The sequence below is a fragment of the Kribbella pittospori genome (genome assembly GCF_004331465.1).
Taxonomy (GTDB): domain Bacteria; phylum Actinomycetota; class Actinomycetes; order Propionibacteriales; family Kribbellaceae; genus Kribbella; species Kribbella pittospori.
On the sequence record NZ_SJKB01000004.1, the window covers coordinates 57258 to 113200 of the forward strand.

Here is a 55943-nt window from a genome sequence, read left to right on the forward strand (position 1 = left end):
CGACACTGACTCCGGCTCCGGTTCCGGCTCCAGCGGTGGCGAGAAGGTCACCATCGGCATCAAGTTCGACCAGCCGGGTCTGGGCCTGAAGGAAGGCGCGGACTACACCGGCATGGACGTCGACGTCGCGAAGTACGTCGCCAAGGAGCTCGGGTACGCCGAGGACGGCATCACGTTCAAGGAGTCCCCGTCGGCCCAGCGCGAGACGCTGCTGGCCAACGGTCAGGTCAAGATGATCTTCGCGACCTACTCCATCACCGACGCCCGCAAGGAGAAGGTCTCCTTCGGCGGTCCGTACATGGTGGCCGGCCAGGACCTGCTGGTCCGCAGCGACAACACCGACATCACCGGTCCGGAGTCGCTGGGCGGCAAGAAGCTGTGCTCGGTGACCGGCTCCACGTCGGCGCAGAAGGTCAAGGACCAGTTCGCCGACACGGTGCAGCTGCAGGAGTACGACACCTACTCCAAGTGTGTCGAGGCGCTCGGCGCCGGCGCGATCGACGCGCTCACCACCGACAACACCATCCTGGCCGGCTACGCCGCGCAGGAAGCCAACAAGGGCAAGTTCAAGGTGGTCGGCAAGACCTTCTCGACCGAGCGCTACGGCGTCGGCCTGAAGAAGGGCGACACCGAGACCTGCACCAAGGTCAACGACGCGCTGAAGAAGATGGTCGACTCCGGCGAGTGGCAGAAGGCCTTCGACAAGAACCTCGGCCAGGCCGGCCTGAAGCTGGACCCGGCCACCAACCCGCCGAAGACTTTCGACGCCTGCGCCTGACCTAGCATGCTCCGGGGAGGGACCGTCCGCGGTCCCTCCCCGGAGTGCTGGTCCCCGCCTCGTTCCCCAGCAGGAGAATCATGGACGTGATATCGGAGTTCTTCTCCGAGTACGACGGTCTGCAAGCGTTCCGGACGACCATCTACCTCACGCTGGTGTCGGCACTGTTCGCACTGCTGATCGGCACCGTGGTGGCGGTGATGCGGGTCTCCCCGGTCCGGGTGCTGCAGATCATGGGCACCGCCTACGTGAACATCGTCCGGAACACACCGCTGACGCTGGTCATCCTGTTCTGCAACCTCGGGCTGTTCCTGCAACTCGGCGTCGCGCTGGCGAACAAGGACTCGAACACCTTCATCGTTGACAACAACTTCCGGCTGGCGGTCCTCGGTCTGTCGGTCTACCACGCCTCCTTCGTGGCCGAGGCGATCCGCAGCGGCGTCAACACCGTCCCGCTCGGCCAGGCCGAGGCGGCCCGGGCGATCGGGCTGCCGTTCCTGAAGACGTTGCGGTACGTCGTTCTGCCGCAGGCCTTCCGCGGCGCCATCGCACCGCTCGGGAACGTGCTGATCGCGCTGACCAAGAACTCGACGGTTGCCTCGGTCATCGGCGTCACCGAAGCCTCAGCCGTGATGAAGGTGATGATGGAGGACCGTCCGGACGTGCTCTTCATCGTGTTCGGCATCTTCGCGATCGGCTTCGTGATCCTGACCCTGCCGATCGGCATCCTGTTCACCTCGATGTCGAAGCGGCTGGCGGTGAAGCGATGAGCGGCAGCGTTCTGTTCGACGCACCCGGCCCGCGCGCCAAGCGCCTGTACGCCGCGGTCGGCGTCGCCAGCGTCCTGATCCTGTTGCTGGCGCTGTGGTTCGTGATCGACAAGTTGAACGAGAAGGGTCAGCTCACCGCGGCGAAGTGGGAGCCGTTCCTGTCCGGCGAGATCTGGACCGAGTACCTGATCCCCGGGCTGATCGGCACGCTGACCGCGGCCGCGATCTCGGTCGTCCTGGCGCTGGCCCTCGGCATCCTGCTCGGCGTCGGCCGGCTGTCCACCCAGGTCTGGGTCCGGTGGCCCTCCGGCATCGTCGTCGAGTTCTTCCGCGCCGTACCGGTGCTGCTGATGATGCTGTTCACGTACGCCTTGTACGCGAACTACGACCTGTTCCCGCCGGATCAGCTCGCCCTGGCCGCCGTCGTCACCGGTCTGACCCTGTACAACGGCTCGGTGGTCGCCGAACTGGTCCGCTCCGGGGTGTACTCCCTGCCGAAGGGGCAGAGCGAGGCCGCGATGGCGATCGGCCTGACCACCGGGAAGTCGATGCGGATGATCCTGTTGCCGCAGGCAATCACCGCGATGCTGCCGGCCATCGTCGGCCAGCTGGTGGTGATCCTGAAGGACACCGCGCTCGGCTACATCATCACCTACGAGGAACTGCTGCGGAAAGCGGAGCAGATCGGCAACTTCAAGTCCAACCTGCTCCCGGCACTCATCGTCGTGGGTGCGATCTTCGTGATCATGAACTACGGGCTGACCGTGCTCGCGCACCGGGTCGAGCGCCTGATGCGCCGCCGCGGCCGCTCCGCCGGCGGTCCGCTGACCGCCGAACCGCTCGACCAGTCCGCGGTCGGCGCCACCGAGGTGCTGACCACGGGCGACGGGCCGCCCTCGGCCAACTGATCAAGCGAAAGGGTCCCGGGGAGCGACTCCCCCGGGACCCTTTCGCTTGCTGTCAGCGCAGGGTGTTGAAGGAGTCTCGGATGATCTCGAGCGCTTCGGTGGCCTCTTCCTCGGTCAACGTCATCGGTGGCGCCATCCGCAGGACGTTGCCGTACAGACCGCCCTTGCCGACCAGCAGACCGCGGTTCTTGGTCTCCTGCTGGAGTTTGGCGGTGGTCGCCGCATCGGGGCTGTTGTCGTCCGGCTTGACGATCTCGGCGGCCAGCATCAGACCCTTGCCGCGCACGTCGCCGAGCTCGAGGAACTCCTCGGAGATACCGCGCAGGCCGTCGACCAGTTGCGAACCGCGCTTGGCGGCGTTCGCCTGCAGGTCGTGGTCGAGCAGGTAGTCCAGCGTCGCCTTCGCCGCGCTGGTGGAGATCGGGTTGCCGCCGAACGTCGACAGCGAGTTGGCGCTCAGGCTGTCCATCAGCTCCGGCGTGGAGACCACACCGCCGATCGCGAACCCGTTGCCGAGGCCCTTGGCGAACGTCATCGCGTCCGGCACCATGTCGTGCGCCTGGATCCCCCAGAAGTGGTCGCCGGTGCGGCCCCAGCCGGTCTGCACCTCGTCGGAGATGAACAGGATGCCGTACTCGTCCAGGACGTCCTTGAAGGCGGCGTACAGGCCGTCAGGCCCGGACGAGAAGCCGCCGACGCCCTGGATCGGCTCGGCGATCAGGCAGGCGACATCGCCCGCGGTCGTGGTCTCGATGACGTTGCGCAGATCGTCGACGCAGACCTTGATGTACTCCGCGTCGGGCAGGTCGCGGAACGGGCTGCGGTACCGGTAGGCACCCTGCACGTACTGCACGTTGACCGGTGACAGGCTGCTCGCGGACCAGCCGCGGTTGCCGGTGATCGCGACCGTGCCGAAGCCGCGGCCGTGGTACGAGTTCCGCATCGCCAGTACCTGGTTGGACCGGCGCCGCTGAGTGGCCAGCATCAGGGCCGCCTCGTTCGCCTCGGTGCCGGAGTTGGTGAAGAAGACCTTCGCGTTCGGGATGCCGGAAAGCTCCGCGATCTGCTCGGCCAGCTCGATCTGCTTGCGGATCATGTAGACCGTCGAGGTGTGCGCGATACCGGTGGCCAGTTGCTCACGCACCGCGTCGGAGATCTCCGCGATGTCGTAACCGATCGCGTTGGTCAGGATGCCGGCGAAGAAGTCGAGATAGGTGGTGCCTTGGCCGTCGGTCACCCGGCGGCCCGACCCTTGCACGATCTCGATCGGCTCCTCGTAGTACAACGCGAGCCAGTCCGGCATGACGGCCTTGTGACGCTCCCAGAGCTCCGCATGTGTCATGCCTAAGCATTACCTCATCGCGTCGCTCGCTCATAGTGGGCATCTATCGCAGTAGCGCCGCTAAGGTGCTCTGCGTGACGTTGCCGAGCATCCCGCACGTGGACATCGAGTCGCTGCAGCATTTCGACCGGATCGTGGCGGCGGGCGCCACCTCGATGGCGGGCTGGCGGGTGCAGTCGGTCGATCTGACCGGCCGGACGGCGGAACTGCTCGGGCTGAGCCCGATGGGCGCCCTGTTCCTCGGCTGCGAGCTGGAGGAGAAGTCCGACGCCTGGATCCGCGACGGCGGCGGGCTCGTGTTCCCCGCGATCCCGTCCCTGCCCTTCGACGCCTACCGAGGCACGCTGTACGACGCCGAGGAGCTCTACGCCGGTCTCGAGGACGGGTACGACGCCACACCGGACGCTCGGATCTACGCATGGTCCCGGCAGCACGACGAGAAGGGCGACACCAGCCGGACCCTCGCGGCCGCCCTGCACGACCACTCCATCGCCGACGCACTCCACGAGCTGCCCACCGACCAGCCCTGGATCGGTGTCATGGGAGGACACGGTGTCGCCCGCGGGAGTACGTCGTACCGGTCGGCCGTCATGCTCGGGCGCAGCCTCGCCCAGACTGGCCGCACCGTCGTCACCGGCGGCGGTCCGGGCGCCATGGAGGCAGCGAATCTAGGCGCGTCCCTGTCCGGGTACGACGAGTCCGCCGTCGACACCGCACTGGCTACGCTGGCTGCCGTACCGTCGTTCAAGCCCTCGGTGGCCGAGTGGGCCGCCGCAGGGCTCCGCGTACGGCGTGACTTCCCTGGCGCCGGCGGGGTGTCGATCCCGACGTGGTTCTACGGGCACGAGCCGCCGAACGTGTTCGCGTCGTCGATCGCGAAGTACTTCTCCAACGCCCAGCGGGAGGACGTGCTGCTCAGCCGGGCGAAGGGCGGGATCGTCTACCTGCCCGGCGCGGCCGGAACGGTGCAGGAGGTCTTCCAGGCGGTCACACCGAGCTACTACGGCGATCCGGCCACCCAGATCCCGCTCATCCTCGTCGGCGTCGAGCACTGGACCGTGAAGCTGCCGGTCTGGCCGCTGCTGCAGTCCCTGGCGGCGGACCGCCCGATGGCGAGGTCAGTCCACCTGGTCGACACCATCGACGAGGCGATCGCTCTGGTCAGCTGAGGACCCTCGTGAGCTTCACGTCCTCCTCCTCGAAGCCCAGGCTGCGATAGAAGCCGCGTGCGGACGTGTTGGCGGCGCCGGTGTCGAGAGTGATCGTGGTGACACCCAGCCGGCGTGCATGGTCGGTGACGGTGTCGATCAGGGCGCGGCCGACGCCTTCGCCCTCGTGACTCGTGGACACCACGAGCTCACCGACGTACAGCTCCTGGTCGCCGGACCAGTGCGTCCGCTGCTCGCCGGAGACGAAGCCGGCGACCACACCGTCGACCTCCGCGACGTACACGAACCGGCCTGGTTCGGCGGCTCGCCCGACTGCCTCGACGACCCAGCCGGTGACAGCCGCACGCACTCCGTCCGGTGATCGCCAGCGTGCGACTCCCTCCATCAGTCGCGGCGCCAGGTCGAGCACCGCCTGCCGGTCCTTCTCCTCGTACCGACGTACCTCACCACGCATGACCCAAGTCTGTCGGAGGCTTGGTCTACCGTGGCGCGGCATGACGAACTTCGTGTTGGTGGCAGGGGCGTGGCTCGGTGCGTGGGCGTGGGACGAGGTCGCAGCCGGGCTGCGCGCGGACGGTCACGGGGTTTACCCGGTGACGCTGAGCGGGCTGGCCGAGCGGCACGATCCGGATTCCGCACAGGTCGGACAGCAGCAACACGTCGACGACATCGTTGCGGTGATCGAGAGCCACGATCTGCGAGACGTCGTCCTCGTCGGGCACAGCTACTCGGGGATTCCAGTAGGCCAGGCTGCCGGGCGGATCGGCGACCGGCTGCGGCGAGTGGTGTACGTCGACTCGAACATCCCGGCCGACGGGAAGTCGTTCGTTGACGGCTGGTCTGACGAGGGTCGCGCTTGGGTGGAGGGGCAGCTGGCTGAGTCCGGCGGGTTCTGGCCACCGCTCACCGCCGAGGACTTCGCCGACCAGGACCTGTCCGACGAGGCCATCGCGCTGATCGCCGCTCGCAGTACGCCGCACCCGGGCCAGGCGATCTTGGAGCCGGCCAAGCTGACCCGACCCATCGGCGAACTCCCCACGACGTACCTCAAATGCCTGCTGGACGGCGCCACTCCCTCGGCAGACGTCGTCGAGCAGCTGAAGAGCCCGTCATGGGAGCTGCTAGAGCTGCCCACCGGTCACTGGCCGATGTTCTCCCAACCGGCAGCCCTCACCAAGCTCCTCAGCGACCGCTGAAGAGGATTGGTCGACCTCGGTCATGTCGTAGGCCTCGCGCCCGCGGACGGGGCGATCACTTGTTGGCGGCGGCGAGCTGGCCACAGGCTCCGTCGATCTCCTGACCGCGGGTGTCGCGGACCGTGGTCGGGATGCCGCCGGCCTGGAGACGACGGACGAACTCGCGCTCGTCGGCCGGGTCGGAGGCGGTCCACTTCGAGCCCGGGGTTGGGTTCAGCGGGATCAGGTTGACGTGCACCCAGCCCCAGTCGCCGCGGGCGGCCAGCTTCTCCGCCAGCAGGTCCGCGCGCCAGGCGTGGTCGTTGATGTCGCGGATCATCGCGTACTCGATCGAGACCCGGCGCTTCGTCTGCCGCGCGTACCCCCACGCCGCGTCGAGCACCTCGTCGACCTTCCAGCGGTTGTTGATCGGGACCAACTCGTCGCGCAGCTCGTCGTCCGGCGCGTGCAGCGACAGCGCGAGCGTGACCGGGATGCCCTCGGTGGAGAGCTGGTTGATCCGCGGCACCAGGCCGACCGTCGACACGGTCACACCACGCGCCGAGATCCCGAGGCCCTCCGGCGACGGATCGGTGAAGCGGCGGACGGCGCCGATCACGGCCTTGTAGTTGGCCATTGGCTCGCCCATGCCCATGAACACGATGTTGTTGACCCGGCCCGGCCCACCGGCGATCTCACCGCGGGACAGCGCCCGGGCACCGTCGACGACCTGCTCCACGATCTCCGCGGTCGTCATGTTCCGGGTCAGGCCGGCCTGACCGGTCGCACAGAACGGACAGGCCATCCCACAGCCGGCCTGCGACGACACGCACATCGTGGTGCGGTCCGTGTACCGCATCAGGACGGACTCGACCAGCGAACCGTCCAGCAACTTCCACAGCGTTTTGCGGGTCTGCCCGTTGTCGCACTCCAGGTCGCGCACGCGAGTCAGCAGCGGCGGCATCAGCTCGGCCACCAGCTTGTCCCGGGTCGCGGTCGGCAGATCGGTCATCTCGGCCGGGTCGGACACCAGCCGGGAGAAGTAGTGGTTCGACAACTGCTTGGCCCGGAACGCGGGCTCGCCCAGCGCGGCCACCGCCGTACGCCGTTCCTCCCCGGTGAGATCGGCCAGATGCCGCGGCGGCTTCTTGGCACGGCGCGGCTCATCGAAAACAAGGGGAAGGGAGGTAGTCATAACCGACCTATTGTCGCCCGCCGCCCCAACCGTTCACAAATTCACATCCCATGACCCCCGTCACCCCTCAGCCGGCAGTGGTGATCTGACCGGACTCCGCCAGCTCGACCACCACGTCCCGTAGGGCGGGCAGGATCGGCGACGGGTTGGCGGGCAACCACACCAGCTCCGTCGACACCGTCTGCCCGGCCAAGGGCACAAACGCCACTCCAGTACGACGGAGGCTCTGCGCCGACCGGGCCAGCTTGGTCACCCCGACACCGGCGGCCACCATTCCGAGCAGCACCTGGACGCTCGGGTCGCGGTGCACCACGTTCGGCGTGAACCCGGCCACCCGGAATTCCTCGTCGAAGAAGTCGTGCCACGGTCCCCAGGAGCTCCGCGGAGTCAGAAGCCACGGATCACCGGCCAACTCGGTGAGCTTCAGTTCGCTGCGACCGGCCAGCGCATGCCCCGCCGGCAGCACCGCACAGACTTCCTCAGTGATCAGCGTCCGCGTCGCCAGCGCGTCGACGAGCGGTGGTCGCGAGAAGGCGACGTCGTAGCGGCCGCTGGTGATGCCCTCGACCAGCTGACTGATCGTAGTCTCCTCGGTCGACAACCGCAGCTCGGGCAGGCGCTCTCGCACGGCCCGGACCACCGGTGGCAGCAGGTAGTTCGCCGTCGTCGCCAGGAATGCCAACCGCACCTGCCCGGCCTCGCCACGAACAGCCTGACCGACGACGCTCATCGCCGCATCCGCACGCGCCAGCACCGCTCGCGCCTCGGGGAGGAAGACCGCTCCGACCTCAGTCAGTGCCGTGCCCCGGCTGTCGCGGTCGAAGAGCTTCGCACCGACCATCCGCTCCAGCAATGTGATCTGCTGCGACAGGGACTGCTGCGCGATGGTCAGCCGCGCCGCGGCCCGGGTGAAGCTCGACTCCTCCGCCACCGCGACGAAGTACCGCAACTGCCGGAGCTCTGGGGTCACAGGCCCAGGCTACTGCCGCGCCAGGCAGCCGATGTTGGCCCCGGAAGCGGCCCCCGACGAAGACTCGAAGGGTGAACAACACACTGGAAACACACGACGAACAAGGCCGGGTCTGGCTGATCACCGGCTGCTCCACCGGCTTCGGACGGGAGCTCGTCCTGGCCGCCCTCGCGGCCGGCGACCGGGTGATGGCCACGGCCCGGCGCCCCGAAACTCTGGCTGACCTGGCCCACGCGCGGTTGAGTACGACGACTCTGGACGTTACCGACTCTGCCTCGATCGAGGCCGCGGTTCAGGCGACGATCGCCGTCTTCGGGCGGATCGACGTACTGGTCAACAACGCCGGCTCGATGGTGCTGGGCGCCGTCGAGGAGGTGTCGATGGCAGATCTGCGCGAACAGCTCGACGTCGTCTTCTTCGGTGCCGCCGAGGTGACGAAGGCCGTCCTGCCGCTGTTCGGCTCGCAGGGCTCGGGCACGATCGTGCAGATGAGCTCACTCGGCGGGCTCAAGACGTATCCCGGCTACGGCGCCTACCACGCGGCGAAGTACGCGCTGGAAGGTCTGTCCGAAGCGCTGGCGACCGAGGTCGCACCCCTCGGCATCCGCGTCCTGCTGGTGGAACCTGGCGCGTTCCGGACCGAGTTCAACCGCAACAAGCGAGCCACCGCCGAGCTGGACATCTACCGGGACACTGCAGGCGCCACCCGGGAGGCCACCAGGCAACTGCTCGACTCCGAGCCGAACGACCCGGTCAAGGGCGTCGCGGCGATCATGAAGGCGCTGGACAGCGACAACCCACCGCTGCGCCTGCTGCTCGGCAATGACGCAGTCGACGGGCTCCGTGCGCACCATGAGGCACTCCTGGCCGAGGTGACCGAATGGGAGCAGCTCAGCCGGTCCACTGCTGTCGAGTAGCGGGCTGGAGCGCTCGCACTCCAGCCCGCTCGGCCGATCAGGCCGAGTAACCCTTCGGCGGAATCAGCGTGGCGAGCTGGTTGAAGGTCAGCCAGTACGTCGCTGTCGGGGCGAAGCCGGCCGGGTCGGCGATCAGGACGGTCATGTCGCTGGAGTCGTACCCGATCACGGTGAAGTAGTGGTAGATCGTGTAGTTCGGGTAGCCCGGCGGGTGGTTGCCGGCCGGGGCGACGATGTTCGCGACGATCGGGTAGTTGTTGTCGATGTCGAGGGTGACGTCGCGCCAGAGCAGGTCGCGCTGCGCCTGCGTGGGCGGGTCGTTCGGCATCTCCTTGGTCTCGTACCAGCCGGTGCCGAGGTGGTTGTCGAGCACCCGCGTCACCTGCCCGATCCAGTCCGTGCCGTTCGTGGTGGTGGGCAGCTCGTTGGCCAACTGCTGCTGGCTCGGCGGTGAGATCCGGGCGGACAGAGCGATCCGGGTCGCCGCCGGGCCACACCAGTAGCCGGTCTGCTGGTACTGGAAGTCGATGGGCAGGGTTCTGAGAGCCTGTGTGGAGTAGCCGAGCGTCGGCACCGGCTTGGCGGCCGCCGTGGCCTCGGCGGAGATGGCGGGCGCAGTCGGCACCGCGGTCGCCGGAGTGGATGCCATCGGCAACGCTGCTGCCGCGACCAGGGTCAGACCGCTCAGTGCGGCCTTGAGTTTCGTCGTCGTATGCCTCATGTCAGCTCCTCAGCCTCATCGGGACGCCCGGGGCGTGGTCGTCCCATCACTGAGTGCATTCCTGCCTCTCTGACTTGTAAACCCCCTCCCAGCGCTCGTCCCGGCACCGGTGCGACCGGTGTTTTCCCAGGTCAGAAGCGGTTTCCAGTCACGTCATGGAGGCGTGAAAATATCACCAACCCTTTCCATCCAGCTCGAAAGGTCAGGCTGCGGAGGTCTCCTCGAGGACCGGATCGATGATTTCCCGGACCAGCCACTGAGCCGCCCGGTCCGGGTACGGGCGGGTCAGCGACAGCACGATGTGATCGAACCCCAGTCCCGCCGCCCGGCGGATGATCGCTCGGGTCGCGGCCGGATCGTCGTACGTGACGAGTTGCTGCAGCGAGCGGCTGACTGTGGCCGGGTCGCGGCCGACGCGGGCGCACTCCGCGTCGAGTCGACGGATCCGGTCGGTCAGGACGTCGAAGTCGGTGTGCGGCGGGCCACTGATGTTCCAGATGTCGGCGTGCTCGGCGATCAGTCGCATCATCCGGTTGCCCCAGCCGCCGATCAGGAGCGGCGGTCCCGGTCGCTGGATCGGCTTCGGCTCGTTCCGGTTCTGATCGAGCGTGTAGTACCTGCCGTGGAAGTCGAACACGTCCTGCGTCCACATGCCGCGAAGGATCTCGATGGTCTCGCGGAGCCGATCCACCCCCTCCCCCGGCGGGACCAGCGTCAGCCCGTACGCCTCGTACTCCGCGATGGCCGGGTTCGGTCCGGCGATGCCGCCGGCGCCGGGTGGTTGATGCGTGCCGCCGGCACCGAGGCCCATGGTGAGCCGACCGCCTGAGATCACGTCCAAGGTGCTGGCGATCTTGCCGAGTACGGCGGGCGCGCGGACGCGGTTGCTGGTCACGAGCAAACCGAAGCGAAGCCGGGTCGTCTGCGCGGCGAGCGCGGTCAGCAGCGTCCAGCCTTCCAGTACGTCGCCGTCCTTGGGCCCGACGAGCGGCAGGAAGTGGTCCCACAGCCAGGCGTCGCGGAACTGCGGGAGCTCGTCGGCGTCGAGCCAGACACGCTGGATGTCGGCGTACGGGACATGCATCGGGGTGGTTTTCAAGCCGAAGGTCAGATTCATAATCATCAGGGTAACTGATGATCAGCAATCCTGACGATCAGTGGAGCGGTAGATTTGGTCCATGATGTCCGACCGGCTGGGGTATCTCCTCAAACATGTCCTGGCTCAGTTGACCGACGAGCAGGCCAAAGCGCTCGCCCCGTACGGGCTGAACGGCCGGGACCTCGCCGTGCTGTCCGCAGTGGTGGCCGGTGAGCCGCTCTCGCAGCTAGAGGTCGCTTCCCGGCTCCGAGTCGACCGGACCTCGATCGGCGACCTGCTCGACAGCCTGGAGGAGCGTGGACTGGTCGAGCGCCGGCGCAGTCCGGAGGACCGGCGGCGCAACGTCGTAGTGCTCACCGCGAAGGGCGAGTCGACGTTCGAGGAGGCGGAGCGGGTACGGCTGGAGGTTGAGCGCGAGTTCCTGGCCTCGCTTCCGGATGCCGACCGGTTCCGTGCGGATCTGCAGCTGCTGCTGGGGGAATGACCGCTGGGCAGCCGCAGTTGGAAATTAGGTCATGGCTGCTCTCACTGGGGTTCCGCTCTCCGTCCTGGACCGCTCGCGAACGCGGGCAGGTGAGACGGAAGCAGCGACATTGCGTGCGACCGTCGAGCTCGCGCAGCAGGTGGAAGAGCTTGGCTATAAGCGTTTCTGGGTCTCAGAGCACCACAGTGTGCCCGGAGTGGTCGGATCGGCTCCCACAGTGCTGGCAGCCGCAATCGCGGCCCGCACAAGCCGGATCCGCGTCGGCACCGGCGGCGTGATGCTGCCGAACCACCAGCCGCTGGTGGTGGCCGAGCAGTTCGGAGTGCTGGAGTCGCTGTACCCGGGCCGCATCGACATGGGCCTCGGCCGATCCGTCGGCTTCACCAACGGCGTCCGCCGCGCTCTGGGCGTCGAGAAGGACGCGGCCGACGACTTCGCCGCTCAAGTCCAGGAGCTACTGGGCTACCTCACCGGCACGCAGCAGAACCAGGTCCACGCCCGTCCCGGAGAAGGCCTGCGCATCCCACCCTTCATCCTCGCCGTCGGCGAGGGCGCTCGCCTCGCCGCGTCGCTCGGACTTCCCCTGGTCATCGCCGGCCGGGATGAGTCGACGCTGCTCCAACTGGTCGACGGCTACCGCGCCGAGTTCCGGCCGTCCACGTGGGCTCCGCGGCCGTACGTCGTACTCGCGGTGACTGCTGCTGTTGCGGAGACGACTGAGGAGGCCAGGCAGTTGCTGCTGCCCGAAGCGTGGGCCAGTGCGTACTCGCGAACGCGAGGAGTGTTCCCACCGCTGGAGCCTTCGGCGCCTGGCGAGCTGACCGTGAAGGAGCGCGAGCTCTTCGAGCAGTCGCTCCGCGGCCAGATCTACGGCACGCCTTCCGAGGTCGACGAGGCGCTTGGCGGACTAGTACGCCGTACCGCCGCCGACGAAGTGCTGATCACGACGAACACCTACGAACGCGCCGACCTGCTCGCGTCGTACGCCGCTCTGGCCGAACTGGCGGGCACCCGCCGTACCGTCAGCGGTTGATCCGGTCCTCGAGCCGCTTGCGGACCTCGGGCCACTCGTCGGCCAGTATCGAGAACACCACGGTGTCACGGAACGATCCGTCGGCCATCCGCTTGTGCCGGCGCAGCAGACCCTCGCGCGTCGCACCCAGCTTGGCGATCGCCGCCTGCGAGCGAGTGTTCGTGGAGCCGGTCTGGATCTTCACCCGGCCGAATCCGCAGTCCTCGAAGGCGTGCTGGAGCAGCAACAGCTTAGCTGCCGGGTTCACCGCCGTACCCCAGACGGACGGCGCGTAGCCGGTCCAGCCGAGGTGGATCGATTCGTTGGGTACGTCGACGTCGCCGAGGCTCGACGTGCCGACGAGAGTGCCGTCGGCAACCAAACGGACGGCGTACGCGTAACGCTGCTCCGATGACGGGAACCACTGTCCCCGCATGGCTTCGGCATCGGCCGGCATACCGGCGATCCCACCGCCGAAGCCACTCTCGTACACCTGCTCGTTGCCGATCGCGGCGTACAGCTCCTCGATGTCGCTGTCCTGCAGCCGGTCCAGCCGGACGACGTCGCCCACCAGCGACCGCCCGTCGGGCGCGGTCGTCATCCCTTCACCAGAAGGTGCAGCAGCAACCAGACCGCAGGGGCCGTGGCCAGCAACGAGTCCAGCCGGTCCATCACTCCCCCGTGACCTGGCAGCAGGTTGGACATGTCCTTGATGCCGAGATCGCGCTTGATCATCGACTCGCCGAGATCGCCCACCGTCGCCGTCAGCACAGCCACGGCGCCGACGATCGCCCCTGCCCACCAGTCCCCGTCAAGCAGCCACACGACCGAACCGATGCCGGCGCCGATGCACGCGAGGGTCGAGCCCGCGAAGCCCTCCCAGGACTTCTTCGGGCTGATCGTCGGAGCCATCGGGTGCTTGCCGAACAGCACCCCGGCCGCGTAGCCGCCGACATCGCTGGCGACCACGACCAAGAAGAAGGTCAGAACACGCTGCGGGCCGTCCGACTCCGGCTGGACCAGCAGGATCGCGAAGCCGGCCAGCAGCGGTACATAGCCGATCAGGAAGACCCCGGCGCTCGCGTCCCGGACGAACCCGACCGACCCACCCGGCATCCGCCACCAGATCGTCGCCAGCACCGTCAGCGCGAGCGCGATCAGCAGCGCCATCGGTCCCCAGAAGTACGCCGCCAGCAGCATCGCCGTCGTACCGGCGAACAGCGGGATCCTCGGGATCACCGCGCCACCCGCACGCAGGGCCTTGATCATCTCGTCGACGGCCACCAGCACGGTGGCCAGCACCAGGACGGCGAACAGGACCTTCTGCCAGAACAGCGATCCGAGGATCAGTGCGCCGAGACCGACCCCGACCGCGATCGCCGCAGGCAGATTCCGCCCGGCGCGGCTCGGGGTCGACGCGGGCGTGCTCTCGACGCCCATCACACCTCGAGCAGTTCGGCTTCCTTGTGCTTGAGCAGATCGTCGATCGAGTCGACGTACTTCTTCGTCAACCCGTCGAGCCGCTTCTCAGCACTCTTGCCCTCGTCCTCGCCCGCGTCGCCGTCCTTGACCGTCTTGTGCACCTGGTCCATGGCGTGCCGGCGAATGTTGCGGACCGAGACCCGGGCCTCCTCGGCCTTGGTCTTGGCGACCTTGATGTACTCCTTGCGCCGCTCCTCGGTCAGCTGCGGCATCACCACGCGGATCACCGCACCGTCGTTGCCCGGGTTCACCCCCAGGTCCGAGTCGCGGATCGCCTTCTCGATCGCCGTCATCGCACCCTTGTCGTACGGCGAGATCAGCACGGTCCGGGGCTCCGGGACCTGGAAACCGGCCAGTTGCTGCAGCGGCGTCGGGCTGCCGTAGTAGTCGGCCAGGATGCCCGCGAACATCTGCGGGTGGGCCCGGCCGGTGCGGATCGCGGCGAAGTCGTCCTTGGCGACCTCCACAGCCTTCGCCATCTTCTGCTCGGCTTCGCGGAGAGCTTGGTCGATCACGACATTCCTCGCTTCCTCAGGGCCGCTTCGGCGCGGCCACTCCATACCCTACGAACGCAGGTTTACCAGATAACGGACATCCACCCGTGTCGAACGATCCTAGTGGTACGCCGCCGTACCGGCTGCGGCCGGGGGACTACTGACCGGGAGAAACGATGGTCCCGATCTTCTCGCCGTGCACGACCCGGGCGATGTTGCCCTCCTCGAGGCCGAAGATCACGATCGGTAGCGCGTTGTCGCGGGCCAGGCTGATCGCGGTGGCGTCGGCCACCCGCAGCCCGCGAGCGAGGAAGTCGTCGTACGACAACTGGTCGAACTTCACCGCGTCCGGGTTCTTCTTCGGGTCGGAGTCGTAGACCCCGTCCACACCCTGCTTGCCCATCAGCAGCGCCTCGGCGCCGATCTCCAGGGCCCGCTGCGCGGCGACCGTGTCGGTGGAGAAGTACGGCATACCGGAACCGGCGCCGAAGATCACCACACGGCCCTTCTCCAGGTGCCGCTCAGCTTTGCGCGGGATGTAGGGCTCGGCGACCTGGCCCATCGTGATCGCGGTCTGCACCCGGGTCTCGATACCGAGCTTCTCCAGGAAGTCCTGCAGCGCCAGGCAGTTCATCACCGTGCCGAGCATGCCCATGTAGTCGGCCCGGTTGCGCTCCATCCCGCGCTGCTGCAACTCGGCGCCGCGGAAGAAGTTGCCGCCGCCGACGACCACGGCCACCTGGACGCCGGCCCGGGCCACCCCCGCGATCTGCTTGGCGATGGAGTTCACCACGTCGGGGTCGACGCCGAGCTTGCCGCCGCCGAACACCTCACCCGACAGCTTCAGCAGCACCCGGTGATAGGCCGGCGCGAACGGCGAAGAGGCCGGACTCGTCTCGGTACCCAGGGTTTCCGTCACGATTCCGGCCTCCTCGATCGTTGCTGTCTTGCTGATCCTTCGAAGATCCCGAAGCTCAGGCGCCGACCTCGAAGCGGGCGAACCGCTTCACGGTCACGCCGGCCTCGTCGAGCACGGCCTTCACGGTCTTCTTGCTCTCCTGGACCGACGCCTGCTCGAGCAGGACGACGTCCTTGAAGAAGCCGTTCACCCGGCCCTCGACGATCTTCGGCAGAGCCTGCTCCGGCTTGCCCTCCTCGCGGGCGGTCGCCTCGGCGATTCGCTTCTCGTTCTCGACCGTCTCGGCCGGGACCTCGTCGCGAGTGGTGTACAGCGGGCGCATCGCGGCGGCCTGCATGGCGGCGCCACGAGCGGCCTCGACGTTGTCGCCCTCGAACTCGACCAGCACGCCGACCTGGGCCGGCAGGTCGGCGGCACGCTTGTGCATGTACGCCGTCACCTGGCCGTCGAACACGGCGACCTTGCCCAGCTCGAGCTTCTCGCCGATGACCGAGGCCAGCGCCTCGATGTTCTCGGCGACGCTCTTGCCGTCGGACAGCTTCTCGCTCAGCAGGCCCTCGACGTCGGCGACCTTGCTGGCGGCGGCGTGCGCGACGATGTCGGCGGCCAACTGCTGGAACTGCTCGTTCTTGGCGACGAAGTCGGTCTCGCAGTTCAGCTGGACCAGCGCGTTCTCCGCCGCGGCCACCAGGCCGTTGGTGGCGGAGCGCTCGGCGCCCCGCTTGGCGGCCTTGGCCGCGCCGTGGATGCGCAGCTCCTCGATCGCCTTCTCGAAGTCGCCGTCGGTGGTCTCGAGCGCCTTCTTCGCGTCCATCATGCCCGCGCCGGTGGCGTCGCGGAGCTTCTTCACGTCAGCGGCGGTGTAGTTCGCCATTCCTCGTTCTCTCGTCTTGTCGATGCGGCTGGATAGGCGGGCTCGAGTGCCGCCCGGTCTGGACCGGGCGGCAACTCAGGGCTGTCAGGCCTCGTCGGCCTTCGGGGCCTCGTCGGCCTTCACGGCGTCGGCGGCCGGGGTCTCCTCGGCAGCAGCCGGGGTCTCGGCAGCAGCCGGGGTCTCCTCGACAGCGGCCGGGGCTTCCTCGGCAGCGGCCGGGGCTTCCTCGGCAGCGGCGGCCGGCGCCTCAGCGGCGGCATCCTTCGGCGCCTCGTCGGCCTTCGCGGCGTCGCCGTCGGCGGCCTTGGCCTCGGAGGTGCCGTTCTGGCTCTCCAGCAGCTCGCGCTCCCAGGCAGCCAGCGGCTCCTCGGCGCCCAGCTCCTCACCGGCTGCGGCGGCACCCTGACCCGAGCGGGCCATCAGACCGTCGGCGACGGCGTCGGCGACCACGCGGGTCAGCAGGCCGACCGAGCGGATCGCGTCGTCGTTGCCCGGGATCGGGAAGTCGACCTCGTCCGGGTCGCAGTTGGTGTCCAGGATGCCGATGATCGGCAGCTTCAGCTTGCGCGCCTCGTCGACGGCGAGGTGCTCCTTCTTGGTGTCCACGATCCACACGGCGGCCGGAACCCGGGCCATGTCGCGGATACCGCCGAGGGTCTTCAGCAGCTTGTCGTGCTCGCGCCGCTTCTGCAGCAGCTCCTTCTTGGTGACGCCCGAGGCCGCCACGTCGTCGAAGTCGAGCAGTTCCAGCTCCTTGAGCCGCTGGAGCCGCTTGTTCACGGTCTGGAAGTTGGTGAGCATGCCGCCCAGCCAGCGCTGGTTCACGTACGGCATGCCGACCCGGGTCGCCTGCTCGGCGATCGCTTCCTGGGCCTGCTTCTTGGTGCCGACGAACAGGATCGCCCCGCCCGAGGCGACCGTGCTGCGGACGAACTCGTAGGCGCGGTCGATGTACGACAGCGACTGCTGCAGGTCGATGATGTAGATGCCGTTGCGCTCGGTGAGGATGTAGCGCTTCATCTTGGGGTTCCAGCGCCGGGTCTGGTGCCCGAAGTGCACGCCGCTCTCGAGGAGCTGCTTCATGGTCACGACGGCCATGAGGGTGTTGCCTCCTGTCGCGCCTTCCCGGGGTGCTCGTTCCGGTCGGCGCAGTCTCGGTTGTCTCGCGGCGGACCGGGTGGCCCGCCGTGCCTGATGCCCGTCGGCACGCAACCCACCCGGGAGGTCCCGGGACCGAGGGAGGCGCGCTGTTGTGCGGGCATGCGTAGTCGTCCCACTCACATGGGACGCCACCGGAAGTGTACGGGACCACCCCGGCCCAAAGCGAACCGGCCCGGTTGTCCACAGCCCCGAACTCACCGCCGGAAATCGGGCGTTTCGACGGCATGTTCCAAGCATGAACGTCGTCCTTCTCGCCCTCAGCCTCGCCACCGCAGGCCCGGACCCTGCGAACTGGCCCCTCCAACCCCGTCCCGAGGTCGTCCGCGGCTTCGAACTGCCCGCCAAACCGTGGCTCCCGGGCCACCGTGGCGTCGACCTGACCGGCTCCCCCGGCCAACCCGTCCGCGCCGCAACCTCCGGCACAGTCACGTACGCCGGTCAGCTCGCCGGCCGCGGCGTGGTCGCAGTGTCACACGGCGCGCGCCGGACCACCTACGAGCCGGTCGTCCCAGCCGTCACTGTGGGCACTCCCGTCACCACGACCACGGTCATCGGCCACTTATCGGGCGCCGGCTCACACTGCTCACCCGCGACTTGCCTGCACTGGGGCCTGGTCGAGGGCAAGCGCTACCTCAATCCGCTCACGCTGCTACCGGACCGCCCGGTTCGTCTGCTCCCCCTCAGTTCCACGCCCGCTGCGGCCGGGGCGCCTGTGGTTCACAGCACCGCATCCCCACCACCACAGCCGGTGCGCTCGACCGCATCACCGCCTCCTTCAGGCTCCAACCGAACTGGCGCGATCGTGGTCGCCAGTACGGCGGCCTTGGCTCTGGCCGGCGGCCTCCTGCTCAAGCGCCACTAGGCCAGGTTGAGCTGCCAGGAGATCCCGAACCGGTCGCCGACCCACCCGAATTTCCGGCTCCAGCCGTACTCCCCCAGCGGCATCATCACCTTGCCCTTCTCGGACAGGACGGCGAACAGGCGGTCGATCTCAGCCTCGTCCGCACAGTCGGCCCAGAGCGAGATCGACGGTGTGAAGTCGAACCCGTGCTGCACCGGGCTGTCGCTGCACATGTACTGCTGACCCGCCAACGTGAAGATCGCGTGCATCACCGAGCCCTCGGCGCCGGGTCCCTCAGACCCGTAGCGAGTGATCGAGACGACCTCTGAGTTGTCGAAGAGCGACAGGTAGAAGTTCATCGCCTCCTCAGCCCTGCCGTCCTGGAACATCAGGAACGTGGTGGTCTTCTGCTCAGCCATCAGTCCTCCTGTAGTCACGGCTTATATAAGGCCACACTGTAACAGTCGGATAGGCGTCCCGGGAGAGGTCAGCTACCAGGAACGCGCGCTTGCCAGGCGTCCTCGTCGCGGGAGCGACGCTCAACCCCGGCCGGGAGCTTGTTCTTGGCGAGATCGATGAGCGTGGTGTGCTCGAGCACGTCCCGCAGACTCGCGCGGGCGGCGATCCAGACCCGCTGCAGTACGACGGCCCGCTCGTTGTACGCGACGCTCTCGGGCCGCACTCCGGAGATGCTCACGATCGGTCCGTCCACCGCACGCATCACGTCGGCGACAGAGATCTCGTTCGGATCCACGGCGAGTTTCCAGCCGCCGGACTGTCCCCGCTGACTCGCCAGGATCCCCGCACGCCGGAGGTCAGCCAAGATCCCCTGGAGGAACCCATGCGGAATGCCCTGTGCACGGCTGAGCTCCTCGGCCGACACGACCGACGGGTCGTTCGCCACCCATCGCTGGGTGATCTCGATCAGCGCCCGCAACGCATAGTCAGACTTCGCCGAAACCCGCATGAACCGCAGTCTGCCCCATCCCCGGACCCGCTCGCCGCATCCACCCGCGGACAGCCCGACAGGTCAGGCCCGAGGGTGGGCCTGTTCGTAGGCACTACGCAGGCGGTCGGTGGAGATGTGGGTGTAGATCTGGGTGGTCGCCAGCGATGCGTGGCCGAGCAGTTCCTGGACGCTGCGAAGGTCGGCACCACCTTCGAGCAGGTGGGTTGCCGCGGTGTGGCGCAGACCGTGCGGCGACAGGTCGGGAGCGTCGACGACTGCGATCCGCTCGTGGACAAGGCGTCGTACCGCTCGCTGGTCGATCCGGCCGCCACGGGCACCGAGGAACACCGCCGGCCCACTCCCCTGCCGCGCCAACTGCGGTCGGGCCTCGTCGAGCCAGCGCCGGAGTGCGTGGGAGGCCGGCACGCCATACGGGACAGAGCGTTCCTTGCGCCCCTTGCCGAAGACGCGGACGACCCGGCGCGAGGTGTCGATGTCGTCGATGTCGAGGGCACAGAGCTCGCCGACGCGGATGCCGGTCGCGTAGAGCAATTCCATGATCGCGAGGTCACGCAGGCCGATCGGGCTGCCGTCGTCCGCTGCGACGGCCGCGGCGTCGAGCACGGCACGCGTGTCGGACTGCCCCAAGACTCCCGGCAGGCTCTTGTGCGGCCTCGGACTCGCCAGCAACGCGCCCGGATCCGTGCTGATCCGGCCGGTCCGCTGCGCCCAGGCGGTGAAGACACGCGCGGCCGTCGCGCGGCGCGACATCGTGCTGCGCGACTTCCCGAGGCTTTGCTGCTTGGCCAGCCAGGACCTCAACCCCCGGATATCCAGGCTTTCGAGATCATCGTGACCAAGACGAATCAAATGTTCGAGTAAATCCGCGACGTCTCCACGGTACGCTCTGATCGAATGTCTGCTGAGGTCCCTCTCCGCTGCCAGATGCCGTTCGTAGTCAGCCAGTAACGCAGTGAAACCTTCCGGCCAGGAAGGGTTCGCGCTGACATCGTCCGGCGTCATGCCTCGACGATGCGGGAGCCGACGCGGCATCGCAAGGCACCGCGCGGGGGCCGAGGAGAGGAGGTCTGGTCGATAGCCCGACGGTCGACTACTGTTCGGCCCGATTGCCCTAGTAGCAACGGAGGCACCCCTGACCATGGCCCCCTCAGCGAACGGACAGACCGTAGGCCGGCGCCTGCCGGTCGAGTCGGCGTTCACTCGAGTCGAGGACGCACGGCACCGTCTGCCGCGCTTGTTCGGTCGTCGCGATCTGGTCGTACTCGGCCTGGGCGTGATGATCGGGTCCGGCATATTCAGCATCAGCGGCAACCAGGCGGCCAAAGTCGCCGGTCCGGCCGTGATCTTGTCTTTCGTCATCGCGGCGATCGTCTGTGTGCTGGCCGCGGCCTGTTACGCCGAGCTGTCGTCCACGATTCCTGTCTCGGGTAGCGCGTACACCTTCAGCTATGTGACCTTCGGCGAGATGTGGGCCTGGCTGGTCGGCTGGGCGCTCGTGCTGGAACTCGTCACGGCGGCGGCGATCGTCGCCCGCGTCTGGTCGGCGTACTTCCTGGCCACACTGGACGGGTTCGGACTGACACTGCCCGACGGCGTGGCGAAGTTCTTCGGCCCGGACGCGAAGGTCAACCTGGTCGCGCCGCTGCTGCTGCTGATCCTGACCGCGCTGATCGTGACCGGTACCAAGCTGTCCGCCCGGGTGCTGACCGTGGTGGTGATCGCCAAGGTCGCCGTGATCGTGCTGGTCGTGGTGGTCGGCGCGGCGCACATCAACATGGACAACTACCACCCGTTCGTGCCGATGGCCCGGGCCGCGCCCGCGACCGCCAGTCCAACCTTGCTGGGCTGGATCTTGGACTCGTCGTTCGGTTCGTTCGGCATGATGGGCATCTTCACGGCCGCGAGCTCGATCGTGTTCGCCTACATCGGGTTCGACCTGATCGCCACCGCGTCCGAGGACGCGCGCAGCCCGCGCAAGACGGTCCCGCAGGGCATGTTGCTCGGCGTCGGCGCCGTCACGATCCTCTACATCGCGATGGCCGTCGTCCTGGTCGGAATGCGCCCGTACGGCGAACTGGGCGGCAGCGCACCGGTCTCCGAAGCATTGGCCGCGACAGGGGTCGGATGGGCCGCGAAAGTGGTCAATCTGGGCGCATTGCTCGCGCTGATGACAGTGATCATGGTGGTGCTGATCGCGCAGAGCCGGGTGTTGTTCAACATGGGCCGCGATGGCTTGCTGCCGAAGAGCCTCGGACGGGTCAGCCGGGTGTACTCCTCCCCTGCCCGCGCCGCGGCCGCGGCCGGCTTCGCGGCACTGGCGCTGACGCTCTATCCGAAGGTGCTGGAGCTCGAGGAACTGCTGGTCATCGGTGCGTTGTTCTGCTTCGCGTTCTGTGCGATCGGCGTACTCACCCTGCGTCGCTCCGAGCCCAACCTGGAGCGTGGTTTCCGGGTGCCGATGGTGCCGCTGATTCCGCTGCTGTCGCTGGCCGCGACGGTGTGGCTGATGCTGAACCTGAAGACCAGCACCTGGACGAAGTTCGGTGTCTGGATGGTCATCGGCCTGGCGATCTACGGGCTGTACGGGCGCTGGCACAGCAGGCTGGCCAACGAGGACAGCTGGGACTACGACATCGGCGACACCGACCCTGGGACCGGTGGTCTGCAGGCGATCCGCACCGAGCAGCCTGGCGAACGGCCGAACGAGTTGCGTGCTGTCCGTACGCCGCCGCAGAAGCCGACGCGCGGCAAGCACATGCGGAACTGAGGGTTTTCCACAGGGAGAAAGTGAGGTCCGAAATCGAGGGCTGATCCCGGCATGTTCTCTGCCGGAGGTGGTCATCGATGCGGACCAAGAACGTCGTCGGACGGTACGGCGAAGACCTCGCCGCCAGGTATCTGGCCGGAGAGGGCTTCGCCATCCTCGAGCGCAACTGGCGCTGCGAGCTGGGCGAGATCGACATCGTCGCGCGCGAGGGCGACGCGCTGGTCATCTGTGAGGTGAAGACCCGGCGCGGGCTGAACTACGGCAGCCCGCTGGAGTCGATCACGTACCGGAAGCTGACCACGCTGCGGAAGCTGGCGGGTCGCTGGCTGCAGACCCATCAGCTCAAACCGGGTGCGATCCGGATCGACATCGTCGCCGTGCTCTTCGACCAGAACACGACGCCGCAGGTCGACCACTTGCGAGGTGCGGCCTGATGCCGCTCGCACAGACGTGGTCCGTCGCGCTGGTCGGCCTCGAGGGCCACCTGGTCGAGGTCGAGGCCGACATCGCGCAGGGCCTGCCCAAGACAACGCTCATCGGGCTGCCGGACGCATCGTTGTCCGAGGCCCGTGATCGGGTCCGCGCCGCGGTGGTGAACAGCGGGGAGCGATTCCCCGATCGCAAGGTCACCATCGGCCTCTCACCGGCCACCCTTCCCAAGACTGGTTCGCATTACGACGTGGCCATCGCGCTCGCCTTGCTCTCGGCCGCCGGGGTCATCGACGCCAAGTCGTTGCGGCAGACCGCGATCATCGGTGAGCTCGGCCTGGACGGCCGGATCCGCGAGGTCCGTGGAGCACTCGCGATGACCTTGGCCGCGGCCCGGTCCAGCTTCGAGCGGATCGTCGTGCCTGAGCTCAACTCAGGCGAGGCGCGCCTCGTGCCCGGTATCGAGGTGTACGGCGTGCGCTCGCTTCGGCAGGTGCTTGCCCTGTTGCGGGGCACCGAGATCCCGGACGAGGCGCCGCCACGGGCCGAGCCGCGATTGTTGTCCGAGTCGCTGACCCGGGTTCCCGAGGTCGATCTGGACGACGTCATCGGGCAGCGCGAGGGACGACGAGCGATCGAGGCCGCGGCCGCAGGCGGCCACCACCTGTTCCTGCACGGGCCGCCGGGGTCGGGCAAGACGATGCTGGCCGAGCGGCTTGCCGGATTGATGCCGGACTTGAGCACGGACGACTCGCTGGAGGTGTCCGCCGTGCACTCGCTGGCCGGGCTGCTCACGAACGATGCCGAGCTGGTTGTGCGTCCGCCGTTCATCGCGCCGCACCACACCGCGTCGCTGTCCAGCCTGGTCGGTGGTGGCTCGGGCATGCCGCGGCCGGGAGCGATCAGTTGTGCGCATCGCGGGATCCTGTTCATCGACGAGGCGCCAGAGATGCATCCGTTGACGCTCGACACGCTTCGGCAGCCGCTGGAGTCCGGGTACATCGAGGTCCATCGGTCGGCGGCTGTGGCGAAGTTCCCGGCCCGCTTCATGCTCGTGCTCGCGGCCAATCCGTGTCCCTGCGGGATGTCCGGCGCCGGGAATGCGATCTGCAACTGCACTCCGCAGGTACTTGCGCGGTATCGGCAGCGGATCAGTGGTCCGATCAAGGATCGCCTCGACATCCAGCGCCAAATCCTGCCGGCCGCACGAGGGGTCGCCGACCGCGAGGCCTCCGAGTCGACCGCGGCTGTCGCCGAGCGCGTGCAGGCGGCTCGTGACCGGCAGGCGTACCGCTACCGCGAGACCGGCTGGATCCTCAACAGCGAGGTCCCCGGCCCCGTGCTGCGCCGCGAGTTCCCGTTGGATGCCGCCAGCCACAAACTCCTCGAGGACCTGTACACAGCCGGCCGCCTCACCGCCCGCGGCTTCGACCGCGTAGTCCGAGTCGCCTGGACCCTCGCAGACCTCCAAGGCCTCGGCCAACCAACAGTTTCCCTAACCCACGAAGCCTTCCAACTCCGCACCGGCGAACCCCTAACCGACCTATCCGACACCCGCCCCCTCAAAGGAACCCCCGCATGACCCTCCACTGCATAACGGCTCCCAGGAACCTGGCCTCGCATGGACGAGCCTCCGCACTCACCTCTAGCAATCAGTTGCCTGCGTCTCCATCCCCTCGGAGCACGCCTACCTCCTCTCGCCCGATTACGTTGCCTCGGGCATCAGCCAGTGCCGCATCTGACACGTACACCTCGGTTGCCATCGCGGAAGGCGGATCGGGTGGTGGGGCTGAGGTGGTGGACGAGGTGTTGGTGGATGGGGTTGGCGGGACGGGTGGTGGTGGGACTGCGGGAGTTGGGGGGGGGGGGGACGAGGAACGGCTGGTTCGGGTGGGCTTGTCGCGGGTGGTCGAGCCTGGAGATCTGGCGGCCTTGAAGGCGTTTGCAGGGATGGACGTGCTGGAGATCTGGGAGCTCCTGCGAGGAAAGGCACGAGGGACCGAGCGGTGGTCCACCCGGCTGGCTGCGGCAAACCCTGAGCGGGACCTAGAGCGAGCGGCTGCCGCGGGAGGGCGGTTCGTGATCCCTGGGGACGATGAGTGGCCCGAGCAGGTGGAGGTGCTGGCCGAGGCTGGGCAGCTGACTCGCCGGGCCGGGGTGCCGTTTGGGCTGTGGGTCCGAGGACCGGCGCATCTGCGGAAGACGCTGACGCGATCCGTCGCGATGGTGGGTGCTCGCGCATGTTCGTCGTACGGCGAGCATGTCGCAGCCGAGCTCGCCGGTGGGCTCGCGGACAACGGGATCACGGTGGTGTCGGGCGGCGCGTACGGGATCGACGCAGCGGCTCATCGGGGTGTGCTGGCTGGCTCTGGGGTGACGGTCGCCGTACTGGCATCTGGGGTGGATACGAGCTACCCAAAGAGCAACTCTGCGATGTTCAGCCGGATCGTGGAGAACGGGTTGGTGGTGAGTGAGCTGCCACCGGGATGTTCACCGACCAAGCTGAGGTTCCTGGCCCGCAACCGGCTGATCGCGGCAGCCACGCTCGGAACAGTCGTCGTCGAAGCAGCGGTCCGGAGCGGAGCCCTGAACAGCGCAGGTTGGGCCGAGCAATGCGGTCGTGCCGTCCTCGCGGTACCGGGCCCGATCACGTCGCGCATGTCCGCAGGCAGCCACCTCCTGGTCCGCGAACGAGACGCCGTACTAGTCACAAGCGTCGCCGAGATCATCGAGGCCATCTCCCCGCTAGGCACCGGCCTAGCGCCCCACCCACAAGCCCCCAAGAACCCCACCGACGACCTCCCCCACGACGTACGTCGCACTCTCGACGCAGTCCCAGTCATCAACCCAGCCCCCGCCACCCGCATAGCCACCACCGCAGGCCTGGACCTCCCCACCACCGAGTCCTGCCTAGAAACCCTCGCCGCCCTAGCCCTAATCCACCCCACCCCAACCGGCTGGCGCCTAACCCCACCAACCGCACCCTGACGTGATCTGGCGCAGGAGCCCCCCGAGGTCAACCGCCGAACCACCCCACCCGCAGCCCCACCCCAGGTCCCGTCGAGTTAGAAGCCAGCGGAGTCAGCGCCCGAAGTACGCCAGCCAGCTGGCGCCTAATACCAACCACCCCACGCTGACGTGAGCTGGGCAGGCGCCAGCCAAGGTCAACGCCCGAACCACTCCCACCCGGATGGCGCGCCCAACACCAACCACCCCACCCAGACCTGGGCCGGCGTAGGAGCCAGTCGAGGTCAGCGGCCGAAGTACGCCAGCCGACAGGCGTCTACACCAACTACCCCACGCTGACGTGAGCTGGGGCGGGAGCCGGCCGAGGTCAACGCCCGAACCACGCCAACCAACCGGTGCCCCACACCAGCCACCCCGAGCTGACGTGAGCTAGGGGTGGAGCCGGCCGAGGTCAACGGTCGAACCACGCCAACACGGGTGGGCGTGCAACATCAACCACCCCACCTCGGCTGGCGCCTCACACCAGCTACCTCACCCTTGAGGTGGGCTGGCATAGGGGGCCGAGGTCAGCGGCCGCATCACCCCAACCCGGCTGATGCCGAACGCCGGCTACCCCACCCTGATGGGGTGGGGGGACGAGCCGGTGGGGTTAGCGGCCGAAGTCGGAGTCTTTGGGGACTTCTAGGTCGGACTTGGCCAGTTCTTCGATGTTGACGTCGCGGAAGGTGACGACCTTGGCGTTCTTGACGAAGCGGGCGGAACGGTAGACATCCCAGACCCAGGCGTCGGCCATCGTCACCTCGAAGTACACGTCGCCGCCCTCGGTGCGGACCTTCAGGTCGACCGCGTTGCACAGGTAGAAGCGCCGTTCGGTCTCCACGACGTACTTGAAGATCCCGACGACGTCCTTGTACTCCCGATAGAGCTGCAGCTCCATATCGGTTTCGTACTTCTCGAGGTCGTCAGCGCTCATACCTCCACCTCGCAACGCTCGGTTCCGGCATGAGCGCTGAGAGCGCTGTGCTTGTCTGGGCGCTCGCTGCGCTCGCTCATCGGCTCTCCACTCCGGTGGGACTGGTCACATTCTGTCCCATATCGGGCCGCAGACTGCGGCGGACATTCTCGAACCGCCGTCGATGTTGTGGGCACGGGCCGTATTCGTCCAGCGCCGCCTGGTGTTCGGGCGTGCAGTAGCCCTTGTGGATCCCGAAACCGTACTGCGGGTACACCCTGTCCCAGTGCTCCATCACCCGGTCGCGCGTCACCTTCGCGATGATTGACGCGGCAGCGATACAGGCGGCCACGCGATCACCCTTCCAGATCGCGAGGCCAGGTACGCCGAGCCCGTCGACGCCGAACCCGTCGGTCAGCACGTACGCCGGGCGTACGTCGAGCCGGAAGAGCGCGCGGCGGAGCGCCTCCACATTGGCGACGTGCATGCCGAGGCGATCGCACTCGGTGGACTCGATGGCGACGACCGACCAGGCCAGGGCTCGCTTGCGGATCTCGTCGTAGCAGCGGTCGCGAGCCTTGGCGGTCAGCAGCTTGGAATCGGCGAGCTCCGGGATCTGGCCGCGCTTGCCCTCCGGCAGGATCACCGCAGCCGCGACCAGCGGTCCCGCGCACGGTCCGCGGCCCGCCTCGTCCACGCCGGCGATCGGGTCCAGGCCGACGCGACGCAAGGCCCGTTCGTACCCGTACAGCCCGGCATCGCGCCGTACCGTGCTCCCGCGCGGCAACACGCTCATGCAGCCCTCCGCATCACAGCTCCCAGCCTAGGCAAGACCACCCTAGGCACGACCACCGACGTCCCCGCCGAGCGGGGTCTCGTCATTTGGGCGGTGGGGTGAGGGATATCGAGGGTTTGTCCGGCGCCGGCCCGGGTGCAGGAACGGCTTTGAAAGTGTCGGGTACGCCGAGTTTGCCCCAGCGACCCGCGGGCCAGACGATCATGATGGCGCGGCCGGTGACCTTGTCCATCGGGACGAACGCGGCATCGCCGGGATTGTTGCCGTTGGCGTCCACGTCGCTGAGATGGACGCGGGAGTCGCCAGAGGCAGACCTGTGGTCACCCATCACGAACACGCGCCCGGCCGGGACCGTGACCTGGAACTCCATCTGGGAGGGCGCGTCGCCCGGGTACAGGTAACTGGTCTCGTCCAGAGGCTGGCCGTTGACCAACAGCCGGCCCTTCTCGTCGCAGCAGGCGACCTTGTCGCCCGGCATGCCGATCAGGCGCTTGATCAAGTGGCCGTGGCTGGAGTCGGGCAGCAAGCCGACGATCTCGAAGAACCGGCCGATCGACCCGCGTTTCTGACCGCTCTCCTCCGGGCCCAGCCAGCCACCCGGGTCCTCGAACACGACCACGTCGCCGCGCTTGACGTCGGTGAGCTTCTCCACCACGACGCGATCGCCGACCAGCAGGGTGTTCTCCATCGACTCGCTGGGGATGATGAACATCTGCCCGACGAACGCCCGCAGGATCGACGAGACGATGAGCGCCCCGACCACGATCAGCACGAACTCGCGAGCGGCGGCCGCGAAGCCCGATCGGTGTGCGGGTTTCTCGTCCGTCTTCGTCGGTGTATCGGTCACTTCTTCAGCCCCGGCTTCTTGAAGGTTTCCGGAGGACGCAGCATCGTCATCCGGTCAGACGGCCAGATTACGCAACAGGCCCGGCCAACCACGTTCTCGACCGGCACGAACCCACCACCGGGGCCGCCCATATGGGCGCGGGAGTCGGCGGATTCGGCGCGGTTGTCGCCCATCACCCACAGGTGGCCTGGCGGCACCACCACGCTGAAGGGCAGCTCGGACGGCTTCGCGTCCTTGAGCAGGTACTCGCGTTCGTCCAGCGGGATGCTGTTGACGGTGATCCGGCCCGAGCGGTCGCAGCAGATCACCTTGTCGCCGCCGATGCCGATCACCCGCTTGACCAGGTGCCCCTCGCCACTGCGCGGCAGGATGCCGACGAACTCGCCGACCCGGCGGAACGGGCCGGGCTCGGTCTGCGCCTCGTTCAGCCAGTTGGCGGGGTCCTTGAACACGATGATGTCGCCGCGGTCGACGTCGCGGTGCATGTAGCTGATCTTCTCGGCCAGGATGCGGTCGTTCGTGGTCAGCGTGTCGTACATCGACTCCGACGGTACGTAGAACGCTTCCGCGACGAACAGCCGCAGTACCACCGTGATGACGAGGGCGAGCACCGTGACGGTGCTCATCTCGATGAGCAGGCTGAGCAGCGGATTGCGCTGCTTCAGCCTGCGGTGACGTCCCTTACTGCGACGTGCCCTCCGGGCGACCGGGCGAGGGCGAGCGCGAGTCGCAGTGCTCGGCGCCATAGGTGACCGTCGTCGCTACGACGCTCAGGAGGCCGGGACGTCCCGCTTCTCCTTGATCTTGGCTGCCTTGCCGCGCAGCTCACGCAGGTAGTACAGCTTCGCGCGACGGACGTCGCCGCGGGTCACGACCTCGACCTTCTCGACGATCGGGGTGTGCAGCGGGAAGGTCCGCTCGACGCCGACACCGAAGCTGACCTTGCGGACCGTGAAGGTCTCCTGCAGGCCACCACCCTGGCGCCGGATCACGACACCCTGGAACACCTGGACGCGGGACCGGTTGCCCTCGACGACCTTGACGTGCACCTTGACGGTGTCACCGGGACGGAAGGCGGGGATGTCGTCGCGCTTGCTCGCGTTGTCGAGCTCGTTCAGGATGTTGCTCATCAGGTGTCTCTTCCTCGCGCGTGCCACAGGTCACCCACGAATGTCTCGGTGGTGATGAAGTCATCAAAAGCGGTGCACATTTGCACAGCTCATCGCGTGCTGGGATCGGTGGTCACCCCCTGTGGCAGGAGCACCGAAGGGCAGCAACGAGCAATCTTGCCACACCGGCCCAGCGGAACCGAAATCAGCGCCGCCTGCGACGCTTGGTCAGCACCACCAGTTCGACCTTCGCGGTCTGCTGCTCGCGTCGTGTCTCACGGTAACCGGCTTTCCGGTACAGCCCGAGGTTGCGCTCACTCTCCGCACCGGTGTTCAGCTCGTACGACGTGACCTCGGGCGGCGCGAGCTTTTCTGCGACCCGCAGTAGCCGGACGCCCAGACCACGCCCCTGCCAGTCCGGCGCGACGATCAGCCGCTCGATCCGCCCAACCTCACCGTCCACGCTCAGCTGCACCGACCCAACGATCCTGGTGCCGGCCACAGCCTTGAGCACGCCGCCCTGCTTGAGCCGCTCGACACTCGCAGCCGGCTCCTCCGCGAGCGGCGGGATGGTCAGGTCGTCGTAGATCCGCCCCTCCGAGAGGAATGCGGCCAGCTGGAGCGTGTGGATCTCCCCCGCGTCCGCCTCCGTGGCCGGAAGCAGCCGGACCTCCGACGCCGGATCGTCCTTCCCCGCGACCGCATCACCCCACGCCGCGAGCAGATCAGGCCGGCGCTCCGCAGTACGTCGTACTGACTCGTCGTGATGCCACTCCGCGATCAGACGGTGGTTGCCGGACAACAGCACCTCGGGTACGTCGTACCCGCGCCAGGTCGGCGGTTTCGTGTAGACCGGGTACTCCAGCAGGCCATCGCCCGAGTGAGACTCCTCAGCGAGCGACTCCGGGTTGCCGATGACGCCGGGCAGCAGACGGGCCACCGCCTCGACCATGACGAGTACGGCGACCTCCCCGCCGTTCAGCACGTAGTCGCCGATGGAGACCTCGTCGACACGCATCCGCTCCGCCGCGTACGACGCCACCCGTGCGTCGATGCCCTCGTAGCGGCCGCAGGCGAACGCGAGCCATGGCTCGGCAGCAAGCTCGTACGCGAGCTCCTGGGTGAACGGGCGGCCCGCGGGCGTCGGCACGATCAGACGAGGCTGCGATGGGCTGTCGGGAGGCGCAACAGCATCCAGCGCCTCTCCCCACGGCTCCGGCCGCATCACCATGCCTGCTCCGCCGCCGTACGGGGTGTCGTCGACGGTCCGGTGCCGGTCGTGAGTCCAGTCGCGCAGATCGTGCAGACGGATGTCCAGGAGACCGCTCTTCACCGCCTTGCCGACCAGGGACACGTCGAGCGCGGCCAGGTACTCCGGGAAGATCGTGAGGACGTCCAGCCTCATCAGTCAGCGCCCGGCTCTGTCGGAACCACGTCAGCGCCCTCCGGGTCCAGCAGACCCGGCCGGTCGGCCACGACGACGTACTGCTTGTCCAGATTGATCTCGGGCACGAGCTCCTCGACCAGCGGCACCAGTACGGCGTTGCCCGCGGGACGCCGGATCTCCAGCAGGTCCTGCGAAGGCAGGTGGACGACGTCGATCACCTCGCCGGCCTCGACGCCGTCAGCGGTCCGGACCGCTAGGCCGACCAGCTCGCGGTCGTAGTACTCCTCCGGGTCCTCCGGCCGGGCGTCCTCGGCCACCTCGGCCTGCACGAACAAGTTGCGCAACTGCTCGGCGGCGGTGCGGTCCGCCACCTCGGCGAACTTCACCAGCAGCCGCCCGCTGTGCCACCGGCTCGCGGCGACGGTCAGCGTGCGCGGGACCTTCGAGTCCGTCACCACGGTCGCACCGTCGGCGAACCGCAGGTCCGGCTCGTCCGTCCGGACGTCGACGCCGACCTCGCCCTTGATCCCATGCGCCCGGCCGAGCCGTCCGACAGTCACCAACACCCGCAAACCTCTCTCTACAGACACGATGGACCACAGACTCGATGGACCCGAGGATATGGCGAAGGGCCGCACCGGTGCGGTGCGGCCCTTCGGGGAACTGCTGCGAGTCAGCGGCGCGGACGCCGGTTGAACTCGTCGACGAAGTCGATCCGGATCGACGACTCGGAGCTGAGCGCACCGACCACGGTGCGGATCGCCGTAGCGGTCCGGCCGTTGCGGCCGATCACCTTGCCGATGTCGTCGGGGTGGACGTGCACCTCGAGGGTGCGGCCACGCCGCAGGTTCCGGGCCCGGACGCTGACCTCGTCGGGGTTGTCCACGATGCCACGGACCAGGTGCTCGAGCGCCTCGGTCTCCATCATGGTCAGGCCTTGGCGTCGTCGGCCGGCGCGGCCTCGGCCGGAGCTTCAGCAGCCTCCGCCTTCGGCGCCTCAGCCTTGGGAGCGTCGGCCTTGGCGGCCTCGTCCTTCGGCGCGTCGTCCTTCTTGTCCGCCTTCTTCGCCGCCGACTTCTTGGCGGTGGTGGCCTCGGTCTTCAGCGTGCCGTGGGCCTCGGCCAGCGCCTCGTTGAAGATCTCCTGCTTGTCCCGCTTGGGCTCCTTGACCCGCAGCGGCGCCGGAGCGGCCTCGCCCTTGAACTTCTGCCAGTCGCCGGAGGCCTTGAAGATCGCCTCGACGGCCTCGGTCGGCTGCGCGCCGACGCTCAGCCAGTACTGCGCCCGGTCCGACTCGACGTGGATGAACGACGGCTCGGTCTTCGGGTTGTACTTCCCGATCTCCTCGATGGCGCGACCGTCCCGCTTGGTCCGGGCGTCCATCACGACGATGCGGTAGTGCGGCGCACGCTTCTTGCCGATGCGCTTCAAACGGATCTTGACTGCCACGTTTGTGGGGTCTCCCTCGGAGTACATGTCTGGGTGAGCAGCACAGCGTCGTGGGGACAACGGGTGACCACTCGAATGGGCCGGCCGGGCAGTGGAGTTAGAGGGCTGCACGAACCTGGACGGACTCAGCAGGCCATTGTGCCAGATAGGTGGGCACACGGACCAATCCGCTGTCAGACCCGGAAAGCGCTCAGCTCAGGCAGCCGGGCGGCGTACTCATCCAGCAGCTTGTGAGCGGCAGTGACCGAGTCAATCAAAGGATGCCAGGCGAAGGCCCGGAGCGCAGCGTCGCGCGAGCCGCCCACGGCAGCCTCGATCGTCGAGCGTTCGACCGCCTTGACCGAGCAGATGAGCCCGGCCTGGTGGTCGGTCAACTGGGACACCGTGACCGGCAGAGCGCCGTTCGCATCGACCGTGCACGGGATCTCCACCACCGCGTCGTCGTCCAGGTGATGCAGCACGCCCCGGTTGCGCACGTTGAGGATCAGCGAGGCGCGCTCGTTGTGGGCGATCGCCCGCATCAGCGACAGCGCGACCTGCTCGTACCCACCGGCCGCCATGTCCCGCTCGTCCCGCTCACCAGCGTCCGCGACCTCACGGCTCTCCACCATGTACGTCGACTCACGCTCGGCCCGCGTCTTCTGCCACAACTCCAGAGCCCGCTCAGGATGCCGCACCGTCTCCGCATAGAACGCGGACTGCTGCTCCAGCAGGAACTTCCCCCGCGTCTGCTGCACAGCCTGTACGGCGGCCAGCGTCTCGCGGGCGAAGTAGTAGTAATGCAGGTATTCGTTCGGAATCGCCCCCAGCGACCGCAGCCAGTCCGCCCCGAACAGCCGCCCCTCCTCGAACGACGACAACGCGTCGGAGGACTCCAGCAACGCCGGCAGCCGGTCGACTCCACCGGACCGCAAGCCCCGCAGCCAGCCCAGGTGATTCAGCCCCGCGTAGTCGTAGAACGCCGTCGACGGGTCCACTCCGAGTGCCAGCGCGGCCCGACGCCCCAGTCCGGACGGGGAGTCACAGATCCCGATCACCCGGTCGCCCAGGTACGGGATCATCGCCTCGGTCACCATCCCGGCCGGGTTGGTGAAGTTGATGACCCACGCCTCAGGCGCCACCGCTGCGATCCGCTGAGCGATCCCCACCGCAACCGGCACGGTGCGCAGTCCGTAGGCGATCCCACCGGCCCCGACCGTCTCCTGACCCAGTACGCCGAGGTCCAGCGCGACCCGCTCGTCGATGGTCCGCCCTTCCAGACCGCCCACGCGGATCGCGGAGAACACGAAGTCCGCGCCCCGCAGCGCCTCGTCCAGGTCAGTCGTCTCGGTCACCACCGGCGCGTCCGCGACTCCAGCAGCCTGCTGCCGCAACACCGCCGCGATCGACGTCAGCCGAGTCCGATCGGTGTCGAACAGCGCCACCGACGTGATCCGTCCCGTACCCCGGTCCCCGAGCAACGCCTGATACACCAACGGCACCCGGAATCCCCCACCGCCAAGGATTGTCAGTCTCACGCAAGCACCACCTGTACGCCCGCCTCTGTCAGTTGGGCCCTGGTCACCTCGTCGGCGCCGGGCTCGGTCACCACCATGAACAGCTCCCCCGGATCGCAGACCCGCCCGACGCCGTGGCCCGGGAACTTCGTCGCGTCCGCCAGCAGCACCACTCGGTCAGCGGCCTGGATCATCGCGCGCTTCACCGGTACCTCGATCATCGTGCTGTCCATCACCCGTCCGTCCGGCCGCACTCCACTGGTGCCGAGGAACAGCCAGTCGACGTGGATCTGCCGCAGGCTCTCCTCGGTCAGGTACCCCACCAGCGAGCGGTAACTCCGCCGGACGAACCCACCGAGCACGATCAGCTCGATCTGCTCGTCGTTCTCCAGCTCCTCCAGCACTGCGAGATTGCTGGTGACCACCGTCAACGACCGGCCGTGCAGATGCTGGGCGACGCGCAACGCCGTCGTACCGATGTCGAGCAGCAACGACTCACCGTCGTTCACCAGCTCCGCTGCCCGCCGCGCGATCCGGTCCTTCTCAGCAGCATGTACGGCGTTGACGTCCGCGAACGGCTCGTCGCCACCGTCAACTGCGAGCGCACCCCCGTAGACGCGGGTCAGCCGGCCCTCCGCGTGTAGTTGCTCGAGGTCGCGGCGGATCGTCGCCTCACTGACCCCGAGTCGCGTGGCCAGCACTTTGACGCCCCCGGCCCCGTCGGCCCGGAGCGCGCGGATGATCTGGTCCTGTCGCTGCTTCGGCAACACACCCAGACCGTATCACGCAAACTCCGTCATTTTCAGTCAAAGTTCTGATCAGGTATTGCGCATCTTGAGCAAGCGTTTCAAGATTCATGCACGAGTTTGATCGACCCTGCAGAAGTGTGGTGGAGAGTAGATGAGTGAGCTGGACGTGGTCGTGTCCGGCCTGGTCTTCCAGGACCTGGTGCTCGGCCTGCCCACTCCGCCACGGCCCGGCACCGAGGTGTGGGCCACGGACTCACAGGAGAGCCCGGGCGGCATCGCGAACTTCGCCGTCGCACTGGCAAGGCTCGGTCTGCGCACCGGCCTGGCCGCGGCCTTCGGCGCTGATCCCGACGGCGACAGCGTCTGGGATCGGCTGGCTGACGAGGGCATCGATCTGACTCTCTCCCGCAAGCTCGCCGGCTGGCGGACCCCACTGACGGTGGCCCTTGCCTATGACAACGATCGGGCACTGGTCACCCGGGGCACCCCTCCCCTGCTGTCGGCCGACGAGCTGATCACTGCGCCGCCGGCCGCTCGAGCTGTCGCCGCCCACATCGGCCCCTGGCCGAACGAGTGGCTGGCGAAGGCGAAGGCGGCCGGTGGCGTGGTGTTCGCCGATGTCGGATGGGACCCGTCGGAGCAGTGGGATCCCGCGGTACTCGACCAGCTCGAGCACTGCGACGTGTTCCTGCCGAACGCCGACGAGGCGATGAACTACACCCGGACGAGCCGGCCGGAGCAGGCGCTCGACCGGCTGGCCGAACTGGTGCCGCTGGTCGTCGTCTCGAACGGCGCCGCCGGCGCCTTGGCGATCGACGCCGGTACCGGCGAGCGGGTCGCCGTACCGGCGTATCCAGTGCAGGCGGCGGACACCACCGGGGCGGGTGATGTGTTCGCCGCCGGCTTCATCGCGGCCACGCTGTGGGACCTGCCGCTGGAGCTGCGGGTGCGGTTCGCCGCGCTCACCGCGGCCCTGTCCGTGACCCGGCTCGGCGGTGCCGACGCGGCGCCCCGCTGGGAGGACCTGGCGGCGTGGCAGGCCGCGCATCCCGAAGACCACCACCTCCAAGCGCTGATCAGCGCCCACTCAGGAAGGTAAGAACCATGGAGCTCTCACGTCGGACGCTGCTCGCTGGGGGCTTCGCAGCCGTGCTCGGCGGTTCCCTTGTCGGCTGCTCGTCCGGGATGGACGCCTCGTCGACGAAGAAGAATGCCTCGGGCAACATCGCGCTGTGGTGCTGGCCGGGTGGCCTGGGCAAGACCGTGCTGGACGACACCATCGCGCACTTCCCGGACCAGCACATCAAGTACTCCGAGATCGGCGACGACTTCAAGCAGAAGCTGCTGACCACGTTCAACGGCGGCACCAACATCCCCGACATCACCGGGCTCAAGGGCGAGGACATCGCCTCCTGGCTGCCGCAGGCCGACCGGTTCGTCGACCTGAACACCGTCGGCGCGAAGGACATCCTCGGCGACTACCTGGAGTGGAAGGTCAAGCAGGCCACCACGCTGGACGGCAAGCTGCTCGGCATTCCGATCGACATCGGCCCGACCGCGCTGTTCTACCGCGAGGACGTCTTCACCGCCGGCGGACTGCCCGGCAAGCCCGACGAGGTGGCCGCGCAACTGAAGACCTGGGACGACCTGCTGGCGGCCGGCCTGGAGCTGAAGGCGAAGAACCCGAAGGCTCTGATCGTGTCCGACGCGACCGACATGTACGGGATCATCGTCAGCCAGGGCACCGAACGCTACATCGACAAGGACAACAAGTTCATCGGCGACCAGGACCACATCCGCCGCGCTTGGGACCTGGCGGTGAAGGCCATCCACACCAAGGTCGACGCGAAGACCCTCGGCGGTACGCCGGACTGGAACGCCGGACTCGACCAGGGCACGGTGCCTGCGCTGTCCGGTGCGGCCTGGGTCGCGCTGGACGTGAAGGCGGCCTGCAAGACCAGCGTGGGCAAGTGGCGGCTGGCGCCGACCCCGAGCGGCCCGGCGAACTTCGGTGGTTCGTTCCTCGGCATCACCAAGAACGCCGCCGACCCGTCCGCCGCGTTCGAGGTGATCAAGTACATGCTCAGCGCGGACAACCAGGCCAAGGCATTCGCCGATGCCCAGATCTTCCCGGCCGCCCCGAAGGCGTACGACATGCCGCAACTGAAGGCGGCCGACCCGTTCTTCGGCGGCCAGGTCCCGATCGACGTGTTCGGCCCGGCCGCGAAGGCCATCCCGATCGCGTACGAAGCACCGCTCGACTCCGCGGTCGGCGCGCCGTACGGCACCCAGCTGAAGACCGTGCAGTCCGGCAGCAAGTCGTCGGAGCAGGCATGGAAGGACGCGGTCGCGCAGGCGAAGCAGATCGGCAAACGTCAGGGCGTGCAGTGACCCTGACCGCCACGGCGCCCCGCAGCGACGTCGGTACGACGGGATCCGGGCGGAAACGTCCGGTCCGGTCGTACTGGCGGTTCTACCTGGCCCTCTCGCCGTTCTACATCCTGTTCGTCGTCTTCGGTCTCTACCCGGTCGCGTCCACGATCCTGCTCGCGTTCCAGAAGTGGGACGGGCTCGGGGCGCGGCAGATGGTCGGACTGCAGAACTTCAAGTTCCTGATCGAGGACAACACGTTCTGGCTGTCGCTGTGGAACACGCTGGTGCTGTTCGTGATGTCGACCGCTCCGACGCTGTGCCTGGCCCTCCTGCTGGCGGTGATGCTGCACTCCGCGGTGCGGTTCAGCAGCGTGTACCGGTTCGCGTACTTCGTCCCGAACATCACCTCGCTGGTCGCGGCGGCGATCTTCTTCGGCGCGATCTTCAGTACCAACTTCGGTCTGATCAACGCCGGACTGCGGTCGCTGGGGCTGCCGACCGAGGACTGGCTCGGGCAGCCGTGGGGCATCAAGATCGCGATCTCGACGATGATCGTGTGGCAGTGGACCGGGTACAACACGATCATCTACCTGGCCGGATTGCAGGCGATCCCGACCGAGCAGTACGAGGCGGCCAAGGTGGACGGCGCCGGACCGGTCCGGACGTTCTTCTCGATCACGCTGCCACAACTGCGGCCGGTGGTGCTGTTCACGGTGATCATGTCGACGATCGGCGGGCTGCAGACGTTCACCGAACCGCAGGTGATGGTCGGCACCAGCGGTGGCGCGGGCCAGAGCGGCCTGACCGCGGTGATGTACTTCTACACGCAGGCGTTCGTCGCCAACGACTACGGGTACGCCGCAGCCGTTGCCTTGAGCATCTTCATGCTCGTGCTCCTGGTGACTGCGATCAACTGGCGGATCTTCCGCGGCAGGAGTGAGTCATGAGACGCGGACGGATTCTGCTGCACGTCGGACTGGGGCTGACGGCGCTCATCTCGTTGTTCCCGTTCTACTGGTCGTTGGTGATGGCAACCAACACCACTGCGGACATCTACCGGTTCCCGCCGAAGTTCACCTTCGGCTCGCAGCTCGACGACAACATCCACCACGTGCTGACGAACATCGCGTTCTTCCAGTCGATGGGTAACTCGGCGATCGTGGCGGTCTCGGCCACGGTGCTGGTGCTGTTCTTCGACTCGCTGGCCGCGTTCACGTTCGCGAAGTTCCGCTTCCCGGGACGGAATGCTTTGTTCGTCATCCTGCTGGCGACGATGCTGCTGCCCGCGCAGTTGGCCACCATCCCGCAGTTCCAGACGATGGTCGCGCTGGGCTGGGTCGGCTCGCTGAAGGCGCTGATCATCCCGGGTGCGGCGAATGCGTTCGGCATCTTCTGGATGCGTCAGTACTTCTCGCGGTCCATTCACGACGAACTGGTCGAGGCGGCGACGCTGGACGGCTGCGGCTTCATGGGGACGTACTGGCATGTGGCGCTCCCGTCGGCCCGGCCGGCGCTGGCGTTCCTGGGGATCTTCACCTTCGTCGCGTCGTGGAACGACTATCTCTGGCCGCTGATCGTGCTCACCAACCCCGACCACCTCACGCTCCAGGTGGCGTTGTCCCAGCTGAACCGATCGCACGGCGTCGACTACAGCATGGTGATGACCGGCGCGCTGCTGGCGATGATCCCGCTGATCATCGTGTTCGCCCTCTTCGCCCGCCAGTTCATCAAGGGCGCGACTGAAGGCGCACTCCGCGGCTGAGCACGCCGGCCACGATCAGCACGTTGCCGAGGATGGCGGTGATGAAGGCCGACGGCGAGTTGCCCTGGGTCAGGGCGGGGATGACGGAGATGCAGCTCATCACCGCGTACGTCGTCACCGCCGCACCCAGCCAGCTCCGGCTTCGCTTGTCGGTCGCGGCCACGGCCAGCCACGCGAGGCCGGCCGCGACGATGGGCTCGAGCAGAGCCAGCTTCGTGACGGTGAACCAGGAGTAGCCGTCGGGGTGTTTGGTCAGGGCGCTGACCAGTATCAGAACTCCGCCGGCAACGACCAGCACCGCGGCCGGCGGCCAGACCGGCCAGTAGCGCCGGCTGATGGGCCGGAGCACGATCAGCAGTACGGCGAGCATCGCGGCCGTGACGACTGTCGAGAGGGCCCACGGAGCGGTTTCGTCCCCCGAGATGCCTCCACCGAGGATCACCACGCCGTCCTCGAGCACCGAGAGAGCGAACCCGGCGATCACACCGAGCGCGATGACCCCCGACCACCGCGCGACCAGGCACGCCACCACCGCACCGACCGACGCCAGGATCGCGGGGTCACCCCAACTGCGGTACACCCACCAGCCGGTGTCGCTATGAGTCCACAAGTACTGCGAACTCTGCGGCCCGGGCCAGTTCAGCAAAACAAGCGCCACCCCACCCAGCGCCAGCACCGCAACCGCCCACCAAGGAGGCACGAATCCAGCCCCGGCCTGCACGGAGGGTGGAGTCGGTGCCACGCGTTTGGTGGTTTGCTCGGGCTCCATCTGGGCGACGGGTGCTGGGGACGCAGCAACCGGCTCGGCAACAGATGCTGCCTCAGACGCGGCAGCTGTCTCAGGCTCCGGCTGGGACACAGTCGCTGGCTCAGCAACAGGTGCCGTCGTGGACGCGGCAGCCGGCGCACGCTCCGGCTCAGTCCGAGGTGCTGCTTTGGACGCGGCGGCCGGCTCGGGCTGAGGGTTGGGGGTGGGTGCGAGGTCTGGTTCGGGTTGGGGAGGGGGTGGCTCGGTGGTGGGGAGGGTCAGGTGGACGGGGACTGTGCATTCGCCGGTTGGGCCGGCGACTATGAGCGAGGACTCGTGGTTGCCGGGGGCGGCGGGGTCGGCGCTTACTCGGATAGTTGTGCCGTCCTGCTCGACTCGGACCCACGCGGCACCGGGCGACGCCACAGCGGTCCGGGCGATGGGCGGGCCTGACACTTGCAGCTCAACCGTCGGCAGCTCTTCGCCGAGTGCGACCTCGCCAGGCGTCACCCGCGGGACAGCAGAAGCGATCGCCTCACCGGCGGCTTCGGATACCTTGCGGCTGTCGTCGGTGACCATCCGGTGGAGCGCCTGCCAAGCGGCATACGCCTGCCCGAGGTCGTCGCCGTCCAGCCGCTCGCGCAGATAGTCGACCACGCCGAACCTTGCCGCCGGCAACGGACTCTCCATCGCCTCGAGCAGAGCCGGCGCGAGCGGCGTGGGCGTGATCCGGCGGACCCGGCTGCGCGCGATCAGCAACTCACCCTGCGATCCGAACGTCCACATCTGCGGGTTCTGATTCGGCGTCACCCGATGGACCCGGTCGGTCACGAACCCGACCAACTCAGTGAGCCCAACCCATCCGTCCCCGTCCCGATCCGCCTCGCCCGTCGTCAACCCGTCCACCACGGCACTGGTGAACACCGACGGCGTCGGCGTGGCAGCGTCGGTCGCCAACTGCCCACCCTCAAAGGCGTACTCCATCGCGCTCGACGCCGTCACCACCACGCGTCCACGACCACCGCCGACCTCTTCCTGACCGACGAAAGCGTCGCGCACCTGCGCCTCACCGGACGCGCGCACGACCATGCCCCGCGGGAACGCGCCGCCGTAGCAACAATCCAGGAACAGCGCGATCCGCTGCGCGCGACTGTCCGCCATCTGCCGGTTGACGAAGTCCGCGGCCAGTGCGGTCGACGCGAGCCGAGTCGGCTTGGTGTCGGCGACGGCCAGGAACAACTCACCCGCGGAGTTCTTCAGACCGTGGCAGGAGAAGTGCAGTAACAGCAGGTCCTCCGGCGCGCGATCGGCGAAGAAGTCCTCGACCGCGAACCGGATCTCCTGAGCGGACTCGTTGTGCAGGACCTGAACCTCGAACCCCCCGACCGACGGATCGGCCAGCACCTCCGCCAGTGCGGCCGCGTCCTGTGCGGGTGCGACCAGCCTGCGCAGACCGGGATCGTCGTACTGGTCGTTGGCGACGACGAGCGCGACCCTCGAGCCGTCCATGTTACCCGTCCGCCATGGAGTGCCTACGGATGAACGCATCCACCAGTTGCTGCTGGGCCTGGTCGCTGGCGCCGGTCAGCTCGATCACGTCGCCGTCGATCGTGAGCTTCACCGTCCGCTCGTTGCCGGACCGGCGCAGCCAACCGCGGACCACCGCCACGATCGCACCGACTGCCTGCACGCCTGGCGCGACCGAGACGCTCAGCATGCCGGCGATCGCGGCGAGAGCACTCCGCGATCCGTCCGGTGCTTCGCCTTCGTGGTACGGCTCGACCGACCGTACGTCGAGCACCAGCAACTCCTGCCGGAGCAGCAACGCCAGCTCCTCGAGCCGCTCGTCGTCCGATCCCTCTTCGACGACCCCCAGCCGTACCTCCGCGCCCATGACCCCTCCCCGCCCCCAGGCCGCGCGTCGATGCCTCCACCATGCGCCTGCGGGCGTCCGCGCCACAAGGCGCTAGGCTGCGGAACCCAGAGCAGCCGCGGTACGTCGGAGGGGCGTCATGGTAGGCAAACGGGGGCGTGTGATCGGGCGGATCGCACCGGGGATCATCGGCGAGGTGATGCTGCCGGTCCGCGGTGCCACCGAGGCCTTCTACGCTTACCCCGCGATCGACGAGGTGATCGAGGTGGGCACCCAGGTGGTGGTCGTGGACTACGACCCACCGCGCACCGTCTACGTCGCTCGCGCCATCTGATTCATCGTTCCGTTCCCTGGAGGGGAAATGCTCTGGACGTACGTGATCATCGCCGCGGTGGCGGTGGTCGTCCTTCTGATCGTGTTCCGGATGGTCTGGCGGGTGGCGGAGCCGAACGAGGCGCTGATCATCTCCGGTCTCGGCGCGCACTCGAGCCAGGAGCAGGTCAACGAGACCCTCGGCTTCAAGATCGTCGTCGGCCGCGGTACCGCGGTCCTGCCGGGATTCCAGACCGTACGGCGGTTGCCGCTGGACATCCGGGCGACGCCGCTGACCGTCACCTGCGTGTCCAGCCAGGGCATCCCGCTGCACATCAAGGGTGTGACGGCGTACAAGGTCGGTGACGACTACGGCTCGATCGCGAACGCGGCCCGGCGGTTCCTGGAGCAGAGCGACGAGCAGGTGATGAGCACGATCCACGAGCTGTTCGCGGGTCACCTGCGGGCGATCGTCGGCTCGACCACGGTCGAGGAGATGCTGCACGACCGGGAGACGCTGACCACGAACATCCGCGGCTCGCTGGCCGGCGACATGGAGAAGCTCGGCCTGGTGGTCGACTCGCTGCAGATCCAGGAGATCGACGACGAGTCCGGCTACATCAAGAACCTCGGCCGCCCGCAGGCCGCCGCGGTCGAGGCCGCGGCCCGGATCGCGCAGGCCGAGCGGGACCGGGAGGCGACCGAGCGCGAGCAGGCCGCGGCGGCGAAGAAGGCCGCAGCGGTCCGGGAGAGCTCGATCGCCCAGGCCGGTTATCAGGCCGAGGTCGACCAGGCGAACTCGAAGGCGTCGCAGTCCGGTCCGCTGGCCGAGGCACTGGCCCGGCAGGAGGTCGTCGTCGCGGAGACGGAGACCGCGAAGCTGAACGCCTCGCTGGCCGAGAAGCAGCTGGAGTCGTCGGTGCTGAAGCCGGCCGACGCCGAGGCGTACCGGCAGCGCACGCTGGCCCAGGCCGCGCGTGACGCGCAGATCGCGGCCGCCGAGGCGAACGCGCGCGAGGTCCAGCTCCGCGGTGAGGCCGAGGCGAAGGCGACCGAGCTGACCGGTAAGGCCGAGGCCGCCGCCGTGCAGGCGAAGGCGATGGCCGAGGCGGCCGGTATCAAGGCCCGGGCCGAGGCGCTGGCCACCAACACCGACGCGGTCGTCGCGCAGCAGCTGGCCGAGGCCTACCCGGAGATCGTCGCCGCGGCGGCGGGCTCGTTCGAGAAGGTCGGCAACATGGTCGTGCTGAACGGTGCCCAGGGCATCGAGGACACCCTGGTCAAGACGATCACGATGGGCGGCTCCGGCTTCGCGCTGGCCAAGCAGCTGATCGACTCGCTCAGCACGCCGAAGGACCAGAAGCCGGCGCTCGAGTCGGTGCCTGACCAGCCGGCCTGATCGGCTGGGTCAAAGACCGAGGTAGGCAAGGACTGCGAGGACTCGGCGGTGGCCGGCATCCGTTGGCGGTAGGTCGAGCTTGAGGAAGACGTTGCCGACATGTTTGTGGACGGCGCCTTCGGTGACGACCAGTCGGTCGGCGATCGCCGTGTTGCCCAGTCCTTGCGCCATCAGTGCGAGTACCTCGCGTTCCCGAGGGGTGAGCCGGTCCAGCGGACTACTCCGCTTGACCATCAGTTGGCTCACCACCTCGGGATCCAGCACGGTGCCTCCGGCGGCGACCCGGCGTACCGCTTCGAGGAACTCGTCGACCCGGGAGACACGATCCTTGAGCAGGTACCCGACGCCCTCGCTGCCGGCGGCGAGCAGTTCAGCCGCGTAGACCTCCTCGACGTACTGCGAGAACACCAGCACGGGCAGGCCGGGCCGCACCCGACGGGCCTCGATCGCGGCCCGCAACCCCTCGTCGGTGAAGGTGGGCGGCAGCCGTACGTCGACTACCGCGATGTCCACCTCGTGCTCGGCGATCGCCTTCGCGAAGCCGTCCGCGTCGGCGGCGACCGCGGCCACCTCGAAGCCGGAGTTGCCCAGCAGCAGACCGAGGCCCTCGGCAAGGATCGGGTTGTCCTCGAGGATCATCACCCGCACGGGAGGATCACCTCGACGGTGGTCGGCCCACCGATCGGGCTCTGCAACTCCAGCTGACCGTCGATCGCCTGCACCCGGTGGAGCATGCCATGCAGGCCGCTCCCCCGGCCGAGCAGGTCGGCCTGCTCGTTGATCCGCGCTCCCCCGATCCCGTCATCGGTGATCATCAGGTACAGCTCTGCATCACGCCGTTCCATCAGTACGTCGACATGTCCGGCGGCGGAGTGCTTGGTGATGTTGGTGAGCGACTCGGCGACGACGAAGTACGCCGCTGCCTCGACCGGCGCGGGCACCTGACCGAGCTCACCCAGCCGGAGGTCGACCGGTAGCGGGCAGCGGGCGCACAGCGCGGACACTGCACCCGCCAGACCGCGGTCGGCAAGGATCGGCGGGTACATGGTCCGCAGTACGCCGCGCAGCTCGTGCATGGCCTGCTCTGCCCCGTCGCGGGCGTCGTCGAGCAGCTTCGCCGCCTTCTCCGGGTCGTCCGCCATCGTCTGCTTGGCAATCCCGATCCGCATCGCCAGCGACACCAGTTGCGCCTGCGTACCGTCATGCAGGTCCCGCTCGATGCGCCGCAGCTCAGCACCATGCGAATCCACCGCACCAGCCCGGCTCTTGGTCAGCTCCTCCACCCGCTGCTCCAGTCTGGCCGTCTCCAACTGCGACTCACTCGGCGCCAGCAGCTGGAGCGCTGCCTTCGCGTGGCCGCGCGCCAGGGCCGGCGCCACCCACCAGAGGAAGCTCAAACTGACCAGCACCTGCAGCGGACCGAGTGTCAACGCGGTGGTCCAACTGTTGACGTCGAGTCCCATCAGGCTGGATCCGTTGTTGAACTTCCACGTCGCCATGCTGATGAGCGCCGAGGGCGCTCCGGCCACCGAGACGACCGCAACCACCAGTTCGGGGATCATCACCAGCGGCATCAGCAGACATCGCAGGCTGCGCTTGAACGAGCTGTCCTTGAACAGCGCGACGACGTCGCCCGGCCGGCGGCGCGCCGCCCGTGGCAGCAGCTCCGGCTGCGGCACACCGAGGTACCACGCGGCGCGGTACCGCTCGATGTTGGCCAGCCGCACCAGACCGGCAGTGACATCCGGGATGAGCCAGCCCAGCAGCAGGCCGATCGGCAGTGCGGGGAGCAGCACCAGCGACTTCAGGAAGCGGACCATCAGATATCCGCTGGCCGGCATGCCCCGGGACAGGATCTTGGTCAACATGCCTCAATCGTGCGCCAACCGAAGGCCGTGGTCGGTACAGCAGGCTCTACTGTTCGGGCTCCAGCACGCCAGAAGGCCCGGGGTGATCCCCGGGCCTCCTGTCTCATCAGCACTCCGGTACGCCGGGGAGTTTCGGGTTGGGGTCCTGGATGTAGATGTTGCTCATGTAGCCGCCCTGGTCGCGGAGTTTGGCCCACCAGTTGTTGGTGGTGCCCTCGGCCGTCACCGGGTCGCCTTGGACCTGGCAGGTGACGAACACCTGGGTTGGCCCGGGCAGCTCGGTGATGATGGAGGCGGTCAGGCTCGGGGCCGAGCGGACGCGGACGCCGCTGCCGTAGGTGGTGAAGTTGTACTCCGGCGGGTTCGGGTTCCCGCCGTTCACCAGCTCCATGTAGTAGTCCCAGTTCCAGTTCGGACCCGGGTCGGTGTGGGTCTGGTTCGGCATCTCGACGTGGCCCTTGATGTGGGCCCGGTCCTTCGGGATGCCGCGACGGTCCGCGATGTTGCGGGTCAGTGCGGCCGACGAGCGGTACATCGCGTCGGTGAACCAGGACGGCTGGTCGACGAAGCCCTCGTGCTCGATGCCGATCGTGTAGCCGTTCTCTGAGCCCACGTGCCAGGCGGTGTCCTTCTCGGCCACCATCTGGGTGACCTGGCCGTCGCTGGACCGGATCACGTAGTGCGAGCTGACCTGCGCCGACGGGTTCTTGAACCAGCTGATCGTGCCCGCGTACGACCCTTGCGTCACGTGGATGACGATGGTGGAGATCGCCGCGTTCCGGCCGACCCGGTAGTTGCTGGTGCTGGCCGCGTTCCAGATCGCGCCCGGATAGTCGACCGCCGCGACCGAGGTCGGCGTCCGGGTGCCGAGCGGGGCGACCTTGGCGTAGGCGCCGAGCGCCGGCGTGACCTTCTTCGGCTCGGTGGTGACACCCGAGGCGCGGACACCGGCGCCGATGATCCGGTAGACCTCGTCGGTGTACAGCCGGGCGGTCGGGCCGTCGGCGGAGTGCGAGTACTTCGCGACCACGCCGTACCACTTGCCGAGGTCGGACCGATCGGTCAGGCCGGCCTGGTCGGCGTACGAGTCCAGGACGGCGGCGGCGCCGAGGATGTTCGACGCGTTGTCCTTGGACAACTGCGCGACCGGCAGGCTGGTGAGCTTGGTTGCCTCGGACATCGTCTGGTTCTTGTCGTTGCTGACCAGGTGCATCACGCCGTAGCCGTTGGCCTGGCTGGGCAGGCCGTTGTGGCCGTCGAGGTGCGATTCGGCGAACCCGACGCCGACGAGCAGTTCACGCGGTACGTCGTACTTCGCGGCGGCGGTGTCGAACGCGGACGAGAGGCCCGCGGAGCCGGAGGGTTGCGTCGGTTCGGCCGCGTTGCTCGGCAGTGCGCTGAGGGCGAGTGCGCCGGCGGCCGCGACGGCCAGGAGGGTTGTGGAGACGTGTCTGGGTACTCGGGCGGTTTTCCCCATCGGGCGATTCCTTCCCTTGGTCGGTCCGCCGAGGGGCGTCGGCGGTCCCGGGCTCACGCTAAGCCAAAATCTTCCGCCGAGACCAGAGTTCAGGTGAATTTCTTCCCGTCACGGCATGAATTCGGCCGATCACGCGATCATGCCACCCGATCAGCTCACCACCCGGCCGCGCAGAACGATCAGCCGCGGATGGGTCAGCACCGCCGGGTTCGCCCGCGGGTCCTCGTCGTACACCACCAGGTCGGCCGGATCGCCGGGCTGAAAGGTGCTCGGGGCCCCCAACCACTCACGCGCCGCCCACGAACCGGCGGCCAGCGCCTGCTCCCCCGACATGCCGATCTCGGTCAGCGCTTGGATCTCCTGCGCCACCAGGCCGTGCCCGAGAACTCCACCCGCGTCGGTCCCGGCATACACGGGTACGCCGGCCTCGAAGGCGTCCCGGAGTCGCTCGAGCCGGCGGTCGTACAGGTCGCGCATGTGGGCCGAGTACGTCGGGAACTTGGCGGCGGCCTGATCGGCGTACTCCGGGAAGTTCTCCAGCTGGATGAGCGTCGGCACCACCGCGACACCGTGCGCGGCCATCTGGTCGAGCATGTCCGGCAGTACGCCGGTGCTGTGCTCGATGCAGTCGATGCCAGCGGCAAGCAGATCCGGCAGAGCGTGCTCGCCGAACACGTGGGCGGTGACGCGCGCGCCGAGCTCGTGGGCGCGGGCGATCGCCGCGTCGAGCGCTTCGGCCGGCCAGCAGGCGGTCAGGTCACCGGCATCCCGGTCGATCCAGTCGCCGACCAGCTTCACCCAGCCGTCGGCACGGCGGGCCTCCTGCTCGACGTACGCGACCAGCTCGTCCGGCTCGATCTCCCAGCCGTAGTTGCGGATGTACCGCTTCGAGCGGGCGATGTGCCGGCCGGCCCGGATGATCTTCGGCAGGTCCTCGCGCTCGTCGATCCAGCGGGTGTCCGCGGCCGAACCGGCGTCGCGGACCAGCAGCGCACCGGCGGCGCGGTCGGCGATCGCCTGCTCCTCCTGCGTCTCCTTGTCGACCGCACCGCGCTGGTCGAGGCCGATGTGGCAGTGGGCGTCGACGAGACCGGGCACGATCCAGCCACCGGTGTGCACGGTGGTGACATCGGCAGCGGTGGGCCGGTCGACGACCAGCCCACCGCTGAGATGGAGCTCTTGCTGCTCGTCGGCCGGCAGCACCGTGCCGACGATTCTGAGGACGCCGGAGTCGGTCATAGGCCGACCGTATCCGGGCCGGTGCCTACGGGGCACTCACTCAGCCGTGCGAGCCGCCGCCCGGGGTGCAGCTCGGCGTGGTCGGCTCAGCCGTGCAGGGCGTCCCGCTCGGCGTGTCCGTCGGCGTCTGCGTCGGGCTATCGGTCGGCGTCGGAGTCGGGGTATCCGTCGGCGTCGGCGTCTTGGTCGGCGTCTTCGTGGGCGTCTTGGTCGGAGTCTTCGTCGGCGTCTGCGTCGGCCGGGTCGGCTTGTGCGTCGGCGTCTCGATCGGATCCGGCACCGTCGGCTCGCCGACCGGTGTCGACGGTTGCTGCGTCGGCGAGGTCGTCTTGTCGTCCGGGACGTCCGGGACCTGGCGCGGGTCGACTTTCCGCTCCGCATTCCCGGTGGACTTCGCCGTCGACAGGCTGCCCTTCTCGTTCGGGATCAGGACGGCGTTCTTGCTGTAGACCCGCATCCATCGCAGCACCGTGGAGACGAAGTCCTTGGAGTGCTGGTACCGCAGCAGGGAGGCGACCAGGTCGCGGGGTGCCTTCAGGTCGTCGCCCTCGGAGCACAGGTAGACCGCAACCGTGGTGACCGCGTCGTACACGTTGTTCGGGTTGCGGAAGCCGTCACCATTGCCGTCGGCGCCGAACTCGTCCCACACCTGGGGGATGATCTGCATCGGCCCGACCGCACGGTCCCAGGTCAGGTCGCCGTCGAACCGGCCCTGGTCGGAGTCGGTGACCCGGCCGTTGCCGCCGCGGCCGTTCAGCACCGGGCCGAGGATCTTGCCCTTGGTGGTGCCGGCCACGTCGACCCGGCCGCCGCTGGCATGGTCGGACTCGACCTTGCCGATCCCGGCCAACAACGGCCAGGTGAGCCCACAGTTCGGCCGGACCACGGCGAGATTCGCGGTGGCGCGGCGGTAGGCGGGGAACACCCCGCGCGGAATGCCGTTGACGGCGTCCGGGCTGCCCGGGCGGACCACCGAGCGACCGTCGGTCGCCCCCTGCACGGGGACGTCGGCACGGGCGGGTTTGTCAGATCCGAGCCGGCCGTCCACTCCGGGACGCTGCGGCACGACCATCGTCAGTTCGTCGAACTCACCACTGTTGAGCCCGGCCCCAGGCGATGGGGCGACCGGGCTGTCCGCCGCGAGCTGACCGGAGGCACCGGCCCCGCCCGAAGCGACTGTCACGATGGCCCCGACCAGGAGCGGGGCTGTGCACAGTGAAGCGATGATGATTTTGACCCGACGGTTACCACTACGGGTTAGGCGCATGATCCCCTCAACGATCCATACGCCAGAAAGTTACATCAAGACGACGCAAAGTTACCTGACCCGCCAACACGGCCGAAAACAGGCACCAGGTAATGCGTGAGACTACGTTGCCGGCGGCATCCAGCGCCCCGGATCGGGGGTCGTTGCTCAGTTACCCGGCTTGGGCGCCTCGCCCGGAGTCGCGGCCGTGCTCTCGTCCGACCCGGGTGCGTTGGTGTCGCACGGCGTGGGAGTCGGGCTGGGGGTCTCCGTCGGACTTGCCGTCGGCGTGGGCGTGTCCGTCGGGGTGGGCGTCGGCGTACAGGTCGTCGGCGGCGGGTCCGAGGTCGGCGGCGTCGTCGGCGGAGTGGTCGTCGGCGGGGGCGTGGTCGTCGGCGGGGTGCTGGTCGTCGGCGGCTTCGTCGTCGGCGGGGTGCTGGTCGTCGGCGGCTTCGTCGACGACGGCGGCGTGTTCGGCACCTGGGTGGGCGGCTTGCTCGACGGCGGCTTGCTCGTCGTCCGGCTCGCGGTCGGCGTCGGCGTCGACGGCTGTGCGGTCGGCGTCGGCGTGGGAGTCGTGGTGCCGCCCTCGCGGGTCGGGTCGTTGCTCTGGTCGACGTTCCCGTTGTCGTCCACCGGCGGGGTGATGACGCCCGACGTGTCCGGGATCGTCACAGTCTCCTTGCTGTACGACTGCATCCACCGGAGCACGGTCGACACATAGTCCATCGAGTGGTTGTAGCGAAGGACTGCCTGCACGAGCCCCTGCGGGTCGGACAGGTTCGCGCCGCCGGAGCAGAGGTAGTCACCGGCCGCCCGGGCCGCGTCGAAGACGTTGTGCGGATCCTTGACCCCGTCACCGTTGCCGTCCGCTCCGAAGACCTTCCACGTCCCCGGAATGAACTGCATCGGGCCGACAGCACGGTCCCACTGCGAGTTCCCGTCGTACACGCCCTGGTCGGTGTCCGCGATAGCGGCCATCCCCGGGCCACCGTCGAGCACCGGGCCGAGGATCTTGCCGCGGGTGTTCCCGTTGGACTCGACCTTGCCGCCGCTGGCGTGCGCGGACTCGACCTTGCCGATCCCGGCCAGCAGCGGCCAGGTGATGTGGCAACCCGGCGTCGCCACCGCAAGATCGTTGGCCGCCTTCTGGTACGCCGCCAGCACCGTGCCCGGAATGCCCGACGCGTCACCGGAGATGCCGGGGATCGGCTGCACCGTCCCGTCGACGGCGCCGGTCACCGGCACCGAGATCTGGGACTTCTCCTGGGTCGGCAGGCTGCCGTCGGCACCCGGCTGGGTCGGGACGTTGTTGGCCAGGTCGTCGAACTGCGCGTCCTGGCGCGGCTGGGCCAGCGCGTGCGCGTCGACGATGAACGTGTTCGAGGTCAGGCCGCCGGCGACGAACACGGCGACCATCGCGGTCGGAGGAGCCAAGCAGACCCAGGTGGCGGTCAGCTTCCCCCGCCACGTATCCAGGTTCTTGAACTGCTGCCTCATCCGCGTCCCTCGACGTTTCCGCAGTGCTGAGTCTTGCCGGGCGTAGGCACGATCTTAGTCGTCACAGGGTCTCGGGCAACCGGTAACGGTGCGCCACTTCATGCAGTAACCGGGTGCCGTTCCGGCGAGTTCAGCCCTGCGACGGCGAGAGTTCACGCTCCCCACGCCTGATCGACGATAGGGCGCGACGCGGTCCCCGCGCGTCGGGCGAACGGACGACAACTACTTGTCGTCACCCAGCATCTTGCGCAGGTCGTCGGGCAACTGGAAGTCGCCGGCGTCCTGGCCGCCACCGCCGAATGCGGCGGGCAGCTGACCCGGCTGCGGCGGGGCCGGCTGCGTGTTGCCCTGGTTCGCCCGCTTGGCCGGGTTGCCGGAGCCGCGCTTCTTGCCCTTCTTCTGCTGCTGCTTGGCCTTCCGCGCGCCACCGCCGCCCATGCCGGGCATCCCTGGCATACCGGGCATCCCCGGCATGCCCTTGCCCGACGCCATCGCGGCCATCATCTTGCGGGCCTCGAAGAACCGCTCGACCAGGCCGCTGACGGTGGCGACCTCGGTGCCGGAGCCCTTCGCGATCCGGGCCCGGCGGGAGCCGTTGATGATGTTGGGATCGGTCCGCTCGGCCGGCGTCATCGAGTGGATGACCGCCTCGATCCGGTCGATCTCGCGCTCGTCGAAGTTCTCCAGCTGGTCCTTGAACTGGTTCGCCCCGGGCAGCATGCCGAAGATCTTGGTCAGCGGGCCCATCTTGCGGACCGACTGCATCTGGGCGAGGAAGTCGTCCAGGGTGAAGTCCTTGCCGCCGCGCTTCTGCAGCTTGGCCGCGGTCTTGGCGGCCTCCTCGGCGTCGAACGACTTCTCCGCCTGCTCGATCAGGCTCATCACGTCGCCCATGCCGAGGATGCGCGACGCCATCCGGTCGGGGTGGAAGACGTCGAAGTCCTCGAGCTTCTCGCCGTTCGAGGCGAACATCACCTGGCGGCCGGTGACCTGCGCGATCGACAGCGCGGCGCCACCGCGGGCGTCACCGTCGAGCTTGGACAGCACGACGCCGTCGAAGCCGACGCCGTCGAGGAAGGCCTGGGCGGTGGTGACCGCGTCCTGACCGATCATCGCGTCGACCACGAACAGGATCTCGTCCGGCGTGACCGCGTCGCGGATGTCGGCGGCCTGCTTCATCAGCACCTCGTCGACACCCAGCCGGCCGGCCGTGTCGACGATGACCACGCTGTGCTGCTTGCTCCGCGCCTCGTCCATCGCCCTGCGGGCCACGTCGACCGGGTCGCCGACGCCGTTGCCGGGCTCGGGCGCGAACACCGGCACGCCGGCCCGCTCGCCGACCACCTGCAGCTGGGTCACCGCGTTCGGGCGCTGGAGGTCGGCCGCGACCAGCATCGGCGTCTGGTGCTTGGCCTCCTTCAGCCACTTGGCCAGCTTGCCGGCCAGTGTGGTCTTACCAGCGCCCTGCAGACCGGCGAGCATGATCACCGTCGGCGGCCGCTTGGCCATCCGCAGCTCGCGGGTCTCGCCGCCGAGGATGTTGACCAGTTCCTCGTTGACGATCTTGATCACCTGCTGCGCAGGGTTCAGCCCGCCGCGCACCTCGGCGCCGCTGGCGCGGTCGCGGACCGCGGCGATGAACTCCTTCACCACCGGCAGCGCGACATCGGCCTCGAGCAACGCGATCCGGATCTCCCGCGTCGTCGCGTCGATGTCGGCGTCGGTCAGCTTGCCCTTGCCGCGCAGATTCTTGAACGCCGTGGACAGACGATCGGAAAGCGTGTCGAACACCAGGAACAGTCCGTTCTTCAGAAAACCCAGCTCACCCAGACAACTCCCCGAGTCTACCGGGCGCGGTTGACAACCGGAGGGTCAGGCCGCGAGGCTCTAACCGGTCAATCGACCCAGAACGGTTAGGGGCTCGGGTGGGCAAGCAGCGAGTAGTGCTGGACGGACCATCGAACCTGGGTTTGCGGCCACCGGTCAAGGGCGCGGTGCCGGGCTGCTACAAGCTGGCCGGGGCGTTGCGCGACCAGGGATTGCTGCAGCGGATCAACGCTGCCGACGCCGGCTGTGTCACCCCACCGAGGTACGACCGGGAAGGCTGGAAGCCCGGTGACGGGGTGTTCAACGCTGAGGCGATGGCGTCGTACACGGTGCGGCTGGCTGACCGGTTGACGAAGTTGTTCGACGACCAGCGGTTCGTGGTGCTGCTCGGTGGTGAGTGCAGCAACCTGCTCGGGCCGGCGTTGGCGTTGAAGCGGCGCGGGAGGTACGGCGTGGTCTACATCGACGGGCACTCCGACTTCCGGACCGTCGACAACTCGTCGTACGTCGGGGCAGCGGGAGGTGAAGCGCTCGCGCTGGTCACCGGACGTGGCCAGACGGACCTCACTGATCTCGAGGGACTGTCGCCGTACGTCCAGGACACGGACGCTGCCCTATTGGGCATTCGGGAGGACGACGAGTACGTCGGTGACGTCGAGGCAGCCGTGATACCGGTGTGGTCTGCGCTCGAGATCATGGCGGCGCCGGCTGCGGACGGCGTACTGCAGCATCTCGAGCGGGACGAGCTCGACGGGTTCTGGGTGCATCTGGATGTGGACATCCTCGATGCCGAGGTGATGCCGGCGGTGGACAGCCCCGACCCGGGTGGCATCGACCACTCCCAGCTGCAAGCACTCCTGCGGCCGCTGCTGGCATCAAACAAGTGCATGGGGATCGACATCGGCATCTTCGACCCTGATCTGGATCCCGACGGGGTCTACGCGGCCGAGCTCACGGACACACTGGTCGCGTCACTCAGCTGACCAGACGAGTCCTTGACCGTGTGGCTCGGCTCGGCCGAGAGTCCGCCGTTCGCCACCGGGCCAGGTCTGCAGCTCGACCATGACTGCTCGTGGCAACGGCTCGAGGCGTAGGCGCGCCAGCGGGGTCGACTCGGTGGCCTGAGCGCCGAGATCAGCGAGGTGGTCGTCCACTGCGGCCCGGTCGTCGCGGCTCAGGTACTGCCACATGATCGAGTGCCACACCACGGTCACGTGCCCCTGCGACAGCTCGAGGCCGCGCACGAACGAGACGGCGTCCTCCCGTCGTACGTCGGCCGGCACCTGCCGCGCGATCTCCACCGCACCGCGCAATCGCTCCAGCCGCTGCGCCATGTCCGGCCACACGTACGACGTCAGCGTGCGTGCGCCCTCTGCGGTCAGCGGGTTCACCGGAGCGATATCGCTCCCCACCCGCTCGGCGATCCGTAGCTCCGCCGGCTTCAGCGACTGCCCGGTCCAGGCGTCCTCGAACACCACAGGACTGTCGGCCGGGCCGTACGACGTCCCGTCCGCGGTGTAGCGGAAGTGGTCCGCCCGCAGGTTGAGCCCAGCGCTGGCACCGATCTCGAACAACCGGACCGGCAACGGCACGGCCTCGACCAACTGCAGTAGACCGCCATAGAGCGCAGCGGCCCGGCCCACCTCGTTCGTCTGCGGTGGCTGGGTCAGCAACACCCGCAACTCAGCGGACCGCGACTGCAGGGTCTGCTCGAACGCCTCCCAGCCCAGCACCGGGTCCCAGGTCCCACCGACGCTCGGATAGAACGCCGCCAGCTCGGGCACCTCTCCGGCCAGCACCAACCCATGTACGGCGGCCAGCAAGCGCAGAGCGATCGCGTCACCGAATGGGCGATCCTCATAGCCGGCCAGTACGCCGGTCGACACGCCTCCGACCTCGTAGTCGTCCACGATCAGCCGAAGGAGTTCGGCGTACATCGGGGACCCGAGGTCCTCACACGCAACCGCTTGATGCTGGAACGCCGCTACGACATGCACACCACTGAGATTAGGTCGTGTCTGGTAGTCCCACGCCGTAGCGAGCAGGTGCTCGGTGCGGTGCATCGGTGCGCGGGAGCGAAGGTCTCGATGCGGCGCATCGTGGCCTTTGCTCACGTGCGGCGAGGTGCCGTGCCGAGTGCCGCGCAGTAGGCGGGGGACTACCAGACACGACCTAAGAGGTCAAGCGATCCAGGACCGTCTTGGCCGTCGTCCGCGCGTCCTCCTCGTCGAGCGGAGCACCCTGCGGATCGGTGAGGTAGAAGACGTCCACGCACTCCGCACCGAGTGTGCTGACGTGGGCTGACCGGATGTCCGCTCCGGTGAAGGCGATGGCTGCAGTGACGTCGTAGAGCAGGCCCGGGCGGTCGTGTGCTCGTACTTGCAGCACTGTGGCCGTCTCTGAAGCTCCGGGCAGGAGGTCGACCCGGCTGTCGAGCCGATGCTTCACCGCGGACGAGTCGCGCGCGGCCAAGCGGCGTACCAGGTCAGTGCTGTCGCGGAGCGCCACGGCAAGCCGGTCACGCAAGCGGATCGGATCAGGCAGCGAGCCCGCAACCGTCCACTGCGAGATACCCAAGCCCTCAACGGATGTGATGACAGCGGACCGCACTGCGAGCCGCTCCACCGCCAGCACGGCGGCAACGGTCGACAGCGTGCCCACTTGATCGGGTACGGCGACGTTGATGCGCAAGTCACCGTGATGGTCGGCCACTGACACGCCCAGCCGTCCTACGCCGACCACCTGATGCAGTGTGGGCACGGGAACTGGCGGAGCATCGGTCCACATGCCCTCCCCTCCTCCGGACAGCTCGCCACGCACACGACGACACAGTTCACCGACCAGCCGCATCCGCCACGGTGACGCCGCCGCCGGACCAGCAGCCCGCGCATCGGCGTACGTCAGTGCCTCGAGCAGGTCCAGCGTCTCGGTGTTGCGGACGATGCCCACGACCAGATCGACTGTCATCGGGTCGTCCAGGTCCCGGCGGGTGGCGACCTGCGCAAGCATGAGGTGCTGCCGGACCAGCAGCGCGATGGTGTCCGCGTCTGTCTCGGTGAATCCGATGCGGCGAGCAACCGTCCCGGCGATCACGGCTCCGGTGACGCTGTGGTCGCCGTCGACCGCCTTGCCCAAGTCATGCAGCAATGCGGAGACGAGCAGGAGGTCAGGACGCCGTACGTCGCGCACCATCTTGGACGCCTCGACACACGTCTCCAGCAGATGCCGGTCGACGGTGAAGCGGTGGACCGCGGACTGTGGCGGCCGGAACCGGACCGTGTCCCACTCCGGCAGGATCCGCGAGATGTAGCCGGCCTGGTCCAACGCCTCCCACACCTCGAGCAGTCCGCTGCCGGCACCCAGCAGAGCGCACAACAACCGCCGTGCCTCACCCGGCCACGGCTCGGGCAACGCCAAGGCGCTCCTGGCCAGCCGACCACACACAGCAGGCGACAGGACGAGCTCACGATCCGCCGCAACAGCAGCAGCCCGCAGCCCAAGTACTGCGTCCCGCTCCGGCCGCGCATCCGGCATCAGTACGACTTCACCTTCGTGCTGACCGACTCCGTCATCCAGCGCCAGCAGCAGAGGTCCGCCAGTCCGTTGCCGACGCCTGGACCGCGGCGGCCGCGTCATCAGACTCTCCACCCGCCGCCATGACACGTCACACACATGCGCCAGCGTTCGGCCGGTCGCATACACGTGCCGCAGCAGTTCGTCCCGCCCGTCCAGACCCAGCCCGGCTGCGACCTCACCGGCCAGGTCGGCCACCAGTCGGTCGGTGGAACGACCCGCAACCTTGTGCAGCTCGTCCCGGATGTCCAGAAGGTCCAGCCGCGCCCGCTCCACCACCGGATGCGGTACGTCGACCAACCAGGAAGCCACCAAGGAACGCAGTACGACGGCATCCCGCAGACCGCCGTACGCCTCCTTCAGGTCCGGCTCGGCGAGATGCGCCAGCTCACCTACCGACGTCGCACGGTCCCGGCAGGCCTGTGCCAGCGCAGGCAACCGCGTCCGCGCCGTACGACGCCAGTCCGCCATCAGCACTGAGCGCAGCTGCAGTGTGAGGTGCGAGTCCCCCGCGACA

At 68.1% G+C, this 55943-nt stretch carries 57 protein-coding genes (2 of these 57 cut by a window edge); 20 read left to right on the forward strand and 37 right to left on the reverse strand.

The features are described 5' to 3' along the window. The 3 genes from E0H73_RS13845 to E0H73_RS13855 form a co-directional block, all read left to right on the forward strand. Positions 1-778, forward strand: the 3' portion of a protein-coding gene (locus E0H73_RS13845; protein ID WP_131354924.1) for a glutamate ABC transporter substrate-binding protein. Its footprint begins 71 nt before the window's first position; the window shows 778 of its 849 coding nt (coding positions 72-849); its start codon lies off the left edge, out of view; its stop codon occupies positions 776-778. Between the two features lie 80 nt (positions 779-858). Continuing rightward, positions 859-1548, forward strand: coding sequence for an amino acid ABC transporter permease (locus E0H73_RS13850; protein WP_131354927.1), 690 nt, complete (start codon positions 859-861; stop codon positions 1546-1548). Continuing rightward, the gene (locus tag E0H73_RS13855) at positions 1545-2456 is read left to right on the forward strand and encodes an amino acid ABC transporter permease (protein WP_131354930.1); all 912 of its coding nucleotides are present in this window, start codon (positions 1545-1547) and stop codon (positions 2454-2456) included. Before E0H73_RS13850 ends, E0H73_RS13855 begins: the two co-directional genes overlap by 4 nt. 52 nt (positions 2457-2508) lie before the next feature. On the opposite strand, the gene E0H73_RS13860 is transcribed toward E0H73_RS13855, so the two are convergent. Beyond that, entirely contained in the window at positions 2509-3798 is a 1290-nt protein-coding gene (locus tag E0H73_RS13860) for an aspartate aminotransferase family protein (RefSeq protein WP_131354933.1), read from the reverse strand. Positions 3799-3872: 74 nt separating this feature from the next. Here E0H73_RS13860 and E0H73_RS13865 point away from each other — a divergent pair, with 74 nt between their 5' ends. Then, entirely contained in the window at positions 3873-4967 is a 1095-nt protein-coding gene (locus E0H73_RS13865) for an LOG family protein (protein WP_131354936.1), read from the forward strand. Here the strand turns inward: E0H73_RS13865 and E0H73_RS13870 are convergent. Next, positions 4960-5421 carry a GNAT family N-acetyltransferase gene (locus E0H73_RS13870; RefSeq protein ID WP_165555667.1) on the reverse strand — a complete coding sequence of 154 codons (462 nt, stop codon included), beginning with the start codon at positions 5419-5421 and terminating at the stop codon, positions 4960-4962. The genes E0H73_RS13865 and E0H73_RS13870 overlap by 8 nt on opposite strands. A gap of 40 nt (positions 5422-5461) precedes the next feature. Here E0H73_RS13870 and E0H73_RS13875 point away from each other — a divergent pair, with 40 nt between their 5' ends. Beyond that, positions 5462-6163 (forward strand): alpha/beta fold hydrolase, encoded by a 702-nt coding sequence (locus tag E0H73_RS13875; protein WP_131354942.1) that lies wholly within the window; start codon positions 5462-5464, stop codon positions 6161-6163. Between the two features lie 55 nt (positions 6164-6218). Here the strand turns inward: E0H73_RS13875 and rlmN are convergent, their stop codons facing one another. Together rlmN and E0H73_RS13885 are read right to left on the reverse strand one after the other, a co-directional pair. Next, entirely contained in the window at positions 6219-7337 is a 1119-nt protein-coding gene (gene rlmN / locus E0H73_RS13880) for a dual-specificity RNA methyltransferase RlmN (RefSeq protein ID WP_131354945.1), read from the reverse strand. Between the two features lie 67 nt (positions 7338-7404). Beyond that, positions 7405-8307: a LysR family transcriptional regulator gene (locus tag E0H73_RS13885; protein WP_131354947.1), complete on the reverse strand. Its 903-nt coding sequence runs from the start codon at positions 8305-8307 to the stop codon at positions 7405-7407. A 71-nt stretch (positions 8308-8378) separates the two neighbouring features. Between E0H73_RS13885 and E0H73_RS13890 the strand changes: the two genes are divergently transcribed. Then, positions 8379-9224: an SDR family NAD(P)-dependent oxidoreductase gene (locus tag E0H73_RS13890; protein ID WP_238163989.1), complete on the forward strand. Its 846-nt coding sequence runs from the start codon at positions 8379-8381 to the stop codon at positions 9222-9224. 37 nt (positions 9225-9261) lie between these two features. Here the strand turns inward: E0H73_RS13890 and E0H73_RS13895 are convergent, their stop codons facing one another. Together E0H73_RS13895 and E0H73_RS13900 are read right to left on the reverse strand one after the other, a co-directional pair. Continuing rightward, on the reverse strand, positions 9262-9945 hold the full coding sequence (locus tag E0H73_RS13895; RefSeq protein ID WP_131354950.1) for a C39 family peptidase: 684 nt from the start codon (positions 9943-9945) through the stop codon (positions 9262-9264). Between the two features lie 202 nt (positions 9946-10147). Then, positions 10148-11062: an LLM class flavin-dependent oxidoreductase gene (locus E0H73_RS13900; RefSeq protein ID WP_238163990.1), complete on the reverse strand. Its 915-nt coding sequence runs from the start codon at positions 11060-11062 to the stop codon at positions 10148-10150. 61 nt (positions 11063-11123) lie between these two features. On the opposite strand from E0H73_RS13900, the gene E0H73_RS13905 reads away from it, so the two are divergent. Both E0H73_RS13905 and E0H73_RS13910 read left to right on the forward strand, forming a co-directional pair. Further along, complete coding sequence (locus E0H73_RS13905; RefSeq protein WP_131354953.1) at positions 11124-11528, forward strand: MarR family winged helix-turn-helix transcriptional regulator; 405 nt, start codon at positions 11124-11126, stop codon at positions 11526-11528. A gap of 31 nt (positions 11529-11559) precedes the next feature. After that, positions 11560-12561, forward strand: a complete 1002-nt coding sequence (locus E0H73_RS13910) for an LLM class flavin-dependent oxidoreductase (protein WP_131354956.1) — start codon at positions 11560-11562, stop codon at positions 12559-12561. Here E0H73_RS13910 and E0H73_RS13915 read toward each other — a convergent pair. The 6 genes from E0H73_RS13915 to rpsB all read right to left on the reverse strand — a co-directional run bounded on the left by E0H73_RS13915 (position 12551) and on the right by rpsB (position 17407). Then, on the reverse strand, positions 12551-13141 hold the full coding sequence (locus E0H73_RS13915) for a GNAT family N-acetyltransferase (protein ID WP_131354959.1): 591 nt from the start codon (positions 13139-13141) through the stop codon (positions 12551-12553). The genes E0H73_RS13910 and E0H73_RS13915 overlap by 11 nt on opposite strands. Further along, positions 13138-13980 (reverse strand): phosphatidate cytidylyltransferase, encoded by an 843-nt coding sequence (locus E0H73_RS13920; protein WP_131354962.1) that lies wholly within the window; start codon positions 13978-13980, stop codon positions 13138-13140. Before E0H73_RS13920 ends, E0H73_RS13915 begins: the two co-directional genes overlap by 4 nt. After that, positions 13980-14534 (reverse strand): ribosome recycling factor, encoded by a 555-nt coding sequence (gene frr / locus E0H73_RS13925; RefSeq protein ID WP_202867416.1) that lies wholly within the window; start codon positions 14532-14534, stop codon positions 13980-13982. Before frr ends, E0H73_RS13920 begins: the two co-directional genes overlap by 1 nt. A gap of 139 nt (positions 14535-14673) precedes the next feature. Further along, a complete protein-coding gene (pyrH, locus tag E0H73_RS13930) occupies positions 14674-15435 on the reverse strand; it encodes a UMP kinase (protein WP_238163420.1) in 762 nt (253 codons plus the stop codon). A gap of 55 nt (positions 15436-15490) precedes the next feature. Beyond that, complete coding sequence (gene tsf / locus E0H73_RS13935) at positions 15491-16309, reverse strand: translation elongation factor Ts (protein ID WP_131354969.1); 819 nt, start codon at positions 16307-16309, stop codon at positions 15491-15493. An 84-nt stretch (positions 16310-16393) separates the two neighbouring features. Further along, positions 16394-17407 carry a 30S ribosomal protein S2 gene (gene rpsB, locus E0H73_RS13940; protein ID WP_131354972.1) on the reverse strand — a complete coding sequence of 338 codons (1014 nt, stop codon included), beginning with the start codon at positions 17405-17407 and terminating at the stop codon, positions 16394-16396. 298 nt (positions 17408-17705) lie between these two features. Between rpsB and E0H73_RS13945 the strand changes: the two genes are divergently transcribed. After that, positions 17706-18332 (forward strand): M23 family metallopeptidase, encoded by a 627-nt coding sequence (locus E0H73_RS13945; RefSeq protein ID WP_131354975.1) that lies wholly within the window; start codon positions 17706-17708, stop codon positions 18330-18332. Here the strand turns inward: E0H73_RS13945 and E0H73_RS13950 are convergent. The 3 genes from E0H73_RS13950 to E0H73_RS13960 form a co-directional block, all read right to left on the reverse strand. Beyond that, positions 18329-18730 carry a VOC family protein gene (locus tag E0H73_RS13950; RefSeq protein ID WP_131354978.1) on the reverse strand — a complete coding sequence of 134 codons (402 nt, stop codon included), beginning with the start codon at positions 18728-18730 and terminating at the stop codon, positions 18329-18331. The two genes, E0H73_RS13945 and E0H73_RS13950, sit on opposite strands and share 4 nt — an antisense overlap. Positions 18731-18798: 68 nt before the next feature. Beyond that, positions 18799-19278 (reverse strand): RrF2 family transcriptional regulator, encoded by a 480-nt coding sequence (locus E0H73_RS13955; protein WP_131354981.1) that lies wholly within the window; start codon positions 19276-19278, stop codon positions 18799-18801. 63 nt (positions 19279-19341) lie between these two features. Beyond that, positions 19342-20283 carry a tyrosine recombinase XerC gene (locus E0H73_RS13960; protein ID WP_131354984.1) on the reverse strand — a complete coding sequence of 314 codons (942 nt, stop codon included), beginning with the start codon at positions 20281-20283 and terminating at the stop codon, positions 19342-19344. A 136-nt stretch (positions 20284-20419) separates the two neighbouring features. Between E0H73_RS13960 and E0H73_RS13965 the strand changes: the two genes are divergently transcribed. The 4 genes from E0H73_RS13965 to dprA all read left to right on the forward strand — a co-directional run bounded on the left by E0H73_RS13965 (position 20420) and on the right by dprA (position 25465). Continuing rightward, on the forward strand, positions 20420-22048 hold the full coding sequence (locus E0H73_RS13965) for an APC family permease (RefSeq protein WP_131354987.1): 1629 nt from the start codon (positions 20420-20422) through the stop codon (positions 22046-22048). Positions 22049-22125: 77 nt separating this feature from the next. After that, on the forward strand, positions 22126-22482 hold the full coding sequence (locus E0H73_RS13970; RefSeq protein WP_131354990.1) for a YraN family protein: 357 nt from the start codon (positions 22126-22128) through the stop codon (positions 22480-22482). Continuing rightward, the gene (locus tag E0H73_RS13975; RefSeq protein WP_131354992.1) at positions 22482-24059 is read left to right on the forward strand and encodes a YifB family Mg chelatase-like AAA ATPase; all 1578 of its coding nucleotides are present in this window, start codon (positions 22482-22484) and stop codon (positions 24057-24059) included. Before E0H73_RS13970 ends, E0H73_RS13975 begins: the two co-directional genes overlap by 1 nt. 368 nt (positions 24060-24427) lie before the next feature. After that, positions 24428-25465, forward strand: coding sequence for a DNA-processing protein DprA (dprA, locus tag E0H73_RS13980; protein ID WP_131356515.1), 1038 nt, complete (start codon positions 24428-24430; stop codon positions 25463-25465). A 628-nt stretch (positions 25466-26093) separates the two neighbouring features. Here dprA and E0H73_RS13985 read toward each other — a convergent pair. From E0H73_RS13985 to E0H73_RS14035, 11 genes are all read right to left on the reverse strand, one after another. Beyond that, positions 26094-26417, reverse strand: a complete 324-nt coding sequence (locus E0H73_RS13985) for a DUF2469 domain-containing protein (protein ID WP_012922325.1) — start codon at positions 26415-26417, stop codon at positions 26094-26096. Between the two features lie 76 nt (positions 26418-26493). Then, positions 26494-27192 (reverse strand): ribonuclease HII, encoded by a 699-nt coding sequence (locus tag E0H73_RS13990; RefSeq protein WP_131354995.1) that lies wholly within the window; start codon positions 27190-27192, stop codon positions 26494-26496. Between the two features lie 82 nt (positions 27193-27274). After that, positions 27275-28039 carry a signal peptidase I gene (gene lepB / locus E0H73_RS13995; RefSeq protein ID WP_131355009.1) on the reverse strand — a complete coding sequence of 255 codons (765 nt, stop codon included), beginning with the start codon at positions 28037-28039 and terminating at the stop codon, positions 27275-27277. Then, positions 28036-28665, reverse strand: coding sequence for a signal peptidase I (lepB, locus tag E0H73_RS14000; RefSeq protein ID WP_238163992.1), 630 nt, complete (start codon positions 28663-28665; stop codon positions 28036-28038). The genes lepB (E0H73_RS13995) and lepB (E0H73_RS14000) overlap by 4 nt, the downstream gene beginning before the upstream one ends. 144 nt (positions 28666-28809) lie before the next feature. Then, positions 28810-29169, reverse strand: coding sequence for a 50S ribosomal protein L19 (rplS, locus tag E0H73_RS14005; RefSeq protein WP_131355015.1), 360 nt, complete (start codon positions 29167-29169; stop codon positions 28810-28812). A gap of 184 nt (positions 29170-29353) precedes the next feature. After that, positions 29354-30553: a tRNA (guanosine(37)-N1)-methyltransferase TrmD gene (gene trmD / locus E0H73_RS14010; RefSeq protein WP_131355018.1), complete on the reverse strand. Its 1200-nt coding sequence runs from the start codon at positions 30551-30553 to the stop codon at positions 29354-29356. Then, positions 30553-31101, reverse strand: coding sequence for a ribosome maturation factor RimM (gene rimM, locus E0H73_RS14015; RefSeq protein ID WP_131355021.1), 549 nt, complete (start codon positions 31099-31101; stop codon positions 30553-30555). Before rimM ends, trmD begins: the two co-directional genes overlap by 1 nt. A 107-nt stretch (positions 31102-31208) precedes the next feature. Next, complete coding sequence (locus tag E0H73_RS14020; RefSeq protein WP_131356518.1) at positions 31209-31460, reverse strand: RNA-binding protein; 252 nt, start codon at positions 31458-31460, stop codon at positions 31209-31211. 5 nt (positions 31461-31465) lie between these two features. Then, on the reverse strand, positions 31466-31984 hold the full coding sequence (gene rpsP / locus E0H73_RS14025; RefSeq protein WP_131355024.1) for a 30S ribosomal protein S16: 519 nt from the start codon (positions 31982-31984) through the stop codon (positions 31466-31468). A 173-nt stretch (positions 31985-32157) separates the two neighbouring features. Further along, positions 32158-33501: a 6-phospho-beta-glucosidase gene (locus E0H73_RS14030; protein WP_131355027.1), complete on the reverse strand. Its 1344-nt coding sequence runs from the start codon at positions 33499-33501 to the stop codon at positions 32158-32160. Continuing rightward, positions 33498-34250: a DeoR/GlpR family DNA-binding transcription regulator gene (locus tag E0H73_RS14035; protein WP_131355030.1), complete on the reverse strand. Its 753-nt coding sequence runs from the start codon at positions 34248-34250 to the stop codon at positions 33498-33500. The genes E0H73_RS14030 and E0H73_RS14035 overlap by 4 nt, the downstream gene beginning before the upstream one ends. Positions 34251-34380: 130 nt before the next feature. Here E0H73_RS14035 and E0H73_RS14040 point away from each other — a divergent pair, with 130 nt between their 5' ends. From E0H73_RS14040 to E0H73_RS14055, 4 genes are read left to right on the forward strand one after another with little or no spacing between them, the layout of a single operon-like run. Beyond that, positions 34381-35328 (forward strand): carbohydrate kinase family protein, encoded by a 948-nt coding sequence (locus tag E0H73_RS14040; RefSeq protein WP_131355034.1) that lies wholly within the window; start codon positions 34381-34383, stop codon positions 35326-35328. A 5-nt stretch (positions 35329-35333) separates the two neighbouring features. After that, positions 35334-36620: an ABC transporter substrate-binding protein gene (locus tag E0H73_RS14045; RefSeq protein WP_131355037.1), complete on the forward strand. Its 1287-nt coding sequence runs from the start codon at positions 35334-35336 to the stop codon at positions 36618-36620. After that, entirely contained in the window at positions 36617-37549 is a 933-nt protein-coding gene (locus E0H73_RS14050) for a carbohydrate ABC transporter permease (RefSeq protein ID WP_131355040.1), read from the forward strand. Before E0H73_RS14045 ends, E0H73_RS14050 begins: the two co-directional genes overlap by 4 nt. Next, positions 37546-38364, forward strand: a complete 819-nt coding sequence (locus E0H73_RS14055) for a carbohydrate ABC transporter permease (protein WP_131355043.1) — start codon at positions 37546-37548, stop codon at positions 38362-38364. Before E0H73_RS14050 ends, E0H73_RS14055 begins: the two co-directional genes overlap by 4 nt. Here E0H73_RS14055 and E0H73_RS14060 read toward each other — a convergent pair. Next, positions 38330-40621, reverse strand: coding sequence for a caspase, EACC1-associated type (locus tag E0H73_RS14060; protein WP_165555668.1), 2292 nt, complete (start codon positions 40619-40621; stop codon positions 38330-38332). The two genes, E0H73_RS14055 and E0H73_RS14060, sit on opposite strands and share 35 nt — an antisense overlap. A 1-nt stretch (position 40622) precedes the next feature. Further along, positions 40623-41006: a hypothetical protein gene (locus tag E0H73_RS14065; RefSeq protein WP_131355049.1), complete on the reverse strand. Its 384-nt coding sequence runs from the start codon at positions 41004-41006 to the stop codon at positions 40623-40625. Between the two features lie 118 nt (positions 41007-41124). On the opposite strand from E0H73_RS14065, the gene E0H73_RS14070 reads away from it, so the two are divergent. After that, positions 41125-41319: a hypothetical protein gene (locus E0H73_RS14070; RefSeq protein WP_131355052.1), complete on the forward strand. Its 195-nt coding sequence runs from the start codon at positions 41125-41127 to the stop codon at positions 41317-41319. 27 nt (positions 41320-41346) lie between these two features. Beyond that, a complete protein-coding gene (locus tag E0H73_RS14075; RefSeq protein WP_131355055.1) occupies positions 41347-42696 on the forward strand; it encodes an SPFH domain-containing protein in 1350 nt (449 codons plus the stop codon). 9 nt (positions 42697-42705) lie between these two features. Here E0H73_RS14075 and E0H73_RS14080 read toward each other — a convergent pair whose 3' ends face one another. The 7 genes from E0H73_RS14080 to ffh all read right to left on the reverse strand — a co-directional run bounded on the left by E0H73_RS14080 (position 42706) and on the right by ffh (position 51817). Further along, on the reverse strand, positions 42706-43344 hold the full coding sequence (locus E0H73_RS14080; RefSeq protein WP_131355058.1) for a response regulator transcription factor: 639 nt from the start codon (positions 43342-43344) through the stop codon (positions 42706-42708). Beyond that, positions 43335-44564: a sensor histidine kinase gene (locus tag E0H73_RS14085; protein ID WP_131355061.1), complete on the reverse strand. Its 1230-nt coding sequence runs from the start codon at positions 44562-44564 to the stop codon at positions 43335-43337. The genes E0H73_RS14080 and E0H73_RS14085 overlap by 10 nt, the downstream gene beginning before the upstream one ends. A 106-nt stretch (positions 44565-44670) precedes the next feature. After that, entirely contained in the window at positions 44671-46041 is a 1371-nt protein-coding gene (locus E0H73_RS14090; protein WP_131355064.1) for an N-acetylmuramoyl-L-alanine amidase, read from the reverse strand. A gap of 150 nt (positions 46042-46191) precedes the next feature. Next, positions 46192-47280 (reverse strand): amidohydrolase family protein, encoded by a 1089-nt coding sequence (locus tag E0H73_RS14095; protein WP_131355067.1) that lies wholly within the window; start codon positions 47278-47280, stop codon positions 46192-46194. 40 nt (positions 47281-47320) lie between these two features. Further along, entirely contained in the window at positions 47321-48463 is a 1143-nt protein-coding gene (locus E0H73_RS14100; protein ID WP_238163993.1) for a lytic transglycosylase domain-containing protein, read from the reverse strand. 231 nt (positions 48464-48694) lie between these two features. Further along, positions 48695-50026 carry a lytic transglycosylase domain-containing protein gene (locus E0H73_RS14105; protein WP_131355072.1) on the reverse strand — a complete coding sequence of 444 codons (1332 nt, stop codon included), beginning with the start codon at positions 50024-50026 and terminating at the stop codon, positions 48695-48697. A 222-nt stretch (positions 50027-50248) separates the two neighbouring features. After that, entirely contained in the window at positions 50249-51817 is a 1569-nt protein-coding gene (gene ffh / locus E0H73_RS14110; protein ID WP_131355074.1) for a signal recognition particle protein, read from the reverse strand. Between the two features lie 134 nt (positions 51818-51951). On the opposite strand from ffh, the gene E0H73_RS14115 reads away from it, so the two are divergent. Next, a complete protein-coding gene (locus E0H73_RS14115; protein ID WP_238163994.1) occupies positions 51952-52836 on the forward strand; it encodes an arginase family protein in 885 nt (294 codons plus the stop codon). Here E0H73_RS14115 and E0H73_RS14120 read toward each other — a convergent pair. Beyond that, positions 52825-53850: a DUF2332 domain-containing protein gene (locus E0H73_RS14120; RefSeq protein WP_202867386.1), complete on the reverse strand. Its 1026-nt coding sequence runs from the start codon at positions 53848-53850 to the stop codon at positions 52825-52827. The genes E0H73_RS14115 and E0H73_RS14120 overlap by 12 nt on opposite strands. 175 nt (positions 53851-54025) lie before the next feature. After that, positions 54026-55943 carry the 3' portion of a [protein-PII] uridylyltransferase gene (locus tag E0H73_RS14125; protein WP_131355083.1) on the reverse strand. It continues 347 nt past the right edge of the window, so the window shows 1918 of its 2265 coding nt (coding positions 348-2265); the start codon falls outside the window, past its right edge; the stop codon is at positions 54026-54028.

Excerpts from the sequence above, each read along its gene's own strand:
- E0H73_RS14070 (WP_131355052.1), top strand. The coding sequence starts at position 41,125 with ATGGTAGGCAAACGGGGGCGTGTGATCGGGCGGATCGCACCGGGGATC.
- E0H73_RS14060 (WP_165555668.1), bottom strand. The coding sequence starts at position 40,621 with ATGGACGGCTCGAGGGTCGCGCTCGTCGTCGCCAACGACCAGTACGAC.
- E0H73_RS13945 (WP_131354975.1), top strand. The coding sequence starts at position 17,706 with ATGAACGTCGTCCTTCTCGCCCTCAGCCTCGCCACCGCAGGCCCGGAC.
- E0H73_RS14055 (WP_131355043.1), top strand. The coding sequence starts at position 37,546 with ATGAGACGCGGACGGATTCTGCTGCACGTCGGACTGGGGCTGACGGCG.
- trmD (WP_131355018.1), bottom strand. The coding sequence starts at position 30,553 with ATGAGGCTGGACGTCCTCACGATCTTCCCGGAGTACCTGGCCGCGCTC.
- E0H73_RS14065 (WP_131355049.1), bottom strand. The coding sequence starts at position 41,006 with ATGGGCGCGGAGGTACGGCTGGGGGTCGTCGAAGAGGGATCGGACGAC.
- lepB (WP_238163992.1), bottom strand. The coding sequence starts at position 28,665 with ATGAGCACCGTCACGGTGCTCGCCCTCGTCATCACGGTGGTACTGCGG.
- E0H73_RS13975 (WP_131354992.1), top strand. The coding sequence starts at position 22,482 with ATGCCGCTCGCACAGACGTGGTCCGTCGCGCTGGTCGGCCTCGAGGGC.
- E0H73_RS13970 (WP_131354990.1), top strand. The coding sequence starts at position 22,126 with ATGCGGACCAAGAACGTCGTCGGACGGTACGGCGAAGACCTCGCCGCC.
- E0H73_RS14040 (WP_131355034.1), top strand. The coding sequence starts at position 34,381 with ATGAGTGAGCTGGACGTGGTCGTGTCCGGCCTGGTCTTCCAGGACCTG.
- E0H73_RS14085 (WP_131355061.1), bottom strand. The coding sequence starts at position 44,564 with ATGTTGACCAAGATCCTGTCCCGGGGCATGCCGGCCAGCGGATATCTG.
- rlmN (WP_131354945.1), bottom strand. The coding sequence starts at position 7,337 with ATGACTACCTCCCTTCCCCTTGTTTTCGATGAGCCGCGCCGTGCCAAG.
- rpsB (WP_131354972.1), bottom strand. The coding sequence starts at position 17,407 with ATGGCCGTCGTGACCATGAAGCAGCTCCTCGAGAGCGGCGTGCACTTC.
- tsf (WP_131354969.1), bottom strand. The coding sequence starts at position 16,309 with ATGGCGAACTACACCGCCGCTGACGTGAAGAAGCTCCGCGACGCCACC.
- E0H73_RS13875 (WP_131354942.1), top strand. The coding sequence starts at position 5,462 with ATGACGAACTTCGTGTTGGTGGCAGGGGCGTGGCTCGGTGCGTGGGCG.
- E0H73_RS13990 (WP_131354995.1), bottom strand. The coding sequence starts at position 27,192 with ATGAGCGTGTTGCCGCGCGGGAGCACGGTACGGCGCGATGCCGGGCTG.
- E0H73_RS13950 (WP_131354978.1), bottom strand. The coding sequence starts at position 18,730 with ATGGCTGAGCAGAAGACCACCACGTTCCTGATGTTCCAGGACGGCAGG.
- E0H73_RS13900 (WP_238163990.1), bottom strand. The coding sequence starts at position 11,062 with ATGAATCTGACCTTCGGCTTGAAAACCACCCCGATGCATGTCCCGTAC.
- E0H73_RS13965 (WP_131354987.1), top strand. The coding sequence starts at position 20,420 with ATGGCCCCCTCAGCGAACGGACAGACCGTAGGCCGGCGCCTGCCGGTC.
- E0H73_RS14045 (WP_131355037.1), top strand. The coding sequence starts at position 35,334 with ATGGAGCTCTCACGTCGGACGCTGCTCGCTGGGGGCTTCGCAGCCGTG.
- E0H73_RS14105 (WP_131355072.1), bottom strand. The coding sequence starts at position 50,026 with ATGAGGCAGCAGTTCAAGAACCTGGATACGTGGCGGGGGAAGCTGACC.
- E0H73_RS13850 (WP_131354927.1), top strand. The coding sequence starts at position 859 with ATGGACGTGATATCGGAGTTCTTCTCCGAGTACGACGGTCTGCAAGCG.
- E0H73_RS13955 (WP_131354981.1), bottom strand. The coding sequence starts at position 19,278 with ATGCGGGTTTCGGCGAAGTCTGACTATGCGTTGCGGGCGCTGATCGAG.
- E0H73_RS13985 (WP_012922325.1), bottom strand. The coding sequence starts at position 26,417 with ATGAGCGCTGACGACCTCGAGAAGTACGAAACCGATATGGAGCTGCAG.
- E0H73_RS14095 (WP_131355067.1), bottom strand. The coding sequence starts at position 47,280 with ATGACCGACTCCGGCGTCCTCAGAATCGTCGGCACGGTGCTGCCGGCC.
- dprA (WP_131356515.1), top strand. The coding sequence starts at position 24,428 with ATGGACGTGCTGGAGATCTGGGAGCTCCTGCGAGGAAAGGCACGAGGG.
- E0H73_RS13895 (WP_131354950.1), bottom strand. The coding sequence starts at position 9,945 with ATGAGGCATACGACGACGAAACTCAAGGCCGCACTGAGCGGTCTGACC.
- rplS (WP_131355015.1), bottom strand. The coding sequence starts at position 29,169 with ATGAGCAACATCCTGAACGAGCTCGACAACGCGAGCAAGCGCGACGAC.
- E0H73_RS13905 (WP_131354953.1), top strand. The coding sequence starts at position 11,124 with ATGATGTCCGACCGGCTGGGGTATCTCCTCAAACATGTCCTGGCTCAG.
- E0H73_RS14090 (WP_131355064.1), bottom strand. The coding sequence starts at position 46,041 with ATGGGGAAAACCGCCCGAGTACCCAGACACGTCTCCACAACCCTCCTG.
- E0H73_RS14020 (WP_131356518.1), bottom strand. The coding sequence starts at position 31,460 with ATGGAGACCGAGGCGCTCGAGCACCTGGTCCGTGGCATCGTGGACAAC.
- E0H73_RS13870 (WP_165555667.1), bottom strand. The coding sequence starts at position 5,421 with ATGCGTGGTGAGGTACGTCGGTACGAGGAGAAGGACCGGCAGGCGGTG.
- E0H73_RS13920 (WP_131354962.1), bottom strand. The coding sequence starts at position 13,980 with ATGGGCGTCGAGAGCACGCCCGCGTCGACCCCGAGCCGCGCCGGGCGG.
- E0H73_RS13910 (WP_131354956.1), top strand. The coding sequence starts at position 11,560 with ATGGCTGCTCTCACTGGGGTTCCGCTCTCCGTCCTGGACCGCTCGCGA.
- E0H73_RS13860 (WP_131354933.1), bottom strand. The coding sequence starts at position 3,798 with ATGACACATGCGGAGCTCTGGGAGCGTCACAAGGCCGTCATGCCGGAC.
- E0H73_RS13855 (WP_131354930.1), top strand. The coding sequence starts at position 1,545 with ATGAGCGGCAGCGTTCTGTTCGACGCACCCGGCCCGCGCGCCAAGCGC.
- E0H73_RS14075 (WP_131355055.1), top strand. The coding sequence starts at position 41,347 with ATGCTCTGGACGTACGTGATCATCGCCGCGGTGGCGGTGGTCGTCCTT.
- E0H73_RS13915 (WP_131354959.1), bottom strand. The coding sequence starts at position 13,141 with ATGACGACCGCGCCCGACGGGCGGTCGCTGGTGGGCGACGTCGTCCGG.
- E0H73_RS13960 (WP_131354984.1), bottom strand. The coding sequence starts at position 20,283 with ATGACGCCGGACGATGTCAGCGCGAACCCTTCCTGGCCGGAAGGTTTC.